This is a genomic window from Aeromonas sp. QDB62, assembly GCF_027705695.1.
Taxonomy (GTDB): Bacteria; Pseudomonadota; Gammaproteobacteria; order Enterobacterales; family Aeromonadaceae; genus Aeromonas; species Aeromonas allosaccharophila.
Genome location: NZ_JAPDCD010000012.1, coordinates 57,672 through 107,164 on the forward strand (window position 1 = coordinate 57,672; position 49,493 = coordinate 107,164).

Annotated in this window: 46 protein-coding genes and 1 pseudogene (1 of these 47 only partly in view); 21 read left to right on the top strand and 26 right to left on the bottom strand. The window is 58.3% G+C overall.

The genetic code is table 11. The features are described 5' to 3' along the window. Window positions 1-38, bottom strand: the start of a protein-coding gene (locus tag OKC27_RS08080; protein ID WP_033138423.1) for an ABC transporter ATP-binding protein. It extends 733 nt beyond the left edge of the window; only the first 38 of its 771 coding nucleotides appear in the window; its start codon is at window positions 36-38; the stop codon falls past the left edge of the window. A 533-nt stretch (window positions 39-571) separates the two neighbouring features. Here OKC27_RS08080 and OKC27_RS08085 point away from each other — a divergent pair. After that, window positions 572-1,474, top strand: a complete 903-nt coding sequence (locus OKC27_RS08085; RefSeq protein ID WP_182939424.1) for a lysine exporter LysO family protein — start codon at window positions 572-574, stop codon at window positions 1,472-1,474. Window positions 1,475-1,565: 91 nt separating this feature from the next. On the opposite strand, the gene iadA is transcribed toward OKC27_RS08085, so the two are convergent. Both iadA and OKC27_RS08095 read right to left on the bottom strand, forming a co-directional pair. Further along, complete coding sequence (gene iadA, locus OKC27_RS08090) at window positions 1,566-2,696, bottom strand: beta-aspartyl-peptidase (RefSeq protein ID WP_182939423.1); 1,131 nt, start codon at window positions 2,694-2,696, stop codon at window positions 1,566-1,568. Between the two features lie 66 nt (window positions 2,697-2,762). Then, window positions 2,763-3,545, bottom strand: coding sequence for an ABC transporter substrate-binding protein (locus tag OKC27_RS08095; RefSeq protein ID WP_019445361.1), 783 nt, complete (start codon window positions 3,543-3,545; stop codon window positions 2,763-2,765). On the opposite strand from OKC27_RS08095, the gene OKC27_RS08100 reads away from it, so the two are divergent. After that, window positions 3,544-3,849, top strand: coding sequence for a hypothetical protein (locus OKC27_RS08100; protein ID WP_182939422.1), 306 nt, complete (start codon window positions 3,544-3,546; stop codon window positions 3,847-3,849). The genes OKC27_RS08095 and OKC27_RS08100 overlap by 2 nt on opposite strands. Before the next feature lie 83 nt (window positions 3,850-3,932). Then, window positions 3,933-4,541, top strand: a complete 609-nt coding sequence (locus OKC27_RS08105) for an acyl carrier protein phosphodiesterase (protein WP_270692851.1) — start codon at window positions 3,933-3,935, stop codon at window positions 4,539-4,541. Window positions 4,542-4,598: 57 nt separating this feature from the next. Here the strand turns inward: OKC27_RS08105 and OKC27_RS08110 are convergent, their stop codons facing one another. After that, entirely contained in the window at window positions 4,599-4,982 is a 384-nt protein-coding gene (locus OKC27_RS08110; protein WP_107684428.1) for a DUF2069 domain-containing protein, read from the bottom strand. Continuing rightward, entirely contained in the window at window positions 4,979-5,329 is a 351-nt protein-coding gene (gene arsC / locus OKC27_RS08115) for an arsenate reductase (glutaredoxin) (RefSeq protein ID WP_182939421.1), read from the bottom strand. Before arsC ends, OKC27_RS08110 begins: the two co-directional genes overlap by 4 nt. Window positions 5,330-5,389: 60 nt before the next feature. Between arsC and OKC27_RS08120 the strand changes: the two genes are divergently transcribed. Further along, window positions 5,390-5,872, top strand: coding sequence for a TlpA family protein disulfide reductase (locus OKC27_RS08120; protein WP_182939420.1), 483 nt, complete (start codon window positions 5,390-5,392; stop codon window positions 5,870-5,872). A 100-nt stretch (window positions 5,873-5,972) separates the two neighbouring features. On the opposite strand, the gene OKC27_RS08125 is transcribed toward OKC27_RS08120, so the two are convergent. After that, the gene (locus OKC27_RS08125; RefSeq protein WP_420000833.1) at window positions 5,973-7,427 is read right to left on the bottom strand and encodes a beta-barrel assembly-enhancing protease; all 1,455 of its coding nucleotides are present in this window, start codon (window positions 7,425-7,427) and stop codon (window positions 5,973-5,975) included. Window positions 7,428-7,548: 121 nt separating this feature from the next. On the opposite strand from OKC27_RS08125, the gene OKC27_RS08130 reads away from it, so the two are divergent. Genes OKC27_RS08130 through OKC27_RS08140 form a run of 3 tightly spaced genes read left to right on the top strand, consistent with a single transcriptional unit; the run spans window position 7,549 to window position 9,733 of the window. Further along, a complete protein-coding gene (locus OKC27_RS08130; RefSeq protein WP_042059295.1) occupies window positions 7,549-7,782 on the top strand; it encodes a sulfurtransferase TusA family protein in 234 nt (77 codons plus the stop codon). Between the two features lie 25 nt (window positions 7,783-7,807). Further along, complete coding sequence (locus tag OKC27_RS08135; RefSeq protein ID WP_042059293.1) at window positions 7,808-8,878, top strand: AI-2E family transporter; 1,071 nt, start codon at window positions 7,808-7,810, stop codon at window positions 8,876-8,878. 48 nt (window positions 8,879-8,926) lie between these two features. Continuing rightward, window positions 8,927-9,733, top strand: coding sequence for a MipA/OmpV family protein (locus OKC27_RS08140; protein WP_182939419.1), 807 nt, complete (start codon window positions 8,927-8,929; stop codon window positions 9,731-9,733). An 87-nt stretch (window positions 9,734-9,820) separates the two neighbouring features. Here OKC27_RS08140 and OKC27_RS08145 read toward each other — a convergent pair whose 3' ends face one another. Next, entirely contained in the window at window positions 9,821-10,621 is an 801-nt protein-coding gene (locus OKC27_RS08145) for an alpha/beta fold hydrolase (RefSeq protein WP_182939418.1), read from the bottom strand. 128 nt (window positions 10,622-10,749) lie between these two features. On the opposite strand from OKC27_RS08145, the gene ppk2 reads away from it, so the two are divergent. Further along, a complete protein-coding gene (ppk2, locus tag OKC27_RS08150) occupies window positions 10,750-11,565 on the top strand; it encodes a polyphosphate kinase 2 (RefSeq protein WP_042059288.1) in 816 nt (271 codons plus the stop codon). A 112-nt stretch (window positions 11,566-11,677) separates the two neighbouring features. Here the strand turns inward: ppk2 and OKC27_RS08155 are convergent, their stop codons facing one another. The 5 genes from OKC27_RS08155 to yejK form a co-directional block, all read right to left on the bottom strand. After that, on the bottom strand, window positions 11,678-12,814 hold the full coding sequence (locus OKC27_RS08155) for an ABC transporter ATP-binding protein (RefSeq protein ID WP_182939417.1): 1,137 nt from the start codon (window positions 12,812-12,814) through the stop codon (window positions 11,678-11,680). A gap of 68 nt (window positions 12,815-12,882) precedes the next feature. Continuing rightward, window positions 12,883-13,773, bottom strand: coding sequence for a maltose ABC transporter permease MalG (gene malG, locus OKC27_RS08160; protein ID WP_005333868.1), 891 nt, complete (start codon window positions 13,771-13,773; stop codon window positions 12,883-12,885). A gap of 12 nt (window positions 13,774-13,785) precedes the next feature. Continuing rightward, on the bottom strand, window positions 13,786-15,438 hold the full coding sequence (malF, locus tag OKC27_RS08165) for a maltose ABC transporter permease MalF (RefSeq protein ID WP_182939416.1): 1,653 nt from the start codon (window positions 15,436-15,438) through the stop codon (window positions 13,786-13,788). Window positions 15,439-15,513: 75 nt separating this feature from the next. Then, window positions 15,514-16,695, bottom strand: a complete 1,182-nt coding sequence (gene malE / locus OKC27_RS08170) for a maltose/maltodextrin ABC transporter substrate-binding protein MalE (RefSeq protein WP_005333871.1) — start codon at window positions 16,693-16,695, stop codon at window positions 15,514-15,516. Window positions 16,696-17,102: 407 nt separating this feature from the next. Beyond that, complete coding sequence (gene yejK / locus OKC27_RS08175; RefSeq protein ID WP_182939415.1) at window positions 17,103-18,164, bottom strand: nucleoid-associated protein YejK; 1,062 nt, start codon at window positions 18,162-18,164, stop codon at window positions 17,103-17,105. Between the two features lie 73 nt (window positions 18,165-18,237). Here yejK and OKC27_RS08180 point away from each other — a divergent pair, with 73 nt between their 5' ends. Beyond that, window positions 18,238-18,465 (top strand): YejL family protein, encoded by a 228-nt coding sequence (locus OKC27_RS08180; RefSeq protein WP_005333874.1) that lies wholly within the window; start codon window positions 18,238-18,240, stop codon window positions 18,463-18,465. Between the two features lie 48 nt (window positions 18,466-18,513). Beyond that, a complete protein-coding gene (locus OKC27_RS08185) occupies window positions 18,514-20,364 on the top strand; it encodes a DUF3413 domain-containing protein (RefSeq protein WP_182939414.1) in 1,851 nt (616 codons plus the stop codon). An 85-nt stretch (window positions 20,365-20,449) separates the two neighbouring features. Here the strand turns inward: OKC27_RS08185 and OKC27_RS08190 are convergent, their stop codons facing one another. Beyond that, window positions 20,450-21,235 (bottom strand): MetQ/NlpA family ABC transporter substrate-binding protein, encoded by a 786-nt coding sequence (locus OKC27_RS08190; RefSeq protein WP_197970808.1) that lies wholly within the window; start codon window positions 21,233-21,235, stop codon window positions 20,450-20,452. Window positions 21,236-21,840: 605 nt separating this feature from the next. Here OKC27_RS08190 and asp point away from each other — a divergent pair. Next, window positions 21,841-23,715 (top strand): serine protease Asp, encoded by a 1,875-nt coding sequence (gene asp / locus OKC27_RS08195; RefSeq protein ID WP_182939412.1) that lies wholly within the window; start codon window positions 21,841-21,843, stop codon window positions 23,713-23,715. Between the two features lie 18 nt (window positions 23,716-23,733). Next, window positions 23,734-24,192: a serine protease chaperone gene (locus OKC27_RS08200; protein WP_182939411.1), complete on the top strand. Its 459-nt coding sequence runs from the start codon at window positions 23,734-23,736 to the stop codon at window positions 24,190-24,192. 69 nt (window positions 24,193-24,261) lie between these two features. Here OKC27_RS08200 and ppsA read toward each other — a convergent pair whose 3' ends face one another. Continuing rightward, window positions 24,262-26,634 carry a phosphoenolpyruvate synthase gene (gene ppsA / locus OKC27_RS08205; RefSeq protein ID WP_270806164.1) on the bottom strand — a complete coding sequence of 791 codons (2,373 nt, stop codon included), beginning with the start codon at window positions 26,632-26,634 and terminating at the stop codon, window positions 24,262-24,264. A 348-nt stretch (window positions 26,635-26,982) separates the two neighbouring features. Here ppsA and ppsR point away from each other — a divergent pair, with 348 nt between their 5' ends. After that, the gene (ppsR, locus tag OKC27_RS08210) at window positions 26,983-27,795 is read left to right on the top strand and encodes a posphoenolpyruvate synthetase regulatory kinase/phosphorylase PpsR (protein WP_182939409.1); all 813 of its coding nucleotides are present in this window, start codon (window positions 26,983-26,985) and stop codon (window positions 27,793-27,795) included. A gap of 248 nt (window positions 27,796-28,043) precedes the next feature. On the opposite strand, the gene OKC27_RS08215 is transcribed toward ppsR, so the two are convergent. Further along, window positions 28,044-28,340: a hypothetical protein gene (locus tag OKC27_RS08215; protein WP_270692852.1), complete on the bottom strand. Its 297-nt coding sequence runs from the start codon at window positions 28,338-28,340 to the stop codon at window positions 28,044-28,046. A gap of 398 nt (window positions 28,341-28,738) precedes the next feature. Between OKC27_RS08215 and OKC27_RS08220 the strand changes: the two genes are divergently transcribed. Then, entirely contained in the window at window positions 28,739-30,121 is a 1,383-nt protein-coding gene (locus OKC27_RS08220; protein WP_005333893.1) for an amino acid permease, read from the top strand. Window positions 30,122-30,545: 424 nt separating this feature from the next. Next, window positions 30,546-30,962: a hypothetical protein gene (locus tag OKC27_RS08225; protein ID WP_182939408.1), complete on the top strand. Its 417-nt coding sequence runs from the start codon at window positions 30,546-30,548 to the stop codon at window positions 30,960-30,962. Here the strand turns inward: OKC27_RS08225 and ubiT are convergent. Next, window positions 30,915-31,448 (bottom strand): ubiquinone anaerobic biosynthesis accessory factor UbiT, encoded by a 534-nt coding sequence (gene ubiT, locus OKC27_RS08230; protein ID WP_139406249.1) that lies wholly within the window; start codon window positions 31,446-31,448, stop codon window positions 30,915-30,917. The two genes, OKC27_RS08225 and ubiT, sit on opposite strands and share 48 nt — an antisense overlap. Before the next feature lie 189 nt (window positions 31,449-31,637). Here ubiT and ubiU point away from each other — a divergent pair, with 189 nt between their 5' ends. Beyond that, window positions 31,638-32,633, top strand: a complete 996-nt coding sequence (ubiU, locus tag OKC27_RS08235; RefSeq protein WP_075112705.1) for a ubiquinone anaerobic biosynthesis protein UbiU — start codon at window positions 31,638-31,640, stop codon at window positions 32,631-32,633. Window positions 32,634-32,644: 11 nt separating this feature from the next. Next, complete coding sequence (locus OKC27_RS08240) at window positions 32,645-33,517, top strand: U32 family peptidase (RefSeq protein ID WP_182939407.1); 873 nt, start codon at window positions 32,645-32,647, stop codon at window positions 33,515-33,517. 65 nt (window positions 33,518-33,582) lie between these two features. Here OKC27_RS08240 and nlpI read toward each other — a convergent pair whose 3' ends face one another. The 7 genes from nlpI to queA form a co-directional block, all read right to left on the bottom strand. Then, window positions 33,583-34,527, bottom strand: a complete 945-nt coding sequence (gene nlpI, locus OKC27_RS08245) for a lipoprotein NlpI (RefSeq protein ID WP_333563343.1) — start codon at window positions 34,525-34,527, stop codon at window positions 33,583-33,585. Window positions 34,528-34,617: 90 nt separating this feature from the next. Continuing rightward, window positions 34,618-34,986: a rhodanese-like domain-containing protein gene (locus tag OKC27_RS08250; RefSeq protein WP_182939406.1), complete on the bottom strand. Its 369-nt coding sequence runs from the start codon at window positions 34,984-34,986 to the stop codon at window positions 34,618-34,620. 84 nt (window positions 34,987-35,070) lie between these two features. After that, window positions 35,071-36,018, bottom strand: a complete 948-nt coding sequence (secF, locus tag OKC27_RS08255; protein ID WP_042656348.1) for a protein translocase subunit SecF — start codon at window positions 36,016-36,018, stop codon at window positions 35,071-35,073. A 10-nt stretch (window positions 36,019-36,028) separates the two neighbouring features. Further along, entirely contained in the window at window positions 36,029-37,882 is a 1,854-nt protein-coding gene (secD, locus tag OKC27_RS08260) for a protein translocase subunit SecD (protein ID WP_042063373.1), read from the bottom strand. An 18-nt stretch (window positions 37,883-37,900) separates the two neighbouring features. Next, window positions 37,901-38,236 carry a preprotein translocase subunit YajC gene (gene yajC, locus OKC27_RS08265; protein ID WP_042063375.1) on the bottom strand — a complete coding sequence of 112 codons (336 nt, stop codon included), beginning with the start codon at window positions 38,234-38,236 and terminating at the stop codon, window positions 37,901-37,903. A 52-nt stretch (window positions 38,237-38,288) separates the two neighbouring features. Beyond that, the gene (tgt, locus tag OKC27_RS08270) at window positions 38,289-39,425 is read right to left on the bottom strand and encodes a tRNA guanosine(34) transglycosylase Tgt (RefSeq protein ID WP_042063376.1); all 1,137 of its coding nucleotides are present in this window, start codon (window positions 39,423-39,425) and stop codon (window positions 38,289-38,291) included. 74 nt (window positions 39,426-39,499) lie between these two features. Next, window positions 39,500-40,552, bottom strand: coding sequence for a tRNA preQ1(34) S-adenosylmethionine ribosyltransferase-isomerase QueA (gene queA / locus OKC27_RS08275; RefSeq protein ID WP_182939405.1), 1,053 nt, complete (start codon window positions 40,550-40,552; stop codon window positions 39,500-39,502). A gap of 212 nt (window positions 40,553-40,764) precedes the next feature. Between queA and OKC27_RS08280 the strand changes: the two genes are divergently transcribed. The 4 genes and pseudogenes from OKC27_RS08280 to OKC27_RS08295 all read left to right on the top strand — a co-directional run bounded on the left by OKC27_RS08280 (window position 40,765) and on the right by OKC27_RS08295 (window position 45,717). Next, window positions 40,765-41,211 (top strand): CBS domain-containing protein, encoded by a 447-nt coding sequence (locus OKC27_RS08280; RefSeq protein WP_042656350.1) that lies wholly within the window; start codon window positions 40,765-40,767, stop codon window positions 41,209-41,211. A gap of 680 nt (window positions 41,212-41,891) precedes the next feature. Continuing rightward, complete coding sequence (gene ahpC / locus OKC27_RS08285) at window positions 41,892-42,458, top strand: alkyl hydroperoxide reductase subunit C (RefSeq protein WP_011705621.1); 567 nt, start codon at window positions 41,892-41,894, stop codon at window positions 42,456-42,458. Window positions 42,459-42,612: 154 nt separating this feature from the next. After that, window positions 42,613-44,193: an alkyl hydroperoxide reductase subunit F gene (gene ahpF / locus OKC27_RS08290; protein ID WP_182939404.1), complete on the top strand. Its 1,581-nt coding sequence runs from the start codon at window positions 42,613-42,615 to the stop codon at window positions 44,191-44,193. 186 nt (window positions 44,194-44,379) lie between these two features. Continuing rightward, window positions 44,380-45,717 (top strand): annotated as a pseudogene (locus tag OKC27_RS08295) (IS4 family transposase). A 55-nt stretch (window positions 45,718-45,772) separates the two neighbouring features. Here the strand turns inward: OKC27_RS08295 and OKC27_RS08300 are convergent. The 3 genes from OKC27_RS08300 to OKC27_RS08310 all read right to left on the bottom strand — a co-directional run. Next, window positions 45,773-46,489 carry an SIMPL domain-containing protein gene (locus OKC27_RS08300; RefSeq protein ID WP_182939400.1) on the bottom strand — a complete coding sequence of 239 codons (717 nt, stop codon included), beginning with the start codon at window positions 46,487-46,489 and terminating at the stop codon, window positions 45,773-45,775. Window positions 46,490-46,545: 56 nt separating this feature from the next. Next, window positions 46,546-47,106 carry a hypothetical protein gene (locus tag OKC27_RS08305; protein ID WP_182939399.1) on the bottom strand — a complete coding sequence of 187 codons (561 nt, stop codon included), beginning with the start codon at window positions 47,104-47,106 and terminating at the stop codon, window positions 46,546-46,548. An 86-nt stretch (window positions 47,107-47,192) separates the two neighbouring features. Then, the coding region (locus tag OKC27_RS08310) for a type I secretion C-terminal target domain-containing protein (protein ID WP_270692855.1) at window positions 47,193-49,493 on the bottom strand (2,301 nt) is incomplete at its 5' end.

Here is a 49,493-nt window from a genome sequence, read left to right on the forward strand (position 1 = left end):
TGCAGATCACGTACTTCCAGTGCGGCAACGTCGCTCATCCATTACAACCTTGTCTGTCCCTAGACGCCGCAGGGGGCGTGACTCAACCATCGTCCATTTAACAAAAAGTTAACCGATGGCAACCTTCAGCGAAAATATCACCCGGATAGTGAAAAAACAATACAGAACGAGGGTCTTCAGGGGATTCGCTCTATTTTTATTCGCTCTTTGCGTATTTTTCAGCACTTTGTTTGCATAAACAGCCGTTTCAATGGCTATTCAGATACCGCCTTTTTATACCCCAATCATATCAGTGGCAAGAGAAAAGCGTAATGCGTGCCAAACCGGCTCCGAAATCGCTTTATGCACCCCCTTGCAGAGCGAAAGATCAGCCCCCCGATCGGATCAACTTGATTTCATTGGTTCACTCGGGCTCGCACAGAACCTTAACAAACAGCCGAGTTGTGGCGAAAAAGTAACAACACCCTCAAAAAAGGGCTGTTTTCGGCCATGAAAGCGAGAGATATGTGACACAGAGCCAATAAGTAATGATAAGGTGGTATTTTTATCAGTTTTTGTGATCGAGGCCTCGATGTTGCTCAATGTGTTGCTGATCCTGTTGCCACTGGCAATCGGCTATCTGGTTCCCCTCTCCACTGCCCGACTGATCAAGCTGGTCAACCAGAGTTTGGGCAAGATGGTCTACCTCATCCTGTTTCTGATGGGGCTGGGGCTTGCCTATGTGGAGAACCTGGGCAGCAATCTGGCGGTGATCTTCAAGGTCGCCGGGGTGATGCTGGCGGCGATCACGGTCTGTAACCTGCTGGCCCTCTGGTGGCTCGACAAGCGCACGCCGCCGACCCACGAGGCAAACGATGCCAGGATGCCGAGCAAGCTGCACCTGTTGTGGGAGTCACTGCAGCTCTGCTTTGTGGTGCTCGGCGGCGTGCTGCTCGGGCTGCTGGTGGATCTGCGCGCCCTGCCCATCGACAAGTGGAGCGAGTGGGCCCTGATGCTGCTGCTGTTTCTCATCGGGGTGCAGATGCGCAACTCCGGCATGCGACTGCGGCAGATCCTGCTCAATCCCTGGGGGATGAAGATCGCCTTCACCGTCATCATCAGCAGCTGGCTTGGCAGCCTGCTGGCCGCCCAGCTATTGGGCATGCCCCTGAGCCACGGGTTGGCCCTCAGCTCCAGTTTCGGCTGGTATTCGCTCTCCGGCATTCTGGTGGCCGACAAACTGGGGCCCGTGCTGGGCTCAGCCGCCTTTATCAACGATCTTGGGCGCGAGCTTATCGCCATCCTGATCATTCCGGTGCTGATGCGTCGCCACCCCTCGGCCGCCATCGGTTATGGCGGCGCCACGGCGCTGGACTTCACCCTGCCGGTCATCCAGAAATCGGGGGGCATTCAGGTAGTGCCGGTGGCCATCGTCTCCGGCTTTATCCTGAGCCTGCTCGGCCCCATCCTGATCCTCGGGTTTCTGGCGATCTAACTGCATTTGCCCGCAGCCAGCACGAAAAAGCCCGACACGACTGTCGGGCTTGTGTTATCTGGGTATACCGCACGCTTGCTTTATCTATGACTTATTCGCGCCACTGGCCGCCACTCATCACTCGCTCGATAGCAAACGTCCGGTCGTGCACCAGCAGCAGATCCGCATCCTGCCCGACCCCGATACGCCCCTTGCTGCCGAGCCCCAGCGCCTGCGCCGGATTGCTCGTTACCACGGTCAGTGCCGTCTCCAGCGAGACACCGAGCCGGGTCGCGCGCACACACTGCTGCCACAGGCTGGCAATCTGGCCGCAGCGCATCTCGATTAGCCGCCCTTCGCCATCAAAGCGCGGCAGGCTGGCGTTGGCATCCGAGCTGAAGGTGATGCGCGCGGCAGGCACACCGGCGGCCAACAGCTCGAGGAGCGCATCGGCGGCAAGCCGCTCGCCATCCTCCAGCAGATCGGGAAAGCTCGAGGTGGTGAGATCTACCCAGCCTCCCGCCCTGCCCCACTCGATGGCCTCGGCGAAGAGCCAGGGGTTGCGGTTGCAGTGGGTAGGATAGAGCTGGCGCAGCGGAATGTCGGTCTCATCGCGCAGGGCCCGCAGGGGCGCCAATGCCCCCTTGCCATCCCCGACATGGAAGAAGCTGACCCCGCTCTTGCCCGCAAGCAGCCCGGCCACCCGCGCCTCGCTGGCAAGCCTGGCCAGCTCGTCGTGGGTCGGCGCACTGGATCTGTGGTCACAGATGGCCACCTCCCCTACCCCCAATACCTCGGGGATCAGGATGATGTCCGACTCCACCGTGCCGGTCAGGGTCTTGACCGGCAGATGGTAGGAGCCGGTATACATAAAGGCGCTCACCCCGGCGGCGCGAAACTCGCGCACCTTGCCGAGCACCTGCGCAGGAGTGCGGGTCAGGCTGTCGGTGCCAAGCGCCGCCACCAGGGTGGTGACACCGGCCATAAGCGCCTCGCTCGCCGCCAGCTCCGGGGTGCGAAAGGCAAAGCCCCCCTCACCGCCACCGCCAGTAATATGGGCCAGCGGATCCACCAGCCCGGGTACCAGATAGCGACCACGACCATCGACCCGATGCAGCGGCCAGTTTGTGGGCACCGTCAACCCCTTGCCCATCCAGGCGATACGGCCATCGGCCACCAGCAGATCCTGCTGGCCAAGGTGGGTAGGGCTGAAGATCTCGGCCCCCTCGATCAGGGTCAACATGGCGATCCTCCTTGCACGATTGTCGCTTGCCCAATGAAAAGAGAGGGAGCAAGCTCCCTCCCCCCGTCAACCACCATATATATCGTACTTGAAGTACTTCTGGTTGATCTGCTGATAGGTGCCGTTGGCACGCAGGGCCTTGATCGCCTCGTCCAGCTTGCCCTTGAGCTCCTTATCGCTCTTGCGCACGGCGATCCCCATCCCATCACCAAACCACTGGCGATCGGTCAGGGCGGGCCCCACATAGTCGAACTTGTCGCCCCCCTCTTTGCCAAGGAGCCCCTGCTCAATGGCAGAGGCATCGGCCAGCAGGGCCAGCACCCGACCCGCCTTCAGATCGAGATAGGCCTCATCGGCATTGCCGTAGCGGACGATGGTGACATTCGAGCCAAAATTGTCGGTCAGGTACTTGTCGTGGGTGGTGGCCCGCTGCACCCCGATGCGCTTGCCCGCCATGCCTTCCGGGGTCAGCGTCAGCTCGGTCCCCTTGGCCGCCACAAAGCGATTGGGTATATGGGCATATTTCTCGGTGAAATCGACCTTCTGGCGCCGCTCGTCGGTGATCGACATGGCGGCGATGATGGCATCGTATTTGCGCGACAGCAGGGCCGGGATCATGCCGTCCCAATCCTGCGCCACCAGCTCGCACTTGACCGCCATCTGCTGACACAGGGCGTTGGCGAGATCGATATCAAACCCCTTGATCTCGCCCGACGCATCGGTCCAGGAGAAGGGCGGGTAGGCCCCCTCCACCCCGAAGCGCACGGTTTTCCACTCCTTGGCCATGGCGGGGGTGGCCAGCAGGCTGGCAACAAACAGGGCTGAGAGGGTCAGTCTGATCTTCATCATGAGTACTCCATTACATAAAAAGCGCACAAGCGCGGACAAGGCACCGCAGGCGAATGCATGCGATGACCAAAAGCGGCAAAATCTGGATGAGCGAGATCACGCCCGAGCGGGCGTCAGTGAACTGCTCCAGGGGTTCGATCTATTCGTCGAACCACTCGGAGAGATAGAAAGGCTTGAAGTAGAAGGCCAGAAAAAAGCCTCTGGCTTTGCGCATCATGGTGGTTTGTCGCGTCCTGTGACAAAGATGGCAATCACCTTAGCACGCCCCAAATTTGCCCGGCAAGAGGCAGCCGCCGGGCATTAGCAAAATCCCGATCATGGTCAAGGCGGGCAGGATCCGTTAGGCTCGAAGCATCTTGCCATCCCATAACAGACCCACAGCGACCGATGAATTTTCTGGCCCATCTCCATCTGGCTGCCCACACCCGAAGCTCCCTCACCGGCAATCTGCTCGGCGATTTCGTCAAAGGCACACTGCCCACGGGGCTTGCCGCCCACTTCGATGAGGGGATCTGGCTACACCGCAAAATTGACGCTTTCACCGACAGCCACCCCGAGCACAAGGCGGCCGTCGCCTGTTTCGAGGCCCCCTGGCGTCGCTTTGGCGGCATTGTGGTGGACATGCTCTACGACCACTGGCTGAGCCAGCACTGGGGGCGGTTCAGTACCGAGCCCCTGCCCCGCTTCTTGCAACGCAGTTATGACCAGCTATTGGCGGATCACCCGCATCTGCCGGGCGGACTGCCACTCCCCCTCAAACGGATGGCCGAGCAGAACTGGATCGCCTCCTACCGCCACAGGGAGGGGCTGGGGCAAGCCCTTAACGGCATCGGCCGCCGACTGCGCCGCCCGGTACAACTGGGAGAGGCGCTGCTGACCCTCGATGAGGCGCAGTGGCAAAAATGTGAAGCGGGGTTTTTGCGTTTCTATCCCCAGCTGATGGATTTTAGCCAGCAGCAGCTGGCCCAATATCGGGCAGCGCAAGGGGCACAGTGATCCCCCTGGATAGGCCTGTTTCCCCACAAAAAAACGCCCCTTGCGGGGCGTTTGTCATCAGTTGGCTTCATCTTTCTTCTTGCGAATGCTTAAGCCAAGCTCCCGACCACGCAGACGGGCGTAGTAGATGGTACCGACAAAGGCGAGGGTGGTGAACAGCAACTCCACCACCGCCAGCCACCGCTCCCCCTCATCCGTGGTGATCAGGGTGAGGGCGTGCAGGAAATAGGGCATCAACACGAAGTTGCCCCAGGCGTGGGTGTAAGGGTTACCCTGCACTATCCCCTTGAGCGGGAAGAGCAGCGGCACCGTCCAGATCACCGGCAGCAGCCAGGGGTTGAGGTCCGGATGGGGTGACAGCCACAGATGCCAGAGAATGACCCAGCCCAGCAGGCCGAAGAAGCCGACCAGGGTCAGCCAACGTGCGAAGCGGGTGCTCACTTGAGGATCTCCAGTACCTGCTCCGGCGGGCGACCAATGCGAGCCTGAGCATTTTTGATGACGATAGGACGCTCGATCAGCTTGGGATGCTGATGCATGGCACGAATGAGTGCATCACCGCTGACATCGGCCAATCCCAGCTCTTTGTAGAGCTCCTCCTTGGTGCGCATCAGCTGGCGCGGATCGCTAAAACCGAGCAGAGAGAGCAGGTTGCGGATCTCATCTTCGCTCGGGGCCTGCTCCAGATAGAGCACCACATCAGGGGCGATCCCGTGCTGTTCCAGCAGGGCCAGGGTTTCGCGACTCTTGGAGCAGCGCGGATTGTGGTAGATTTGGGTCTCGCTCATGGTAACTCCCTGATTAATCGCAAGATGGGACTAGAAACGGCGCTATTGTAGGGGAAAGTGATGGTCAGGGTAAGCGGCAGTGGAAAGGAATTGAAACGAATTTGTTGGCTGATTGTGGCTGGCCTGCTGGGCGCCTGCACACCCGCCCCCGAATTTACCGATGCCAAAGGGCAGCCGGTCAGCTTGCGCCACTTTGTCGGCAAGCCGCTCCTGGTCAACTACTTCGCCCCCTGGTGCGCCCCCTGTCTGCGGGAGATGCCGCGCCTCAACGCGCTGGCGGCAGAAGGCCAGATCACCGTGGTGGCCATCAACTACGACCCGACCACGCCAGCAGAGCTGGACAAACTGGCAGCGCAGTACCACATCAAGGTGCCGCTGCTGATTGCCAATGCGGAGGCCAGCTTCCCCTTCCCGCGCCCGGGCGCCCTGCCCACCAGCTATCTGCTCGACAGTGAAGGCAAACTCAAGCAGACGCTGATCGGTGAACTGGACCCGTCGAACATCGAGATGCTCAAGGCGACCGCCAGCAGTATGAGTCACTAGCCCGTCGCTCTATCAACCTCACACACATCAACGCCACCGCCATAAACAACAAGGGCGCACCGTGGTGCGCCCTTGTTGTATTGGAAAATGCCTGCTGTCGTTAGCCCTTGAGGCTGTCGAGATCCTTCTTGGCCCGCTCCAGCTCGGTGATGCGCGCCTCCAGACGAGCCAGGGTCATCCGATCGCTGGTGGTACCGCGTGCCACGATCAGCTCGTCGATGGCCGCCTGATAATCCCCGCGCAGGGCGAGCATCTCGGCCCGCGCCATATGCAGCTCGGTCATTCTGCCCGCCTTGCGATAGGCATCGGCCAGCAGGTTCCAGGCCAGATTGTTCTCTTCATGCTCGCGGGCATAGGGGTCGAGAATGGCGATGGACTTCTTGTAGTTGCCGCTCTCGAGGTAGGCGTTGCCGAGGTTGACCACCACCACTTCGTTGTCCGGCATCCGGCTGCGGAACTTCTCGAGCCGGGCGATGGCCTGCGCACTGCGTCCCTTGGCCAGATCGATGTCGGTCTGGGCATCGACGATAAAGAGATCTTCCGGATGACGGGACGCCAGCTCCTGCATCAGGGTGTCAGCCTCGTCGGTGCGCTTGAGCTGGATCAGCGCCAGCGCCTTGCCATAGATGGCGGCATCCTTGAGCGGGTAATCCCCCTTCTGGATCCGGGTATCGAAGTAGCTCAGCAACCCCTGCGGGGTATCGGTGCCAAAACGCACCTGAATACGCACCTTGGCCAGCCAGAAGTCGAGGCTGGGCGGCAAGTCGCGGCGGCCATAGTTGCCCGCGCGGGCGCGGGCCTCGCTGATGCGGGTCTCCGGCAGCGGGTGAGTGAGCAGCATTTCCGGCGGCTTGCTGGCGTAACGGTATTCGGCAGCCAGTTTCTGGAAGAAGTTGGCCATCCCCATGGGGTCGAAACCGGCATCGTAGAGCGTCTTCATGCCGATGCGATCCGCTTCATATTCGTTGTCGCGGGTGTAGTTGATGGCGGACTGCATGGAGAGGCCCAGCGTAGTCTGCAGCGCAGCGATACCGGCGGTCGGGTTGATCACCGCCAGCGCGATGGAGCCCACCAGACCGGCCAGGGTCACCGCCGAGCTGCTCGCCTGCGCCTCCATATAACGGGCGATATGGCGCTGGGTCACGTGAGTGATTTCGTGAGCCAGTACCGAGGCCAACTCGCTCTCGCTGTCGGCGTAGAGGAACAGGCCGGTGTGCACCTTGACCCGCCCGCCGAGGAAGGCGGCCGCGTTGATGGTGGGATCATTGATCAGGAAGAAGGTAAACGGGAAACGCACCCCATCGGCGTTGGTCAGCAGTCGCTGACCCAGATCGTCGATGTACTGGCTCAGCACCGGATCATCGATGATCGGCAGGCCCGCGCGGGCAAAGCGCATAAAGGCGTTGCCGTAACGCACCTCCTGCTCGATAGGCAGGGCCGCCACCCCGGCCGTGCCGATGTCGGGAAGCTGATTATTGGCCTCGGCATGAAACGTGGCGCCCATCAGGGAAGCCAGCAGGGGAAGCGATGCCATCAGGGGGGAAAAGCGTGCCACGTTATCTCTATCTCCATCAGAAAGGGCCTCGGCAGAATACCCTTGCCCATCAAGGGCTACAAGCGTTGTTTCACGCTCTTATCACGGCCATAATAGCGGCCACCTGCCTGATGGAGTCCCCATGGAAGTTCTCGACCTGACCCCCTGGCGTTGCCCCGAGCCGCTGATCCGGCTCAAGCTCTGGTTGCGGGAGGCCAAAAGCGGTCAAACCGTCACCATCCGGCTGGCCGATGCGGGTTCCCGGCAGGATATTCCGGCCTATCTGCACCGTCAGGGCCACCATGTCGAGATGCAGCAACAACCGGACAATACCCTCTCTTTGCAGTTGGTTGTCGGGGCGAAACAGCCATCTTGAGCCCCAGTGATGTAAGGATGCAGTCATGTTAGAAGTATTGAAGCGCTGGTATCAGACCCGTTTTTCCGATCCCGATGCCGTTACCCTTTTCCTGTTGCTGGTGTTCTGCTTCACCATCATCTGGCTGTTTGGCGATCTGCTGGCCCCGCTGTTGGTGGCGCTGGTAATGGCCTATTTGCTGGAGTGGCCGGTCGCCCGGCTGCAAAAAGCGGGGCTGTCGCGCACCCTGGCCACCAGCGTCATTCTGATCCTCTTTATTGCAGTGGCGGTGGCCTCCTTGCTGGGTCTTATCCCGACGCTGGTGAGTCAGGGGATCAATCTGGCCAAAGAGGCGCCCGCCATGCTGACTCACGCTCAGGATTATGTGCGCACCCTGCCGGACAAATACCCCGAGCTGATTGATGTCAGTCTGGTGGAGACGGTCATCGACAATATTCGCCAGCGCATCCTCAGTGGCGGCGAGCATCTGGTGAGCGCCTCCCTCAGCTCGCTGGTGAACGTAGTTGCCATCATGATCTACCTCATTCTGGTGCCGTTGATGGTCTTCTTTATGCTCAAGGACAAACGGGTACTGATGGGCAGCCTGCGCCGTTTCCTGCCGCGCAACCGCACCCTGGTCAACCGGGTGTGGGTCGAGATGAACAACCAGATCATCAACTACATCCGCGGCAAGGTGATCGAGATCCTCATTGTCGGTATCGCCACCTATGTCCCCTTCGCCCTGATGGGGCTGCGTTACTCGGTGCTGCTGGCGGTGGCGGTCGGCTTCTCGGTGCTGATCCCCTATATCGGCGCCGCCGTGGTGACGGTTCCGGTGGCCATGGTGGCGCTGTTCCAGTGGGGGCTCACCCCGGAGTTTGCCTGGCTGATGGTGGCCTATCTGGTCATTCAGGCCCTCGATGGCAACCTGCTGGTGCCGGTGCTCTTCTCGGAAGCGGTCAACCTTCATCCGGTGGCTATCATCATCGCCGTGCTGGTGTTTGGCGGCTTGTGGGGATTCTGGGGGGTCTTCTTCGCCATTCCCCTCGCCACCCTGGTCAAGGCGGTGATCAACGCCTGGCCCAAACGGGAAGATAATGCCCATGCCGTCAAATAACCGGCCACTGCGGCCACGCCTTCAGCCACTGACCCCCAGAGAGCGCTTATGACCCTTTCACGTCGCACCACCCTTGGCGGGCTAATGGCCCTGCTGCTTGCCACCGTGACCCCGGCACAGGCCGAGATCGATCTCGGCTCGGTCGATATGCTGGCCAGTGACAGCCCCACCAGCCCGGTGCCACAAGGGCTGGTGGTGGGCGCTACCCTGATCGGGGGGCAGGCCCGCTACGAAGCGCAGGACAACGCCGTCTACGCCATCCCCGGCTTTATCTACTTCGGCGACGACTTGATGTTTTTGGGAGATCGGGCCCGCTACTACTTCCACAAGGATGAGAATGTCGCCCTCTACGGCTACGGCCGGGTGCGTTTTGGCAATCTGGATCCCGAGGACTCGCCCGCCTTCAGCGGCATAGAGCAGCGTGAGTGGCAGCTGGAAGGGGGGATTGGCGGCAACATCGTCACCCCTTACGCCCTGCTGACCATCCGCGCCAACAGTGATGTCACCGGCCGCAGCAAGGGACAGGAGCTGCTGCTGTGGGCCGATTTCCCTATCCTGCGCGACAACCTGCTGATCATGCCCGGCATGGGGCTGATGCTGCGCAGCGACAAGATGGCCAACTACTACTTCGGCGGCATCTCCGAGAGCGAGGCGACCGCCCAGCGGCCCGCCTGGGATACCGGTACCACCCTCTCCCCGATGGCGGCGCTCATCACCAGCTACCGCTTCAGCCCCAACTGGATTGGCATGTTTGCCATGAACTACGAATGGTATGATCGGGACATCAAAAACAGTCCCATCGTCCAGCACGATGGCGAGCTCTATGCAGGTTTTGCGCTGGGTTATATCTGGTAACGCAGGTCAGCTAGCGATAGGCTCCGGCCCAATCACCAAACGCAACAAGGGAGCCAATGGCTCCCTTGTTTATCATTTGCGTTCGGCTTACAGCGTGGCCAGAAACTCGGCCAGCGCCTGATTGACGAAGGCGGGGTTCTCCATGGAAGAGATGTGGCCGGCCGCCGGGATCTCCTTGAACGGGCAACCCAGCACCTCGGCCATCAGATAGCCCTCCAGCACCGGACGGGCCTTGTCCTCGCAGCCGGTCATCACCAGCGCAGGCACAGTCACCTCTTCCAGCCACTCGATGCGATCCTCGCGGGTCACAAAGCTGCGACCCACCGCCACCATGGCGGGGATCTTGTCGCTTGGCCAGCGGGCTAGTCGCTCCTTGAACTGGGCCAGCAAGGCGGCATCGGACTGGTTGGCAAAGAAGATAGGCGCCACCTGTTCGATGATGGGCGCCGGAATGGTGCCGAGCTGCTCGATCGCAGCGAGCATGCCAAGGTAGCGTTCGCAGGTGATCTGCGGCTCGAGGCCGACAAAGCTGTCCATCAACACCAGACCCTTGATACGGTTTGGCGCCATGTGCGCCAGCTCCACGCCCCACATGCCGCCGATGGAGAGACCCACCAGCACGCACTCCTCAATGCCGAGGGCATCGAGCAATGCCAGATGATCGCGCGCCAGAGTGGCCAGGGTGCAGCCACCGTCGGGGAGCAGGTCGGAATCACCGTGGCCCCACAGCTCGGGGACGATGCAGCGATAGCTGCCCTTGAGCGCGGCGATTTGCGGCGCCCACATGGCGCTGTCCCACAGATAGCTGTGGCCAAACAGCAGCACCGGGCCCTGCCCTTCGTCCAGATAGGCCATCCGGCGGCCCGCTATCTCCATAAAATGCTTCATGTTATCTCCTGTTGCCAGCGATGGGCGGGCAGTGTATCACGTCCCCCTTGGCAGGGGACGCCTCCCTGGTGCAAGCTGGAAGTGACTCAAAGAAGTCACCCATGAAAGGATGCCAAAAGGAGAAGTGCATGGCGAAGGAGAAGATCAAGAAGCGGCCGCGTCTGGACAAACAGTGCTACGAGCACCACCTTGCCCACTTGCAGGAGGAGTTGGTCAAGCTGCAGGAGTGGGTCAAGCAGGAGGGGCTGAAGGTGGTGGTGCTGTTCGAGGGACGGGACGCCGCCGGTAAAGGGGGCGTCATCAAGGCGATCACCGAACCGCTCAACCCGCGGGTCTGCCGGGTCACGGCGCTGCCTGCCCCCTCCGATAGGGAGCGCTCCCAGTGGTACTTTCAGCGGTATGTCGCCCACCTGCCCGCCGCCGGTGAGATGGTGCTGTTTGACCGCTCCTGGTACAACCGGGCCGGGGTCGAGCGGGTGATGGGATTTTGCAGTGACGCGGAATATCGCGAGTTTCTGCGCGCCTGCCCCGAGTTTGAGCGGATGCTGATCCGCTCCGGCATCACGGTGATCAAATACTGGTTCTCGGTCAGCGACGAGGAGCAGGAGAAACGCTTCAAGGAGCGGATCAACACCCCGATCAAGCGCTGGAAGTTCAGCCCGATGGACTTGCAGTCTCGCTCGCGCTGGGTCGAATACTCCCGCGCCAAGGATGACATGTTCACCTACACCGACACCGAGGATTGCCCCTGGTTCGTGGTGGAAGCAGATGACAAACGCCGTGCCCGCCTCAACTGCATCGCTCATCTGCTGGGCAAGGTGCCTTACGAGGCGATCCACTACGAGCCCATCAAGCTCCCCCCGATCAAGACCGAAGGGTATGAGCGCCCACCGCTGACCAGCCAGACCTTTGTACCCGATATTACCGCCGACCTCGAAGCCTGAGCCCTGTCACCTAGTCTGAATTCTCCCATGGCAGAATTACAGGCAATAAAAAGCCGGTCTGACGACCGGCAAAAAGGCATTGAATAATAAGGAAAACCAGCACAACAAAAAATCAGGTACGGATATATTTGGCGGTACGGGGGAACGCCTGCTCCTTGGCATCGAACAGGTAGCAGGCCTCGGCCGGAATACCCACGCTGTAGGTCTGACCGGTCGCCACATCCACATCCGAGGTGGCCTTGACGGTAAAGTCGTGACCATCCACATCCATATAGACGAAGGACTCGGCACCCAGGTGCTCGGCCACCTGCACGATCCCGCTCACCTTGCTGTGTGCATGGGGGTGATCCAGCGGCATCAGGTGCTCGGGACGAATACCCAGCTCCACCTTGTCACCCACCGCGCCACTGCGAGCATCGACCCGGGCACGCACGGTATCGCCGGAGCTCAGCTTGACCACGCACTCCTGCTCGCCAATCTCCAGCAACTCGCCCGCCAGGAAGTTCATCTTGGGAGAGCCGATGAAGCCCGCCACGAACTTGTTGTCCGGGTTGTGGTAGAGATCCAGCGGTGAACCAAACTGCTCCAGGTTGGTGGCCGCCTCGCCCTTGAGCGGGCTCAGCACCACGATCTTGTCGGCCAGAGTCATCGCTTCCACCTGATCGTGGGTCACGTAGATGATGGTGGAGTTGAGCTCTTTGTGCAGCTTGGCGATCTCGATCCGCATCTTGACCCGCAGCGCGGCATCCAGGTTGGAGAGCGGTTCGTCAAACAGGAACACCTGCGGCTGCTGCACGATAGAGCGACCGATGGCAACCCGCTGACGCTGACCACCGGAGAGCGCCTTGGGCTTTCTGTCCAGCAGCGGCTCGAGACCCAGGATCTCGGCGGCGCGCATCACCCGCTTGTGGATGTTCCCTTTATCCATCTTCTTGAGCTTCAAGCCAAAGGCCATGTTCTCGTAGATGTTCATGTGGGGATAGAGGGCGTAGGACTGGAACACCATGCCAACGTTGCGCTCGACTGGCGGCACGTCGTTCATGTAACGACCGCCGATGGTCAGCTCACCGCTGGTGATGTCTTCCAGACCCGCGATCATCCGCAGCAGGGTGGATTTACCGCAGCCGGACGGGCCGACGAAGACGATGAACTCCCCTTCCTTGATGGAGAGGTTGATGTTGCGCAGGGTGTCCTTGTGAACAGCCGGATCGTAATTTTTGCGAACGTTGTTGAGTACTACTTCAGCCATGACGAGCTCCGCTCTTGAATCTTTGCAAATCGTGATAGCGGGGGGAGTCAGCTCCCCCGGCCATAAACTTAACCTTTTACGCCACCGGCGGTGAGGCCGCCGACTAACCAGCGCTGTGCAAGCAAGAACACCACTGTGATGGGGAAACCGGAGAGCACTGCGGCCGCCGCGAAATCACCCCACAGATAGTTCTGCGGATAGAGGTACTGCTGGGCCCCGACCGCTAGGGTCAGATTGTTCACATCCTGCAACAGGATGGAGGCCATGGGCACCTCGGTAATGGAACCGATAAAGGCCAGAATGAACACTACCGCCAGGATGGGCACCGACAGGGGCAACAGGATCAGACGGAATGCCTGCCACGGGGTCGCACCGTCGATGGCCGCCGCCTCCTCCAGCGAGGAGTCGATGGTCTCGAAGTAGCCCTTGATGGTCCAGACGTGCAGGGCAATACCGCCCATGTACGCCAGGATCAGGCCACCGTGGGTGTTGAGACCCAGCCAGGGAATGTAGTCACCAATCTTGTTAAAGAGCGCGTAGATGGCTACCAGCGCCAGTACCGCCGGGAACATCTGGAAAATCAGCATGCCCTGCAGGATGGTGGACTTGCCACGAAAACGCAGGCGGGCAAAGGCATAGGCACAGGTGGTGGAGAGCGTCACGATCATCAGGGCTGTGATGCCGGCGATCTTGATGGAGTTCCACAACCAGGTCAGCACCGGGAACGGCGGCGGCGTGATGCTGCCGTCAGCATTGGTGATGGACATGCCCAGTGCCAGCTTCCAGTGATCCAGGGTCGGATTGGAGGGGATGATCTCCCCTACCGCGAAGTTACCGTTACGGAACGAGATGGCGATAACCATGATCAACGGGAAGATGATCAGCGCCAGGAAGCCCCACATGACCAGGTGGGTTGCCCACACCCGGTATTTGACTGATTTGGGTTGTACGATTGCCATGTTGAAGCCTCCTTACAGCTGCTTGTCGGCTTTGGACAATTTCAGGTTGAGCAGCGCCAGCGCACCTACGATGAGGAAGATAGCTGTGGCGATGGCACTGGCCAGACCGTAGTCCTGACCACCCGATCCCTGGAACGCAATCCGGTAGGTATAACTCACCAGCAAGTCGGTGGTACCGGCCGGGGTGCTGGCGCCGATGATGTCGGGCGCACCGTTGGTCAACAACTGGATAAGCACGAAGTTGTTGAAGTTGAAGGCGAACGAGGCAATCAACAGCGGTGTCAGCGGCTTCATCAACAGCGGCACGGTGATCTTGAAGAAGTTCTGCACCGGACCGGCACCGTCCATGGCGGACGCTTCATAGAGATCTTCCGGAATCGCTTTGAGCAGGCCCATGCAGAGGATCATCATGTAGGGATAGCCGAGCCAGGTGTTGACGATCAGGATCATCACCTTGGCCAGGAAGGGGTTGGTATACCAGTCCGGCTTGATACCAAACGCCGCTTCCAGGAACATGTTGATCTCACCGAAGTTCTGGTTGAACAACCCCTTGAACACCAGGATGGAGATAAACGCCGGGATCGCATAGGGCAGGATCAGCATGACCCGATAGAAACCGCGCCCCTTGAGCGACTCCCACTGCACCAGACAGGCCAGCACCATACCGATAGCCAGGGTGAAGGCAACGGAACAGCTGGAGAAGATCACGGTCCAGATGAAGATCTGCAGGAATGGTGACTGGATGCCCGGATCGGTGACGATGCGCGCGAAGTTCTTCCAGCCCACGCTGACCACGAAGCCGGGTGCCACGCCCTTGCCGACAAACTGACCCTGTTCGTCGATGTACTGATAGAAGCCGGTGTCACCGTTGGGCAGCATCAGCTGGCCATTCTGGGTATCACGCAGCAGGTTGCTGTCTTTGATCACCACGCCGGACTTGAGCACGGCGCCATCCATCAGACGGGTGTACTGCTGCTTCTGGGCGGCAAACTTGCGCAGGCTGCTCAGGGTCAGGTGGGTACCGCCATCCGGCAGCACCAGATCCAGGTCACTCAGGTGAGTACGATGCTCAACAATGGCGCGGATCGGCGCGGCCTTGCGGGCGGCTTCGCCAGTGAAGGGCTGCAGCTCGACCACTTGCTGGGTGCTCTGCACCCGGCCCTCGCGGGACGCCAGCTCACGGGCCTTGTTGTTCATCAGGGAAACAGGTTGGCTGATAAAGGATTGATCATCCTGTGTCAGCAGCAGCTGGAACTGGCCATTGTCGCCACCCAGCAGGGTAAAATCGAATTCACCGCCCGCCACCTTGTAGGTTTTCTTCAGGTGGTAGTCCCGCGCCTGCTCCACGGAGAGCAAGTTGGACCCCGAATAGTTGGTGAAGGCGATGCCAATCGTGTAGGCAAGAGGGAAGATGATAAACACAACCATGCCCGCAACACCCGGAAAGATGTAGCGATGGGCATAGGTCTTCTTGTTCATGAAGACATACAGACCGACGGAAACCACCACCAGATCCAGCAGCGCGAATACCCACTCGCCACTGGCGTACATCATCACGGCTGCGTAGCCGTTGAGGATGGCGACCAGGGCCGCTATGGTCCACTTAAGCCAGGTGTGCTTATCCTTCGGACCGGCATAGGACTCAACAGAAGGTACTACTTCCATGCCAATTAACCTTTATAACGCCAAGAGAGATTTGAGAGAGTGGGAGGCCATTGCGGCCTCCCGGGTAGTGCGTGCTTACTGAACGATACGCTTGGCAGCGGTATCCAGTGCTTCGTCAACACCCTGACGACCGGAGGTCACGTTCTTGAGGGCAGTTTCGAAGGAAGACCAGAAACGGCTCATCTCGGGAACGGATGGCATCGGCTCGCCAGCCTGGGCGTTCAGCATGGTTGCCTTGATGTGCGGATCGGATTCCAGCGTCTTCTGGAAGGATTTCAGCGCAACGGCACCCAGCGGCTTGTCGGCGTTAACCGGCGCCAGACCGGCATCGGTCAGCAGGTAGTTTTCCAGGAACTCGATGGCCAGATCCTTGTTCGGGCTGGCGGCGTTGATGGTGGCACCCAGTACGCCAACGAAGGCTTTGGCCGGCTTGCCGTTCAGGGTCGGCAGCGGCGCTACGCCATACTTGATGCCGCTCTTGTCCAGGTTGCTCCAGGCCCAGGGACCGTTGATCATCATGGCTACTTCGCCCTTGTTGAACTTGGCGTCCATCACACCGTAGTCGATGCCTTTTTCCAGGTGACCGGACTTGATCATCTCGGAGATGTAGCCCACGCCCATCTTGGCACCAGCGTTGTTCACGCCGGTATCTTTAACGTCATAACCGGTAGCGGTTTTCTTGAAGGCGTAACCACCGTTGGCAGCCACCAGCGGATAGCTGAAGTACGGGGTGTCATAAGCCCACATGATGGCGCGCTTGCCGTTTTTCTTCAGAGTCTCGTCAATCTTGGCGATCTCTTCGAAGGTTTTCGGCGGCTCGGGCAGCAGGTCTTTGTTATAGATCAGGCTGACCGCTTCCATGGCAACCGGGTAGCCATAGGTTTTGCCATCAACAGTCATGGCATCCCATGCCAGCTGTTCAAATTTGCCTTTGGTGGCAGCGTTCGGCGTTACCGGAACCAGCAAACCGGCTTTGACCCACTCACCGTAACGGTCGTGAGCCCAGAAGAAGATGTCCGGGCCGTTGCCAGTGGCGGCGGCTTGCTGGAATTTCACTTCAACCTGATCCGGGTGAGCCACAGTAACCTTGATGCCGGTTTCTGCTTCAAACTTCTTACCCACTTCAGCCAGACCGTTGTATCCCTTGTCACCGTTGATCCAGATGGTCAGCTGGCCTTCATCGATGGCAGCAGTAGCAGAGCAAGCGACGCCAAGAGTGGCCAGACCGATCAGGGATGACAGCAATTTCTTTTTCATGAGCCTTTCCTTGTATTAGTTCCGCGCTGTAAGAGCATTGTGTGCGAGATGAATATTATCCCAAGCGGCAAACGGCTCACATGACGCAACTCGCATTTTTGAAATGCAATTACGTATTTCCTTCCAGAAAGTTTTGAAAACATTTTCTTATTTCAGGGGGTTAAGGCCATTTATCGGCTTAATTACGGCCAATGACAGAATATTAATTACCAAAATGAAATAAAATTTCACGAATGAAAGGGTTTTCACCTCAATGAAAACCCTTTCAGGTGATTTATTTTGTTTGATTTGTTAACAAAGTACCGCAGCGGTTTCGAGGCATGCCGCGGCGCAATAAAAAAAGAGACCCCGCCGGGGCGGAGTCTCTTTTTGCCAGAAATGACGACTTGATCACACTGCTGATCCCACTACGACTGACGCAGCAGCTGATCCTTGAGATTGGGCGGCACGCCCTTGATGGTCAGGGTGTCGGTCTGGGGATCGTAAAAAATGCGACTGTTCAACAGCTTTTGCTCAAAGCTCAAAGTCAGGCCGCCGCCGGAGCCAACAAACTTGGTCAGGCCGCGCAGGGTAGAGCGATCCGCCGGGAAGCGATCTTCCAGCTCATACTCCTGACCGATAAAGCTGTAAAAATCGAGATCACCGTCGCCGCCATCTTTTGCGGAAAGTTCTGCAGACAGCTCCTTGATTTCGATCTCTTCACCGGCACTCGCCTGTTCGGTGCAATATTTGAAGACCTGCTTTTTGTAATCGTTGCGCTCGGTCGATTCGAGCTGGCGACTGTCGCAATAATCTTCGACCGCCTGCAGCAAGCCTTTATTTTGCACCTTGGCATCCATGCCCTCGCGGGCACCCAGCAGATCCATAAAGAAGTCGCCCAGTTTGCGACCGATGCGTCCCTTGCTGAAGGTGATATAGCGGCGCGAATCGGCCTGAGTTTTCCATTCGGTCAAATCAATGCGGGCCACCAGATTGAGTTTGCCGATATCCAGATACTGGATATGACGCAATTCCAGCGCTTCGCTGACGGTGACGCTCTCCTTGCCCTCCAGCAGGGCAATCAGCAGATAATCGACCCCGACGTAGTTGTATTTGGCAAACAGCAGCACCCCTTGCTCATCGAGGGCGTGCTCCACCAGCTGTTTGACCAGCATCTGGGTCACATTGACCGAGAAGGGAACGAATTCGGTCTGCTCACTGAGCAGTTGTTCGAGGGCGATACGAAACGCGGGTGAGGGCTGCTTGGGGGCCTCTTCCCCCTCCGCCAGCTCGGCGACGGCCGTTTCGGGGTCGGCAAAGAAGCCAAAACCCTTGCCACCCTTGCCGTTGTAGATCCGATGCAGTTCCGCCATCAGTCCCTGTACCGCCTCATCGGGAGGCAGGGTCTGGCTGCGGGTATCGGCGTGGGGTTGACCATCGCCGCCCTGGCGCAAGGAGTGAAGAATGATCTTGTCGATATCGAGACTCATGTCACAAAGCCATAGTGTTAGCCGAAAGGGTGAAGTATTATAAGGCGCTTTGAACCGAGATGAACTGAAGATTATGCCTATCGTATCAAAGTACAATAACGAGCAATTTGACGCCCTGATGAACGACCTGATCACCGCGCTGGAAAAGCATAAAGCGCCGGTAGATCTCAGCCTTATGGTGCTTGGCAATCTGACCACCAATATCATCAACGGTATGGCACCGGCCCAGCGCCAGGCCATCACTGAAAAGTTTGTCCAGGCCCTGACCGCATCGGTCGATAATCGCCACGACGCACACTGAGTCCTGCGACTCTGTTGATTTGACGTTTCTCAACGCAGATGGATCACTATGGTCGAAACCGGTAACCCCTATCGTGATAATGTCTCTCGCCTGATCACCTGGGGGCATTGGTTCTCCTTCTTCAACATTATCCTGGCCATGCTTATCGCCACCCGCTATCTGGGTGCCATCGGCTGGCCATCGACCACGCTTGGCGTGATCTATCTCGTTGTAAGCTGGATTGGCCACTTCTCGTTCCTGAGCTTCGTCACCTACCTGTTGACGGTCTTTCCGCTCAGCTTCGTGCTGCCCAAAGAGAAACCGCTGCGATTCATCTCGGCCATCATCGCCACCCTGGCGCTGGTGCTGTTGCTGATCGACACCCAGGTATTCCGGCTGTTCAAGTTTCACCTCAACAGTCAGGTATGGCAGTTGCTGCTGGATCAGGCACAGACCGAAGAGGGCTCAATCTGGAGCATTATCTTCGTTGCCGTGCCCACCATCTTCCTGCTGCAACTGCTGCTGTCGGCCTATGTCTGGCGCAAGATCAACAAGCGCAAGCGCCGCCAATACGGCAATCAGGTTGGGCTGGCCCTGCTGGTCTGCTTTATTCTGACCCACGTGGTCAACAGCTGGGCGGATGCGACCCTCTATCAGCCCATCACCATGCAGAGAGCCAACTTCCCCCTCTCCTACCCCATGACGGCCCGCTCCTTCCTGGCCAAACATGGCTGGCTGGATCTGGATCAGTACGAGAAGCAGGCGGCCTCCCAGGGTGATGACAGCGACAGCCGGATGCACTATCCGCTGCGCCCGCTCAACGTCAATGCGCCACTGACCCACAGCAATCTGCTGATTGTGGTGGTCGACTCCCTGCGCTTTGACATGCTCAACAACATCAACATGCCCAATCTGCAACGCTATGCGGATCAGCACCTGACGTTCCGCAACCACATGAGTGGTGGCAACGACGATCTGATGGGGATGTTCAGCCTCTTCTACGGCTTGCCCGGCCACTACTACAAGGACATCAGCAGCGACAAGCGTCCGCCGGTGCTGTTCGACGAGATGCTGCGTCAGGATTACCAGTTCGGGCTGTTCGGCGCGATGGAAGATGCCCAGAAGTATCGCAAGAGCATCCTCTCCGGCCTGCGCAAGCAGGTGTTTGTCTCCGAACAGATCGATGATGGCAAGCTGCTGACCGACTGGCAGCAGTGGCTCGGCAAGCGCACGCCGGAGCGTCCCTGGTTCTCGTTGGTCTATCTCTCGAGCCCAGGTGACTACCAGTTGCCCGCGACCATGAAGGGGCCATTCCAGCCGGAGCTGGCCAACTTCAATCCGGCGACCGCCTATCGGGCGGAGAACCTGCAAAAGCTGGAGAACCGCTACAAGAACTCGGTCTTCTATACCGACCAGCTGCTTGAGCAGATGCTGACCAGCTTGCAGTCGCAGGGGATGGACAGCAATACCGTTGTCGTCATCACCGCCAACCACGGTCAGGAGTTCAACGACACCCGCAGCAACAGCTGGGGTGCGGGCAGCAACTACTCCCCCTATCAGGTACAAGTGCCCATGGTGATTGCCTGGCCGGGTCGCGACAGCCTGGTACTGGAACAGCCGAGCAGCCATCTCGATCTGGCCCCGACCCTGATGCAGGGGATGCTGGGGGTACGCAATCCGGCACGCGATTACAGCATTGGTCGCAATCTGTTCGATACCACGCCCCGTAACTGGCTGCTGGCGGGGGATCAGAACGATTTTGCCATCTATCAGGGCAATACCATCACCCACTTCAACAAGCAGGGTGACTTCGAACTGCTGGAGCGCAACAGCTATCGCCCCATCAAGCACGGTACCCCAGATATGGGCGCCATGATCCAGGTGATGAACGAGCTGAACCGCTTCTATCGCAACCAATGAAGCCCCCGCTGATGGCTTGATACCATAAGAAACGCCCCGAATTCGGGGCGTTTTTCGTGGTATCGCGGGGCCACTTTCGCGACTGTTAGCCACCCCACCCTTGCGGGTACTTGTAGCCGACGAAACGCTTGGCCGCATAGGCCTTGAACGCCGCCGAGTTGTAAGCCGCCGCAACATCCCTGGCAAACGGCTGATCCGCATCCGCACTTTTCACCACCACCCAGTTGATGAAATCGTAGCTGCGCTCCAGAAACAGTCCTTCACTGAACGGGATACCGCTGGAGGCGGCAAAATTACCGTTGATCACCGAGAAGTCGACATCCTCCCGCGAGCGGGGCAGCTGCGCGGCTTCCAGCAGTACCAACTTGAGATTGTGCGGGTTGTTCACTACATCAAACTCGCTCGCCTTGAGCGGATTTATCCCCTCCTTGAGGGTGAGCCAACCGAGATCCTGCAGCATCAACAGCGCCCGCGCCTGATTGGTGGGATCGTTGGGGATGGCCACCGTGCTCCCCTCTTGCACCTTGTCGAGTGCAGCCAGCTTGCCGGAGTAGAGCCCCATCGGACCGGTTGGCACCTGGGTAATGGGCACCAGCGACAACCCCCGATCCTTGGCAAAGCTCTCAAGATAAGGTTTGTGCTGGAAACAGTTCACATCCAGTGAACCGTCAGCCAAGGCAATATTGGGGGTCACATAGTCGGTGAACTCCACCAGCTTGACCTTGTACCCCTTGGCCTCCAGTTGCGGTTTGATGGAGTCGGTCACCATGTCGGCAAAATCCCCCACCGTGGTACCAATCACGATCTCCTGTTTGGTCGGCAAAGACGCATCGGCGGCAACCGCGGAAAAAGCGAGGCACCCTACCACCATCGCGGAAATAAAGGTGCTGGCGCCAGCAGCGGCGCGCAAGGAAGCAGTGCAAGAAGAAGGTAAGAAGGAACGAAACGGCATAGGGACTCCCTGTCAGGTACGCATCAAGATATGGGCCTGCGGCGGGGCTGCCCTCAGAGGCAACAACCTTCACACCGCAGCAATCTAGCCATCTAAACGGCTATTTTGATTACCATAACAGAGCCATCCACCGCCGCCAAGCAATAAACCACTGGCCACCCCACCTCATCACCCTTGCTATCTCACCCGCACGCATAGCTGCACTCACGTTGGCACACACCACCATGCCATTTATTTCCAAGAGCGCACGACGCCCCCTTCGGGATTGCCCCGAATCGGGATGGCTGCGGCGAAGAAGAGTCACGAGAGAGTGAATTACAGATAAAAAGATCAGTAATGAGCGGTGAGAACCATTCTCAATAGAACACATAATCAGCGTCATTGGAATACCTACCACAAACTAGATCGGATTTCTTTGAACCTCGTTGCGCTTTTTAAAAATGGCTCTTTTTGAACCCCTATCACCCGTGTATAGATTTCCGTCGCACCCAGGATGGTGCGATCCAAGATGGAGTTTAAAAATAATGAAGCAAACATCGTTAGCACTGGCGATCACAGCACTGCTGTCGAGCCTGCCCAGTGCGCTCGTTCAGGCAAATGAAGGTTGTGCGCCGCTCACCGGCAAGGAGAGCGGCGTGGATATCGGACGCAGCAGCACCGAGCGCTGCCTGCCAGGTACCAATCCCCTGCAGGATCAGCAGTGGTATCTGCTCAACAGCGGGCAGGATGGGTTCAGCGCCCGTGGCGGCGTAGCGGGCAATGATCTCAACCTCTGGTGGGCTCATCGCACCGGCGTGCTGGGTCAGGGTGTCAATGTGGCCGTCGTGGATGATGGTCTGGCCATCGCCCACCCGGATCTGGCGGACAACGTGCGTCCGGGTTCGAAAAACGTGGTGACCGGCAGCGATGATCCGACCCCGACCGATCCGGATACGGCCCATGGCACCTCGGTCTCCGGCATTATTGCGGCGGTAGACAACGCCATTGGTACCAAGGGGATCGCCCCGCGAGCCCAGTTGCAGGGGTTCAACCTGCTGGATGACAACAGCCAGCAACTACAGAAGGATTGGCTCTACGCCCTTGGCGACAGCGATGCCAGCCGCGACAACCGGGTGTTCAACCAGAGCTACGGCATGAGTGTGGTGGATCCCCGCTCTGCCAACTCTCTGGATCAATCCCAGCTCGACCGCCTGTTTGAACAGCAGACCCTCAAGGCGCAGGGCGCGGCCTATATCAAGGCCGCCGGCAACGGCTTCAACAAGATAGCGGCGGGCGGCTATGTGCTTAACCGCACCGGCAATGGTCCCAAATTGCCGTTTGAAAACAGCAACCTCGATCCCTCCAACAGCAACTTCTGGAACCTGGTGGTGAGCGCGCTCAACGCCGATGGCGTCAGATCCTCCTACTCCAGCGTCGGCAGCAACGTCTTCCTGAGCGCGACCGGCGGCGAGTACGGTACCGACTCGCCGGCGATGGTCACCACGGATCTGCCCGGCTGCGACATGGGCTACAACCGCACCGACGATCCCAGCACCAACCGGCTGCACGGCAATCCGAAACTGGATGCCAGCTGCGACTACAACGGCGTGATGAACGGCACTTCCTCCGCCACCCCCAGCACCTCCGGTGCCATGGCGCTGCTGATGTCCGCCTACCCGGACTTGCCGGTACGGGACCTGCGGGATCTGCTGGCGCGCAGCGCGACCCGGGTCGATGCCACACATAAACCTGTGATGGTCAGCTACACCAGCAGCAGCGGCAAGGTGCGCGATGTGAAAGGGCTGGAAGGGTGGGAGCGCAATGCCGCCGGCATGTGGTTCAGCCCCACTTACGGCTTTGGCCTGATCGACGTCAACAAGGCCCTTGAGCTGGCAGCCAATCACCAGCCGCTGCCCCCGCTGGTGCAGCTGCCGTGGCAGAAGACCAGCGTCACCGGCAGTACCGCCGCCATTGCGGATGCAGGCAACAGCCCGACCAGCTCAACAACCCGCATCGCGACACCATTGACGGTGGAAGCGGTTCAGGTGATGGTGAGTCTGGATCACCAGCGCCTGCCCGACCTGCTGATCGAACTGGTCTCCCCCGCCGGCACCCGCAGCATCCTGCTGAACCCGTTCAACAGCCTGGTCGGTCAATCCCTTGATCAGCAAAAACTGGGATATGTGCGCACCAAAGGGCTGCGTGACATGCGCCTGCTCTCCCACAAGTTCTACGGTGAAGCGGCCGAGGGCGACTGGCGACTGGAGGTAACCGACGTTGCCAACGGTACCCGCCAGGTCTCTCTGCTCAATCGCGAAACCGGAGAGCGCACTACCCTGACCGAGCGCAACAATCGCCAACCGGGCAAGCTGATCTCATGGTCCCTGCGGGTCCTGGGTCACGATGCCAACCGCAGCTAACACGCTAGGAGTATTACCATGAACAAACCTGTTACCTTGCTTCTGGCAACCCTGCTGGCACCCCTCTCGGGACAGCTCTGCGCCGAGGAGTCGGTCACCATGGATGGCAAGCAGTACAGCACCATAGAGGTGAACGGCCAGACCTACCTCATTCCCGACAACGGCAGCAAGAAGCGGGTCGCCCGCAGTCTTGATGGCAAGGCCCCGCAGCAGACCCTGCGCCGCGGCGACGTGTTGATGCAAGGGGCCGCCAGCCCCGAGCTCACCGTCAGCGGCACCCTGCTGGTGGAAGCTGATGATGCCACCGCCAAGGCGCTGGCAACGCGCCACGGCTTGAACTTCAAGCAGAGCAGCGGTGGTATCGCCCTGCTGGAGGCCAAATCGGGCACCGATCTCAACGCCATCGCTACCAAGCTCAAGAGCGAAGGGGTGAATGTACAGATCGAGCTGTCGGGGGCCGAACAGCAGCCGAAATAGGTCGCGACAGACAAATAACAAAGGGGGCCATTATGGCCCCCTTTCTGTGCTGCTCATTTTGATAGTGACTTACTTGGCGCCATGCTGCTCCGCCAGATAGAGCCAGGTATCGACCACGGTATCGGGGTTGAGCGACACCGAATCGATCCCCTGCTCCACCAGCCAGGCGGCGAAGTCAGGGTGATCGGATGGCCCCTGACCGCAGATCCCTACGTACTTGCCCGCCTTGCGCGCAGCCTGAATCGCCATCGCCAGCAGTGCCTTGACCGCCTCGTTGCGCTCGTCGAACAGATGGGCAATCAGCCCCGAGTCCCGATCCAGCCCAAGGGTGAGCTGGGTCATGTCATTGGAGCCGATGGAGAAGCCGTCCACGTGCTCGAGGAACTTGTCTGCCAAGAGGGCATTGCTCGGGATCTCGCACATCATGATCACCTTGAGCCCCCGCTCGCCTCGGCGCAGACCGTTTTCGGCCAAGATCTCGATCACCTGCTCCGCCTCGCCCACGGTACGCACGAAGGGGATCATCACCTCGACGTTGGTCAACCCCATCACATCGCGCACCCGCTTGATCGCCTCGCACTCGAGGGCAAAGCAGGGGCGGAAGCTATCGGCGATGTAGCGGGATGCGCCACGAAAACCGATCATCGGGTTCTCCTCGTGGGGCTCGTAGCCACGACCGCCCACCAGATTGGCGTACTCGTTGGACTTGAAGTCCGACATCCGCACGATCACCCGCTCCGGCCAGAACGCAGCGCCCAGAGTGGCGATCCCCTCGGTCAGCTTGGCCACGTAGAACTCACGCAGGCTGTCGTAACCGGCGCTCATCTTGCCGATGGTGGCCTGCAGCTCTGGGGTTTGCTGGTCAAACTCCAGCAGCGCCTTGGGGTGCACGCCGATCATCCGGTTGATGATGAATTCAAGGCGCGCCAGCCCTACCCCGGCGTTGGGCAACTGGGCAAAGTCGAACGCCCTGTCCGGGTTGCCGACGTTCATCATGATCTTGATGGGCAGGCGTGGCATATTGCCCACCTCGGTCACTGCCACATCGAAGTCCAGCTCGCCGTCATAGATAAAACCGGTATCCCCTTCCGCGCAGGAGACGGTGATCCGCTGGCCCGGCTGAATATGGTCGGTGGCGTTGCCACAGCCCACCACCGCCGGAATGCCCAGCTCGCGAGCGATAATGGCAGCGTGACAGGTGCGGCCACCCCGGTTGGTGACGATGGCGGAGGCCCGCTTCATGATGGGCTCCCAGTCCGGGTCGGTCATGTCGGTGACCAGCACATCGCCGGGCTGCACTTCGTCCATCTGGTTGATGGAGGAGATAACTCGCGCCGGGCCCGCGCCAATCTTGTGGCCGATGGCCCGCCCCTCGATCAACACCTTACCCGCTTGCTTGAGGGCGAAGCGCTCGAGGGTGTTGGCCTCCTGCCGGCTGCGCACGGTTTCCGGGCGCGCCTGCACTATGTAGAGCTGACCATCCTGACCATCCTTGGCCCACTCGATATCCATCGGGCGGCCATAGTGCTGCTCGATGATGAGGGCCTGTTTCGCCAGCGCCATCACCTCCTCATCGCTGATGCAGAAGCGGCTGCGCTCGGCCTCATCGGTATCGACAATCTTCACCTGACGGCCGTGACCGGCATCGTCCGAATAGGTCATCTTGATTAACTTGGAGCCAAGCGTCTTGCGCACCACCGCCGGGCGGCCCCCTTTGAGGGTCGGCTTGTGCACATAGAACTCGTCCGGGTTGACGGCCCCCTGCACCACCATCTCCCCCAGCCCCTGACTGCCAGTGATAAAGACCACGTCGTTGAAACCGGACTCGGTATCCAGGGTAAACATCACGCCGGAGGCGGCGAGATCCGAGCGCACCATCCGCTGCACCCCGGCCGACAGGGCAACGCCCTTGTGGTCATAGCCCTGATGCACCCGATAGGAGATGGCGCGATCGTTGAACAGTGACGCAAACACATGCTTGACCGCCGTCATGACGGCATCGATGCCACGTACGTTAAGGAAGGTCTCCTGCTGACCGGCAAAGGAGGCGTCCGGCATATCCTCGGCGGTGGCGGAGGAGCGCACCGCAAACGAGGCCTCGACACCGGCACTCAACCTCTCATAAGCCACCCGGATCGCCAGCTCCAGCTCGGGCTGGAACGGGGCGTCGATCACCCAGTCGCGGATCTGCTGACCGGCCCGGTTGAGGGCGGCGATATCGTCCACGTCCAGATTGTCGAGCAGATGGTGGATCTTGCCGTTAAGGCCGCTTGACTCCAGAAACTCGTTAAACGCAAAGGCGGTAGTGGCAAAGCCCCCCGGCACGGATACACCGGCGCCAGAGAGGTTGCTGATCATCTCGCCAAGGGATGCGTTTTTGCCGCCAACGCGTTCTACGTCCTGCATTCCGAGTTGTTCGTACCAGAGCACGTACTGTTGCACTTGGATGTCTCCAGGTTGGTGGGCACCGATGCCATAGCACCTCGTGCGCCCGATTTAATCGATGAGGTTATGGGTAAGTCAGGTGCGTTATTGTCTGTTTCTTTTGTTGCCAACGACCATGAAAACGTTTTCTATTGGTTTTCAAAAAAATCCCCGAGCAAGAGTTGGGGATGGTCGAATGACCGGAACATTCTACAATGGCGACACAAAAAGATAACGATTCAGGTTTGCAAGCCACTTCACAACTTGGGCACAGCAGACCGGTTGACAAAACTGGTATGGTTTCGAGAGATACTTCTCACCCTTTACCCCATGCGACCCCACCCGCAGGTATCACAGGAGCCCCACGTGCACACCGTATTTTATGTTTCAGACGGCACCGCCATCACCGCCGAAGTGTTCGGCCACGCGGTACTGAGCCAGTTTCCGCTGGCCTTCGAGCAGATCACCATCCCCTTTGTGGAGACACTGGAGAAAGCCCGTCAGGTGCGGATGCGGATCGACGAACAGTTCCGCCAGACCGGGGTGCGCCCCATCCTGTTTCACACCATCGTCGACCCGCAGGTAAGGGAAGAGGTGCTCAAGTCGGAAGCGTGCGGCCATGACTTTCTCAACACCTTCGTCAGCCCGCTGGAGCAGGAGCTGGGGGTGAAAGCCGAGCCCCGCCTCCACCGCACTCACGGCATGGAGAACCGCAAGCTCTATGACGATCGCATCGAGGCGGTCAACTTCGCGCTGGCCAACGACGATGGCATCACCACCAAGGAGTACGATGAGGCGGATATCATCCTGATCGGGGTCTCCCGCTGCGGCAAGACCCCCACCAGCCTCTATCTGGCGCTGCAATTTGGCATTCGCGCTGCCAACTACCCCTTTATCGAGCAGGACATGGGCATGCTGAAGCTGCCCGCCCCCCTCAAGGCCAACCGTCACAAGCTGTTTGGCCTCACCATCGCGCCGCAGCGGCTGCACGAGATCCGCAACCAGCGCCGCGCCAACAGCCGCTACTCCTCCATCGAGCAGTGCGAGCAGGAGTTGGCCTGCGTAGAGCGACTGTTTCGCCAGGAGGCGATCCGCTTCCTCGATACCAGCTCCCACTCGGTGGAGGAGATCAGCGCCAAGGTCCTCGAGGCAACCGGTCTGCGCCGCCAGCTCTGTTAAGCCAGCTTGACAGCTGTCGATATCAGAAAAAGATAAAAATCACAGCGCATCGGTAAAAGTCAGCTGTTGTGAGCTGTGGTTTGCATAGATGACAGCGAAAAGCGTGGATAAAAAAGGGATAAGCACCACAAATGCTTATCCCTTCTCTTGCCAACCTTGTCATTGCGCGCTTGTCACCAGCGCCCGTTAGCCGCCGTTCTGTGCCACTCTGCTCTACTGTGCTCTGCTCTGCGAACAGCCAGACTTGATTAACGATTGAGCTCAGGGTTGTTCATCAGTCGGGCATAGAAGGCCAGCAACCCGTGGCGCAGGCGAACCCGCTCTGCCAACCAACCACCAGCAACAGCACCCGTTACCCCGCCAACCAGCAACAGCGGCTGCCAGTAGTGCAGCAACCCCTGATCACCGAGCGAGAGCCAGCCCAGCAACATGGTCGCGGCCACCAGCAACAACAGCGGACTGGCGGCAATCCCTAACCAGAGCGCCACCAACACTCCCCGGCCAACCCCTTGTTGCAGCACGCTTTTGCGTTCCCTGTGCTCCAACTCCCTGCACTCTTCCCTGCATTCTTCCCTGCACTCTCGCTTGTTTGGCATCATTTGCATCCACCTATGACCCAGCACCACAAAAGCTCACGGATAGCACCAAATGTCAACAAAACAGAATTCGATTGCGCAAACATCAACCAAAAACTACCAACAAGCCTCTTCAGATCATGAAAAAGCTGCCAGCGGTACAAAATACGGCCATTAGAGATGGAAAAAAGGTGCATTCATGGCGAATTATCACTATTCTGCTTCGGTTGCCAGCCAACACTAAAAATTGAAAATGGCATGGTGTAACGAAATAAATACAGCTTTCGTCAGGTTTTGGCTACGCACTGCGGCCTGCTCAGGATGAGCCCAACACCGACCAGAGACAACAGAGACGTAAGGACAGACCCATGGATTTGAAACAAGACGGTGAGGAGCTGAAGCGCGGCCTTAAAAACCGCCACATTCAGTTGATTGCTTTGGGCGGCGCCATCGGCACCGGCCTCTTTCTGGGCATTGCCCAAACCATCAAGATGGCGGGCCCCTCGGTCCTGCTGGGCTACGCCATCGGCGGCTTTATCGCCTTCCTGATCATGCGCCAGCTCGGTGAAATGGTGGTGGAAGAGCCGGTAGCCGGCTCCTTCAGCCACTTTGCCTACAAATACTGGGGCGAGTTTGCCGGTTTTGCGTCCGGCTGGAACTACTGGGTGCTCTACGTGCTGGTGAGCATGGCCGAGCTGACCGCCGTGGGCATCTATGTCCAGTACTGGTGGCCCGAGATCCCGACCTGGATGTCGGCAGCCTTCTTCTTCGTGCTGATCAACGCCATCAACCTCTCCAACGTCAAAGCGTTTGGCGAGATGGAGTTCTGGTTCGCCATCATCAAGGTGGTCGCCATTATCGGCATGATTGGCTTTGGCGGCTATCTGCTCATCTCTGGTGCCGGCGGCCCCGAGGCGAGCGTCACCAACCTGTGGGCACAAGGGGGCTTCTTCCCCAACGGCATCAGCGGTCTGGTGATGGCGATGGCGGTGATCATGTTCTCCTTTGGCGGTCTGGAGCTGGTGGGCATTACTGCCGCCGAAGCTGACAACCCCGAGAAGAGCATTCCCAAGGCCACCAATCAGGTGATCTACCGCATCCTCATCTTCTACATCGGCGCCCTGGCGATTCTGATGTCCCTCTACCCCTGGGGTAAAGTGGTGGAAGGCGGCAGCCCGTTCGTGATGATCTTCCACGCACTGGACAGCAATCTGGTCGCCACCGTACTCAACATCGTGGTGCTGACGGCAGCACTGTCGGTCTACAACAGCTGCGTCTACTGCAACAGCCGGATGCTGTTCGGTCTGGCCAAACAAGGCAACGGCCCGAAAGCCCTGCTCAAGACCAACAAGAGCGGCGTACCGCTGGTCGCCCTCTCGGTCTCGGCCATCGCCACCCTGCTCTGCGTGCTGATCAACTACCTGATGCCGGGTAAGGCCTTCGGCCTGCTGATGGCACTGGTGGTCTCCGCACTGGTGATCAACTGGGCAATGATCAGCCTGGCGCACCTCAAGTTCCGCAAGGCCAAGGTCGCAGAAGGTGTCCAGCCCAAGTTCAAGGCGTTCTGGTACCCCTTCGGTAACTACCTCTGCCTCGCCTTTATGGCTGGCATCCTGGTAATCATGTACATGACCCCCGATTTCCGCATCTCGGTCGAACTGATCCCCGCCTGGCTGGTGGTACTGGGCATCGGCTTTGTCATCAAGCGCAAAGGACAAGCCCAAAGCAAGGTTGCAGCCAATCTGGGTTAATTCCCGCAGCTAGCGACATCAATGCAAACGCCGATCGGATGATCGGCGTTTTTTATTGTTCATATCAGTCATCCTGCCTGCGATAAGTGCGATAAGTGCGATAAGTGCGATAAGTGCGATAAGTGCGATAAGTGCGATAAGGATGTGGGCCGAGATCCAGGTAGACCACTACAGACCTATGCCACTGAGTAACCACGCTCAGTGATCTGACGCACAGCTTCCTCTTTATATTCAGATGTAAATCGTGGTGTGCCCATATGCTCCTCCTATGCTCAAACTCTAGGGCTGGATCGTCTGCTCGGGCGGGGTCAGTCCAATTTCAGAACAAAACCGTCTGTTTGTATAACAAACCAGCATGAGGGAAGTGAGAGAGAGAAACTAAACTTGATGGATATCCGGTTAACGGCACAGGAGACACAACGCCATGCTTCCTCCCTTTATCTATGAGAGATTGCCCAGCCTCTACCTGCTGATGGCTATTGCCATCATTATGTTGGGTGAACAGCCCCTGCTCTGGTTTGCTGGCACCTTGTTGTTTATCGCCGGGGCGGTGACCTGGATGATGCGCTCCAGCTACCGGCGTACCGACCTGATTATCTTTCCGAGCAAACGCTGGCTGCAGCCGGAGTGGCTGTATGAAGCGCAGCCCTTCATCTGGCTGGCTGCGGGGCTGGCCATGTCACAGCTGCCCGCCCCTGCGGCACTCATCGCCTTGGTACCCTGTCTGTGGGCCTGTCGTTGCCTCTGGGCACGGCACCATTATCGCCGCCATGCCCACGGGGTGATTGTCCACTTAAGACGGGATCCCGCTCGGCGCCGCCTGCACCGGAGCCTGCGCTGACTCGGTGCGGGCGCGTTCGATAAACGTCGCCAGATCCATCAGGGGATACTTCATCAGGCTCGGCAAGCCATCGAGATCCAGACTGTCCATCAGGTTTTTCACCTCAAGACCCAGTTCGGTATCCCCTTCTATCTTCAGCTTGCGCTGGAAAAAGAGCGAATCCGGATCCTCTTTGCGACCGGCAATCAGAATAAGGTCGTTGGCAGTGCCGCTGAAGCAGACATCGGCCTTGTCACACTCGCGCGCCACCACCAACTGGCCGTTCTGCTCACTGATAAACCAGCAGAGCTCCAGATCAGAGACGTCGACTTTCAGCCACTTGTCTGCCAGAAACGCGAAATCGCCATCTGCGATGGCCTCTTTGAAGACCCTGGCCAGCAAACTCTCCATCAACTGCTTTTGCAGATTGAAGGGAACCAGCTTGAGGGGATGGCGCAAGAAGCGCGGAGCCTGTTCGACCAGGCGGCGTTGCAGTTGTTGAAACACGATAGACTCCCTTTTTTGCGCATTCAAACACAGGGCGAGGGGCAAGATCCTGTTGGAAATCAAACTTGTGCAGGGTTACCTCAAGAAGGGTAAAGCCACACAAAGCTGCCTCAGGTCAAAAAGCGGGAGTGCATGGCTGCATACAATCAGGGCTCGTTTGCCCTTCATATGCACTCTCGGAGCGTACCAATGGAATTACTCTGTCCGGCAGGCAGTTTGCCGGCACTGAAAACCGCCGTGGATAACGGGGCCGATGCCGTTTATATCGGTTTCAAGGATGACACCAATGCCCGCCACTTTGCCGGTCTCAACTTTACCGACAGCAAACTGGAGAAGGCGGTGGATTATGTGCATCAACATGGTCGCAAACTACATATTGCCATCAACACCTTTGCCCATCCCGGGGCCGATGCACGATGGAAACAGGCGGTTGATCGCGGGGTGGCCCTCGGTGCCGATGCCCTGATCATCGCCGATCTGGCGGTGCTGGACTATGCCAGCCGCCACTATCCCGAGATGGAACTCCATGTCTCGGTGCAAGCCAGCGCCACCAATGCCGCCGCCATTCGCTTCTATCAGCAGCAATTTAATGTCAAACGGGTGGTGCTGCCCCGGGTGCTCTCCATGCATCAGGTCAAACAACTGGCCCGCGAGACCGATGTTGGCCTCGAGGTGTTCGCTTTTGGCAGCCTCTGCATCATGGCCGAGGGTCGCTGCTATCTCTCCTCCTACATGACTGGCGAGAGCCCCAACACGGTCGGCGCCTGTTCACCGGCCAAGTTCGTCCGCTGGGAAGAGACCCCAAGCGGCCTCGAGTCACGGCTCAACGAGGTGCTGATCGACCGCTACGGCCCGGGTGAAAATGCTGGCTATCCGACCCTGTGCAAGGGGCGTTTCGACGTCGATGGCCAGACCTACCACGCGCTGGAAGAGCCAACCAGTCTCAATACCCTTGGCCTGTTGCCCGAGCTGTTCCAGACCGGGATCCAGTCGGTCAAAATTGAAGGGCGCCAGCGCAGCCCCGCCTATGTGGAGCAGGTGACCCGGGTCTGGCGTGCGGCCATCGATGCCTATCAGGCCAATCCCGAAGCCTATCAGGTCAAGCCTGAGTGGGATGCCCAGCTCGCCCGCGTCTCCGAAGGTAGCCAGACTACCCTCGGCGCCTATCATCGTCAGTGGCAATAAGGAGTCCACCCATGCAATTTTCTCTCGGGCCTCTGCTCTTCTACTGGCCCAAAGCCGATACCGAGGCCTTTTACCATGCCGCGGCCGACAGCCAGGCCGACATCATCTATCTGGGGGAGACCGTCTGCAGCAAGCGACGCGAACTCAAAGTCGATGACTGGATTGCGCTGGCCCGTCAGGTCGCCAGCTCCGGCAAGCAGGTAGTGCTCTCGACCCTTGCCCTCATCTCCGCCCCTTCCGAACTCAAGGAGGTGAAGCGGCTGGTCGACAATGGCGATCTTATGGTCGAAGCCAACGATCTCGGTACGGTACAACTCGCCTGGGAGGCAGGGATCCCGTTTGTCTGTGGCCCCGCCATCAACGCCTATAACGCCGATGTGCTGCGCATGCTGCTCAAACAGGGGATGAAACGCTGGGTCATGCCGGTGGAGCTCTCCCGTGACTGGCTGATCCAGCTCAATCAGGATCTGGGGTCCCTGCGCGACCAGTTCGAGGTGGAGGTGTTTGCCTACGGCCATCTGCCGCTCGCCTACTCGGCGCGCTGCTTCACCGCCCGCTCCCTCGACAAGCCCAAGGACAACTGCGAGCTCGCCTGCATCAACTACCCCACCGGACGACTGGCCAACAGCCGCGAGGGGCAGCGGGTGTTCAATCTCAACGGGATCCAGACCCAGTCCGGCTACTGCTACAACCTGGGCAACGAGCTGGCAGACATGGCAGGTCTGGTGGATGTGGTCAGGCTCTCGCCACAAGGGATGGAGACGCTGGAGATGCTGGCCCGCTTCAAGGCTAACCAGCAGGGCAATCATCCCCTCGCTCTGCAGCAGGATCGCGACTGCAACGGCTACTGGCGCCAGATCCCCGGCATGAGCCTGGTGGAATAAGCCCGCCATTCGCCCAACAAAAAGGCCTCATCGCGAGGCCTTTTTTACAACGATAACACAGTGGATCAGGAGGGTTGATCACTCTTGCTGCGGGCGCTCTGGGCGCCTGGCGGCAAGGGTTTGCGCGCCATCAGCTCCAGTTCCAGCAGCGCATAGCGGTGCTCGATAAAGTCGTAGACGTTGTTGGAGAGCGCCAGCTTGAAGTAACTGATGGCTTCCTTGCGGTTGCCTTTACCCAGCTCGAACTTGCCCAGATAGAAGTAGGTTTCGCACAGGCGCTCGGCGAGCTCCCGGTTATCCTTCACCCCCTTCACCACGTTGCCCATCAGCTGGGAAGCGTTGATCTCGCCGATATAAAGGCGCACCAGATCCCAGTTCCAGGCATCGTCATCGTACTTGTTGAGACGCTCGCGCATCCGGCTCATGGCTGCCGACGGGTCGAGTTTCTGCTCGGCCAGATAGAGCCAGATCACCCGATAGGGGTCTTCCGGCTGCTCCTCGTAGAAACGCTTCATGTCGGCCGCGGCCAGCTCGGGACGGTTGCCGTAATAGAGGGCGATGCCACGGTTGAGATAGGCATAGTCATAGTCCGGCGCCAGTTCGAGGGCGGAATCGAACGCATCATAGGCTTCGTCGTAATTCTGCTGCTGTACCAGATAGACGCCGATGAAGTTGTAGGCTTCGGCGAAATCCGGCTTCTCCCGCAGGGCACGGTTGAAATCGAGCCGCGCGAGGGAACGCAGGCCAACGCGATCAAACACCACGGCACGCTCATAGAACAACTCTGCCCGCTGTTCGGTGGTCAGTTCCATTTCACTGAGCATCTGCCCGAGTCGCGCCAACGCCAGCTCGCTTTGGTAGGAGACCTGCAGGGGGGTCGCCAAAACCAGTGAAGCAGGCTGCGGCTTGGGAACCTTGGGGGTGTTAACCTGACTGCTACTGCTGCAACCCCACATGGGAAGCAACAACAGGATACCAAGGAGGTATCCAATCCCTTTCCTGACGTTCAATGAACACTCCGACGCTTACGCTTGACCCCGCATATGGTAAAGGTCAACTGCCACTTTGTCATGTAGCTGTGCCCCTCTACCTCAAATAAATCAGGATTCGACAGGGTATCCGGCCTCCAGCCAACCGCGAAAACCGCCGTCTACGCTGATCACCTTGCGATAACCCATCTGTTGCAGGTTGTCCGCTGCCAGAATGGAGCGAAAACCACCGCCACAATAGAGGTAGAGCTCGGTCTCGGGATCCGGGAACAGGGTCTCGATATCCCGCTCGATCACCCCACGGCCAAGATAACGGGCGCCGGGCAGGTGGCCCTTGGCCCACTCGCTCTCTTCCCGCACGTCGATCAGCTGAAACGTGCGCCCTTCATCCTGCCAGTGCTTGATCTGGTGAACATCGGTTTCGGTGACACGGGAGCGGATCCCGTCAACCAGCGCCAAAAAACGGGGATTATGATGCATGACAAACTCCTGTTGCTTGAATCATGTGCGTCAGCAAACGACACGCAGAGATAAGAAAAGAGCGCCATCAGGCGCTCTTCACTGTTACGGCAGGATTTCCTGTTGGTCCGCACCCTCTTTCTCTACCTGGGTCGGCAGCATGTGCTCGCGCTTGACGCCGAGGAACATGGCAAACGAACTCGCCACATAGATGGAGGAGTAGGTACCGAACGCCACACCGATCACCATGGCCACGGCAAAGCCGTGGATCAGCGCACCGCCCTTGAGCAGCAGCGCCAGCACCACGATAAAGGTGAGGCCGGAGGTGATGATGGTACGACTCAGGGTCTCTGTCATGGAGAGATCGAGAATGTAGTCGGTATCCCCTTTACGCACCTTGCGGAAGTTCTCCCGCAGGCGGTCGAACACCACTATGGTATCGTTCAGGGAGTAACCCACCAGGGTCATCAACGCCGCCAGCACGGTCAGGTCGAACTCGTACTGGAAGTAGGCGAACACGCCCAGGGTGATCACCACGTCGTGCACCAGAGAGAGAATACCCCCCAGCGCCAGACGCCACTCGAAGCGCACCGCCACATAGGCCAGGATACAGAGGATGGAGGCCAGCATGGCCAGCGCACCGTCTGTCGCCAGTTCATCACCCACGGAAGGGCCGACAAACTCGACGCGTTTGAGCACAGCGCCCTCGTCAAGCAGCTTGGCCGCCGCCAGCACTTCGTTACCCTGTTGTTCTACCTTGACCCCCTCTTTCGGGGTCAGGCGGAACAGCACGTCACGGCTGGAGCCAAAGTGTTGCAGGGTTGCCCCTTCAATCTTCTGCTCTTCCAGTGCGTCGTGGATCTTGTCCAGGCTCACCGACTGCTGGAACCCCACCTCGATGGTGGTACCACCGGTAAAGTCCAGACCCCAGTTCAGACCCCGATCAAACAGGAAGAACAGGGCAATCACCATCAGCACGGAAGAGAAAACCACACCCGGCTTGGCATAGCGCATAAACGGGATCGGTTTTTCAAAATGTAGAATCTGAAACATCTCTCTATCCTCAGATGGGCAGCTTGTCGATGCGCCGTCCACCCCAAGCCAGGTTGATAATGGCACGGGAAACTGTGATGGCAGTAAACATGGAGGCGGTCAGACCAATGCCCAGCGTCAGGGCAAAGCCCTTGATGGCGCCAGTACCGATACCGAACAGGATCACGCACGTGATCAGCGAGGTAACGTTGGAGTCGGCGATGGTGGAGAATGCCCTATCAAAGCCCAGATGGATGGCTTGCTGAACACCGCGACCGTTGCGGATCTCTTCACGAATACGCTCGTAGATCAGCACGTTGGCATCCACCGCCATACCCAGCGTCAGCACGATACCGGCGATACCCGGCAGCGTCATGGTGGCGCCCGGGATCATCGACATGATGCCGACAATCAACACCAGGTTCATACAGAGCGCCAGGTTGGCGACCCAGCCGAACGCGCGGTAGTAGATCCCCATGAACAGCACGATCACCAACATGGCCCAGCCGATGGCTTCCATACCGCTGTCGATGTTCTGTTGACCCAGGCTCGGGCCAATGGTGCGCTCTTCCACGATCTGGATCGGGGCGATCAGGGCACCGGCACGCAGCAGCAGCGCCAGGTTGTGGGCTTCGTTGGCGTTGTCGATACCGGTGATACGGAACTGGCTGCCAAGGCGCGACTGGATGGTGGCGACGTTGATCACCTCCTCCTGCTTGCGGAACTTGCGCTTGCCATCCGGACCCGGCTGACCGACCGGCTTGTACTCGATGAACACGGTCGCCATCCCTTTACCGACGTTGTCCTTGGTAAAGTTGGCCATCTTGTTGCCACCCTGGCCATCAAGCTTGATGTTGACCTGGGGACGGCTGTACTCGTCGAAACCGGACTGGGCACCCACTATGTGGTCACCGGTCAGGATCACCCGCTTTTGCAGCACTACAGGACGACCGTTGCGATCGTTGTAGAGCTTGGAGCTGGGCGGGACACGACCATCGGCAGCGGCTTGAATATCAGCCGCCTCATCCACCATGTGGAATTCCAGGGTCGCGGTGGCACCCAGGATCTCCTTGGCGCGGGCGGTATCCTGAATACCGGGCAGTTCAACGACAATGCGCTCGGCGCCTTGCTGTTGTACCAGCGGCTCGGCCACACCCAGTTCGTTGACCCGGTTACGGATGATGGTGATGTTCTGCTCGAGGGCGTACTTCTTCACTTCCTTGATCTTGGCTTCGCTCAGACCGGCCAGCAGGATGAACTCATCCCCCTTCTGCTCGGTGGTGAAGGTCAAATCAGGGTTCTGACGACGCAGATGAGAAACAGCGCGTTCCTGATCCGCTTCATCACGGAAGATCACCTGCACCTGATCGCCGGTCCGGCGCACGCCGGAGTAACGGATCTTCTGGTTGCGCAGCTCGGTGCGGAAATCCTGCACCATCTGCTCTTGCTGCTTGGTCAGTGCCTCGGCCATGTCCACTTCCATCAGGAAGTGCACACCACCGCGCAGATCAAGACCCAGCTTCAGAGGCGCCGCACCGATGGCTTCGAGCCAGGCGGGAGTAGAAGGTGCCAGGTTGAGTGCGGTAATGAAGTTGTCGCCCAGCTTGCTGGCAACAATATCGCGCGCCTTGAGCTGGTCTTCGGTGTTCTTGAAACGGATCAGGATAAAACCGTGCTCGAATGCAGCATGTTTGACCGGGATCTTGGCCGTTTCAAGGGTCTCTTTCACCAGGTCAAGGGTATCTAGCTTGACTTCGGCACCACGGCTGGCAGAGACCTGCAAGGCCGGATCTTCGCCGTAAAGATTGGGGGCTGCATATAGAAAACCGATGGCGATCACGAAGACCACCATCAGGTATTTCCACAGCGGATAGCGATTCAACACGCTGTGCTCCTTGGGAGATTAAAGGGACTGGATAGAACCCTTGGGCAGAACGGCGGAGACGAAGTCTTTCTTGATGGTGACTTGAGTCTGGTCGTTCAGGGCGATCACCAGGTAATCGCTATCGGCAGCCACTTTGGCAATCTTGCCAACCAGGCCACCGGAAGTGAGCACTTCGTCACCCTTGGACAAGGAGGTCATCAGATTGCGGTGATCCTTGGCGCGTTTGGCCTGGGGACGATAGATCATGAAGTAGAAGATCAGGCCAAACACGGCCAGCATGATGATCATTTCCATACCACCACCCTGTGCACCCGGAACTGCGCCTTCTGCATACGCCTTGGAGATAATGCTCATTTAACAACCTCTTGTTTTGATGTAGATTTGATAAAAAACTTATATGTCGTTGTTATTTCACGTCTTTTTCAGCTAGCGGAGGCACAGGCTTCCCTTGCCGACGGTAAAACTCTGTTACAAAGTCGTCTAATTTACCCTGCTCGATCGCGTCCCGCAAACCTTGCATTACACGCTGGTAGTAACGCAGGTTATGAATCGTATTCAGACGGGCACCGAGGATCTCGTTGCACTTGTCCAGATGATACAGATAGCTGCGGGTGTAGTTCTTGCAGGTGTAGCAATCGCAATCCGCATCCAGGGTGCTGGTGTCGTTGCGATACTTGGCGTTGCGGATCTTCACTACGCCATCGGTGGTGAACAGGTGACCATTGCGGGCGTTGCGGGTCGGCATCACGCAGTCGAACATGTCGATACCGCGGCGCACCCCTTCCACCAGATCTTCCGGCTTGCCAACACCCATCAGGTAACGCGGCTTGTCGGCCGGAATTTTCGGGCAGACGTGCTCGAGGATGCGGTGCATATCCTCTTTGGGCTCACCCACCGCCAGACCGCCGACCGCATAACCGTCGAAGCCGATCTCCAGCAGGCCGTTGAGGGAGACATCCCGCAGATCTTCGTAGACCGAGCCCTGAATGATGCCGAACAGGGCGTTCTTGTTGCCGAGCGCATCAAACTTGTCGCGGGAGCGCTTGCCCCAGCGCAGGGACATCTCCATCGACTTGCGCGCTTCTTCGTAAGTCGCCGGATAAGGCGTGCACTCGTCGAAGATCATCACGATGTCGGAGCCCAGATCATACTGGATCTCCATGGACTTCTCGGGGTCGAGGAAGATCTTCTCACCATTGATGGGGTGACGGAAGTGGACGCCCGCTTCGGTGATCTTGCGAATGTCGCCCAGGCTGAATACCTGGAAACCACCGGAGTCGGTCAGGATCGGGCCCTGCCAGTTCATGAAGTCGTGCAGATCGCCGTGAGCGCGCATCACTTCCTGACCCGGGCGCAGCCAGAGGTGGAAGGTGTTACCCAGCAGGATCTGGGCACCGGACTCACGCACCTCTTCAGGGGTCATCCCCTTGACGGTGCCGTACGTCCCGACCGGCATAAAGGCCGGCGTCTGTACCACACCACGTTCGAACACCAGTTGACCGCGACGGGCACGGCCGTCGGTGGTTTTCAGTTCAAATTTCATTGCTACCTCGGCTGCGTCAGATAAACAGTCTGACAATAGGAGGGCCGCTCACGGCCCGGTAAATACGCTGAAGCTTATGCCTCAGCCTGGCGACGGGTGACGAACATGGCGTCCCCGTAGCTGAAGAAACGGTAATTTTCGGCCACGGCAGCCTGATAGGCCGCCATCACGTTGTCATAACCGGCAAAGGCGCTGACCAGCATGATCAGGGTCGACTCCGGCAGGTGGAAGTTGGTGACCATGGCATCGACAATCTGGAACTGGTAGCCAGGGAAGATGAAGATGTCGGTGTCACTGAAGAAGGGCGCCAGCGGTTTGCCCTGCGCCAGGGTGACTTTGGCCGCACTCTCCAGCGAACGCACCGAGGTGGTCCCCACCGCGATCACCCGGCCACCACGGGCACGGGTCGCCGCGATGGCATCCACCACCTCTTGCGGCACTTCCGCATACTCGGAGTGCATATGGTGATCTTCAATCTTCTCCACCCGCACCGGCTGGAAGGTCCCCGCCCCTACATGCAGGGTGACGAAGGCCGTTTCAACCCCTTTGGCCCGAATTTTCTCAAGCAGCGGCTCATCAAAGTGCAGACCGGCGGTCGGCGCGGCAACGGCGCCGGGCTTCTGATTGTAAACGGTCTGGTAGCGCTCCTTGTCGGCATCCTCGTCGGGACGGTCGATATAGGGGGGCAGCGGCATGTGACCGATGGCCTCCAAAATCTCCAGCACCGGACGCGGGTCGAGGAAGTGGATCTCGAACAGGGCATCATGGCGGGCGCGCATCTCGGCCTCCACGCCACCGTCCATGATCATCCGGGTACCGGGTTTGGGCGCCTTGGAGGCACGGACATGGGCCAGCACGCTGTGCGGGTCCAGAATACGCTCCACCAGTACCTCCAGCTTGCCGCCGCTAGCCTTCTGGCCAAACATGCGCGCCGGAATGACACGGGTGTTGTTGAATACCAGCAGGTCACCGGGGTTGAGCTGGTCCAGCACATCGACAAATTGACCGTGGCGCAGGGCGCCAGTTTGACCATCGAGCTGCAACAGGCGGCTGGCGGTACGCTCTGCCATCGGATAGCGGGCAATCAGCTCGTCTGGCAGATCAAAATGAAAATCGGATACTTGCATCTTTCACCTCGGGGGGAATCGGCGGCTAGTCTAGTTATCCCCATCTTCCAAGGCAACCCAAAAGACCAAAAACCCAAGAGAGACAAGGGATAGCGAGCAATATTGAGACACGCCTCCGGTTAATGATTCTTTAATGATCTGTATTGACCCTGATCATGTTTTGCCAGTGGTGGCTGGGCTAGGGTGAAAGCAGATACACAAGGAGGCCCACCATGATGACCCTATCCGAAATCATGACCGAACATCCCTTCACTCTGGGTCCGGAAAACAGTGTCAAACAGGCGATGGACCTGATGCAGCAGGAGCGGATCCGCCACATTCCCATCGTCGACGAGCAGCACCACTTGTTGGGGCTGGTGACCCTTACCGATATCCTGGCCACCCGCGAATCCAAGCTGTTGCTGATCAATCCGGAGCGGGAAGCCGAGTTTACCGACAGCGTGCAACTCGACGAGATCATGACCCGCCAGGTAGCGAGTGTGGATCCCCATGCCGGTATCAAGGAGGCGGCACTCTACCTGCAGCGGCACAAATATGGCTGCCTGCCGGTACTCAAAGGACGCAAGCTGATCGGCATTGTCACCGAGTCAGACTTTATTGCCGTGGCCATCAACTTGCTGGAATTGATGGAAGAGCAGGAGCCACCCACCGACTTTTGATTGCAAGAATTGTAATTAAATTACAATAAAAGCGTTTTCAGCCGTCAAAATAGGCTGAAATCATGAAACACTTTCATTTTGATTGAAAAATTACACCAAATGCTTGCCTTGTGATCTGCGTCACACTATTATCCCCCTCATGCAATAGTTGCCGAGGGGGAGACGAGGGATTGTGCACCCATTATCTTCCTCTCATATGTCTGCAAGTTTGCACACCCCGTAGTTAGTCTTTGCTGTAAAGCATTTGTTTATATAGCCATTCCTTGTTTGATGACCCGGCCCTGTCGTTACGATAGCGCCGGGATTTTTTTATCCGCGTTTTCTGCATCCCCCTTGTCAGCACATCCCCATCGCTGCGACCAGCTCACTCAACCTCCTGCGCCACCTGTTTGCTCCACCGTTTATCTCATCGCGGCTGCACACGGCTTGCCATGCCTTGAAAAGGCGATATACCGCACAGATATTGAACCACGACAAGGAGTTATCTCTGTACGCCAGAGATATTCATGTTAGGTACAGCCATAGTGAGCTATCTAATAAGTAGATTTAAGCGATTCAAAATTGCGGCTTTTATCGATTAACCAAAGCCCCTATGATGAATCCATCGAAAGTTAAGCGCCTCGTCTGGCAAGACTCTTCAACACCAGACCGGCATATGTACATCACCAAGGAGCAATTACATGTCTACCTACATCAACACTGAAATCAAGCCGTTCAATGCTACCGCCTACCACAATGGCAAATTCGTTCAGGTGTCTGACGCTGACCTGAAAGGCAAGTGGTCTGTGGTGTTCTTCTACCCGGCTGACTTCACCTTCGTCTGCCCGACCGAGCTGGGCGACCTGGCTGACAACTATGCTGAATTCCAGAAGCTGGGCGTCGAGATCTACTCTGTCTCTACCGACACCCACTTCACCCACAAAGCGTGGCACGACACTTCTGACACCATCCAGAAGATCCAGTACCCGATGATTGGTGACCCGACTGGTACCATCACCCGCAACTTCGGTGTGATGATCGAAGAAGCTGGTCTGGCTGACCGCGGGACCTTCGTGATTGACCCGCAGGGCATCATCCAGATCGTCGAGATCAACGCTGGCGGCATCGGTCGTGACGCTCTGGAACTGCTGCGCAAGGTCAAAGCCGCTCAGTACGTTGCCGCTCACCCGGGTGAAGTGTGCCCAGCTAAATGGAAAGAAGGCGACGCCACTCTGGCCCCGTCCCTGGATCTGGTAGGCAAGATCTAAGCCTCCCGCTTCCAAGACCGGCCCGCTTCAGGGCCGGTCTGCTTTCCGGCCCGGTTAAATGCGCCGGTCAGCGCTCCGGCCAGCGTTAAATGTGCCGGTCACCTTTCCGGCTCAAATTTCACGCCGACCCGCAATCACAAGAAGGAATTCGAAGATGTTGGATACCAACCTCAAACAACAGCTGAACACCTATCTGCAGTACATCGTCAATCCCATCGAGATCAGCGTGTCCGGCAACGACAGCGACAAATCTGCAGAGCTGCTGGCACTGGCCAGCGAGATCGCCGAGATGTCCCCCAAGATCACCCAGACCTCTGGCACTGCCGCTCGCAAGCCTTCCATGAGTGTCGCACCGCAGGGCCAAGCCCCGCGCGTTCACTTTGCCGGCATCCCCATGGGTCATGAATTTACCTCTCTGGTGCTCGCCCTGCTGCAAAGCGGCGGCCACCCGTCCAAGGCCGATGCGGCCGTACAGGAGCAGATCCGCAATCTCAAGGGCGAGTTCCACTTCGAGACCTATATCTCCCTCTCCTGCCACAACTGCCCGGACGTGGTGCAGGCGCTGAACCTGATGGCGACCCTGAACCCCGGCATCACTCACACCATGATCGACGGCGCCCTGTTCCAGGAAGAGGTCGCTGAACGTCAAATCATGGCAGTACCGAATGTTTACCTGAACGGTCAACCATTCAGCCAGGGCCGCATCTCGCTGGAAGAGATCGTCGCCAAGCTCGACACCGGAGCCGCCGAGCGCAAAGCCGCCGAGCTGAATGAGAAAGATCCCTACGACGTGCTGGTGGTGGGCGGTGGCCCGGCTGGCGCCGCAGCGGCCATCTATGCCGCTCGTAAAGGCATTCGCACCGCCATCGTCGCCGAGCGTTTCGGTGGTCAGGTGATGGATACCGTCGGCATCGAGAACTTTATCTCCGTGCCCTACACCGAAGGCCCCAAGCTGGCCGCCAGCCTGGAACAGCACGTCAAACAATATGGTGTGGAAGTGATCACCGAGCAGCGTGCCGCCGCCATCAGCAAAGATGGCTATGTGAACGTGGATCTCGCCTCCGGCGCTACCTTGAAGAGCCGTGCCGTGATCCTGGCAACCGGTGCCCGCTGGCGCGACCTGAACGTACCGGGCGAGCTCGAGTACCGCACCAAGGGCGTGGCCTACTGCCCGCACTGCGATGGCCCCTTCTTCAAGGGCAAACGGGTTGCGGTAATCGGTGGTGGTAACTCCGGCATCGAGGCAGCCATCGATCTGGCTGGCATCGTTGAGCATGTGACCGTGGTGGAGTTTGCCGATACCCTGCGTGCCGATGAGGTGCTGCAGAAGAAGGCTCGCTCCATGGGCAATATCGACATCATCATGAGCGCCCGCACCACCGAGGTGATCGGTGATGGCAGCAAGGTGGTCGGCATGGATTACGAAGATCGCACCACTGGTGAGATCAAACACCTGGCGGTGGCTGGCATCTTCGTCCAGATCGGTCTGGTACCGAATACCGAGTTCCTCAAAGGGAGCGAGATTGCCCTGACCCGCTTTGGCGAAATCGAGATCGATACCAAGGGCGCGACCTCCCTGTCCGGCGTCTACGCCGCAGGGGATGCCACCACGGTACCGTTCAAGCAGATCATCATCTCCATGGGGGCCGGCGCCACCGCCGCACTGGGTGCGTTTGATTACCTCATCCGCAACCCGGCGCCGGAAGCGATCAAGGCTGACGCCATTACCGCCTGATAAACCCCGCGCAACAAACAGCCGACGCCCGGTGAAGTAAACACGAGCGTCGGCTTTTTTACATCTGCATCGATGCGACATAAAAACCCCGCAGCAAATGGCGCAATGCTGATCAGTTAAGGATCCATTGACCGATCCTTCTGCTGTAGGACAATCCGGAACCAATCACTGGTTCCGGATTTTTTTATGTCTATTGCAAACGACCTGAACGACGTTATTGAGGCATCTGGCGACATGCTGGCTCGGCTGGCCATTTTTGCCGACCATATTCCCGACGAATGGATTACTGCCGCTGCCGCCTTGTCTGAAAAGGCCACTATCCGCCGACGCCGCTTACCTTCTGATATGGTCTTGTGGCTCGTCGTGGGAATGGCCTTTTTCCGCAATGAGCCCATCTCCGAGGTCGCTCGGCGCCTCAACATCTGTGCAGAAGGGTTGGCCAATGATGCCTTGCTCGCTGACAGTGCCCTGTCTCAAGCCCGTCAGCGACTCGGCAAACAGCCCCTCGAGTGGCTGTTCAAGCAGTGCGCCGATGTGTGGGGGCGGGAACGTTATCCTCAAGACCATTGGCACGGTTTACAGGTCTTCGCCATCGATGGGGCCCTGTTCCGAACCCAGGATATGCCTGAGCTCAGAGCGCATTTCGGCTCGGGTAACACCTCAACCAACCGGCAGACACCCTACCCGATGCTGCGGTTGGTCACGCTCATGAATGTCCGCTCGCATGTCATTGCCAACGCGGCCATCAGCCCGTACCGCAAAGGGGAGATCCCCCTGGCCAGCGAGTTCATTCACTCATTGCCGGACAAATCGGTGACTCTGCTGGATAAAGGCTTCTTCGGTGCCGACCTGTTGCTACGTATTCAGGCCGAAGACACCGACCGTCACTGGCTCATCCCGGAACGCAAGGGGCTGGTATACACGGAACTGGAGCACTATGGCGACGGTGACCGTCTGTTGCAAATGACGGTCTCGCCTCAGGCACGCAAGAAAAACCCCGAGTTGCCGACGCACTGGCAAGTTCGCGCAGTGACCTATGAGGTGGCAGGTAAGGAGAAAACGGTCTTTACCTCCCTGCCCGTAACCCGATTCAGCGCAGCTCAGGTGGCGACCCTGTACCACGAGCGCTGGGAAATCGAGCTGGGATACCGGGATATCAAAAGCGCGATGCAACACAACGCCATCACGCTGAGAAGCAAGAAAGTGGACTTGGTTTATCAGGAGCTGTGGGGTTTGCTGCTTGGATACAATCTGGTCAGGCGGGAGGCGAGCTAGGCCGCCGTAGCTCATCAGCGCGCGCCTAATGAGGTGAGCTTCAAGTTTACCTGTCAGTTCATCGCGAACCAGATGGCAGTGATGGCGGGCGCGTTATCACCAGCACATACGCCACGGAGGTTGGCGGAGTTGCGGGGCTGCATAGGTGTCATATTCATAGAAAAACGCCCCAGGCCATCGAGACCCAGGGCGGTGAAGATATCAAAGACCCGTTTTCCGGTAGATCGCAATGCGGCTCCGCTTAAGTGAACAGCATTGCGCAGCAAATGGCGGGGTTGTTCATGACCGGGCTTAAACGACGGGATCACTCCAGCAAGAAAACAGCCTCGATATTATCGCTTACCGTGATCTGTTGTTGTTGATAACTGTTATCCGCCATATCCGGCGCGGGGGCAGCCATCCCCATGGCCTGCACCGCCTTCAGGTTGCGGCTGTAGGCGGTGATAGGCGAAGCGTTGCGGTACTCCACACTGTACACCTTGCCAAGCTTCATCCCGAACGCCTTGGCCAGAGATTCAGCCTTGGTTTTGGCGTCCTCAACGGCATTCAGACGGGCCTGCTCCTTGATGACGTGAGGCGATTTCAACCCGTACTCAATCTGGGATACAGACTCCAGCCCGGCTTTGAGAGCGATATCCATCAAGGGGCTCAATTTATCCAGTTGATAGAGTTTGACCGCCAATTGCCGCTGGGCACGGTATCCCAGCAATACCGGCTTCTTGTTCTCGCCATACTGATATTCTGGAGAGACCATCAGGTTGCCAGCCTCAACATCGCTGCGCTTGATCCCCAACCCCTCCAGTTGGCTGAAAAAGGCTGCGACCTTGGTATCGACCTGTTGCTTGGCCTTGAGGCCCTGCTTATCCAGTGCACTCACCGCCACATTGAGGGTGAGCATATCGGGTTCGGTCTTTTGCTCGGCATAACCGCTCACCACCAGATGGGGCGCTTGCGGCACTTCAATCGCCAGCAGCGGAGCACTGACAACCAGAGCGGAAAGAGTAAGAAGGGGACGCCACATAGAAAAAAGCCTCAATCAACAAGATTGAGGCCATTATGCCCGCAGCAAAGTGAGATTCATATATCGTGCAGTGGCGGGATCTGATCCAGTATCTGATTGGTCAGATCGAGGCTGATGGTGACCATGCTGCCGGGATCCTGGCTCTGGCTTGCCATATCCAGCGCCGGAGGTGCACCACAGACCAATACCTCATCATCGAAATGAAACGAGTCCCACGACAGAACGTGTCCTTGCACTGCCTGTCCGATATTGGTGCCACCACTATCCTCCTCCATCGCAGACCAGGCGATAGTATCAGACGGCCCCAGCAAATCGTGCAACAACGGGGAGTGAAAACTCGCCAGCGGATACTCCTGCTGGCCCTGACCATGGCCCACCAGAATCATGTTATGGGCAGACTCGGTATCCATGACAGGCACATAGGTGATAGACGCCGCAGCAAAGTCAACATAGAGCGAGCCCGCTACATCACCGGCCTCATTCTCAATCTCCATCCCATCCAGCCGGTCACCCGCGATCGAGGCCTGATAGCCAAACTGGCCGGCGCAGGTAATGTTCCCCTGCCCATCCCAGCTATAACGGATGCCATCAATGTCGACCCAGTTGAATGACTGCATGATTACCCCTCTCCTTTACTGCCGCTATCTTATCCATCCCCTTGAGGAAAAAACAGGGGCCAGGCAAGCCCGGCCCCGAGACAAGGTTACGGATCAACCTTCAGATTGCCATCATCCAACAACTTCTGAATGATCTGCAGGTCACTGTTACCCAAGGTTGTCAGGTCAATACTATCAAATTTTATGACGTGGCTGGTTCCTCCACTCGTACCATCCAAATCAATAGTCAATGTTGATTTCCCTGCACCATCGCTACTGAAGTTGAGATAAGCATCCAGCGAGCCTGCGATGGGTTGCTCACCAGTGAGCAACTCGCTGAGATCCAGCACATCTCCACCGGCACCGGTTGTGAAGTCTTTGATAACGTCCACACCACCGGCATCACTCGCCCCCCACTTGAAGGTATCCTTGCCGCTCCCGCCTGTCAGCATATCGTTCCCGCTGCCACCGACTAGGAGATCGATACCTTCACCGCCGATCAGGACGTCATCACCACCCAGGCCAACTAGGGTGTCATTGCCGCCCGCGCCGAACAGCACATTGGCACTCCCGTTACCCGTAAGGGTATCGCCAAAGTTGGAACCAATCAGGTTCTCGATTCCGCTGATGGTATCCTGGCCCGCACCGCTCGTGTTTTGCTGAAGCTCGGTGTTCAGGCTGACGGTCACGAGGGCACCGATGTCGATGTAGGTCGCAGTATCGACACCAGTACCGCCAATCAAAGTGTCGTTACCCAGCCCGCCAGCCAATATGTCGTTACCAGAGCCTCCGTCCAGGGTATCGTTGCCGCCCAAGCCGATCAGTACATCATCGCCATCACCACCGTTGAGCTTATCTGCAGAGCCATCCTGCCCCAGCAGAATCTCATTGCGGAAGGTACCGTTCAGCGTATTGGAGCCGGCGCTGCGGGTGACATCCACGACTGCCGAGTCCAGCGCTGTGCTGCCGTTGATGGAAGTGTTGTAGGAGAACGAGCCCCCATTACTTGAGCTGTCACTGTTCTCGGTAAAGACCACAGCGCTACCCACAAGGTCGACCTCACCACTCGTACCATCCGTCACATTGAAGACTGATAGCAGTCCACTGTTCGGCCCTGTGTCATTGGCCAACAGTGCCCAGGTTGGGATGTTGATGACATCTTCGCCCAACTGAGTGTTCACATTGGTCAACACCAGATCATCGCGGATGACCATCGCGCCCTGGCCGGGGGTAATGTTGATATTGAGGTTGGCCGATGCTGCATCGCCATCATTGTCGATGAGCGTGAAGGCGATGGTCGCCACCACAATCGAGCTGATGGCACTCGGCGGTGTATAGGTATAAGACCCGGTGAGCATGTTCACAGCGATGCTCGAGCCGCCACCCATGGTCACCGTCAACACGTTTCCACTCAGGCTGCCATTGTTAGCACCGGGACCAGAAGCGACAAAGGTGTTGGTGAGCTTGTCGTAGGTGTAGGTCTTGCCGGCAATCGCGAGACTGCCAACGAAACCGCCATCAGCGCCGAAACCACCCCCGGATGTTAGATTGCCTGGAATCGGCGATGCCTGAGCGGTAGCCACCAGGGTTGCCGTGAGGTCATTCAGATCATCAACCTCGATGGCATTGGTATTGCCGCCGCTGGGAGTTCCATTATAAGCAATCGGATCGAGCGCCGTGGCATCCACCCCGGTCCCCATGCCCAATGCATATGCACGGATGTTATTAGCGGTGAGAAAGTTGACCCACGCCTGCTCCTCCGATACGCCACCGTTGGAGTACGGCGTTGGCCAGCCCGCAGCAGAACCCGCCACATTGGAGATACCTGCGTCACCAGTTGGCCTGTTGGGGAAACCGTCAGACAGGAAGTACGCGACATTCTGTACGTTGCCGGTGGCCAGCTTGCCAGCATCGTCATAGACGTTGATCGCGTCTATCAGCGCCTCGTCATAGTTGGTATTGCCGTCGGCACTGGTGGCGAGAATGGCCGCCTTCGCGGCAGCGACCGTTACCCAGGTGCTCTCGACATCTGCCCCCGAGGAAAAGGTGACAAAGCTGACCCGCACATCGCCCAGGGCATCGTACTGTTCCAACAATTCCAGTAGCGAGTTCTTCGCAACTTGCAGGCGATCCATGCTGCCGACACCCGAGTCATAACCCATGCTACCGGAGACATCCAACACGATCAGCAGGTTGCTGTTCAGGTTAACCGCCGCCTGGCCAGACTGGGTCTGATTGGCTGCGGTCGGCACGTCATCAACAACATTGACCGTGACGGCTGCTGTAGCCGAATCACCATCGACATCGGAAGCAACAACGGTGATGCCGGTAATGGTGATGGTGTTTTCACCGTTGGCTATGGCGTGCGGCAAGGCACCCTTCAACTCGGCGCTAACCCCAACCGTGCC

Bases quoted from the DNA above. Each gene is read 5' to 3' on its own strand.
- OKC27_RS08085 (WP_182939424.1), top strand. From the start codon at position 572: ATGTTGCTCAATGTGTTGCTGATCCTGTTGCCACTGGCAATCGGCTAT.
- iadA (WP_182939423.1), bottom strand. From the start codon at position 2,696: ATGTTGACCCTGATCGAGGGGGCCGAGATCTTCAGCCCTACCCACCTT.
- OKC27_RS08100 (WP_182939422.1), top strand. From the start codon at position 3,544: ATGAGTACTCCATTACATAAAAAGCGCACAAGCGCGGACAAGGCACCG.
- OKC27_RS08095 (WP_019445361.1), bottom strand. From the start codon at position 3,545: ATGATGAAGATCAGACTGACCCTCTCAGCCCTGTTTGTTGCCAGCCTG.
- OKC27_RS08105 (WP_270692851.1), top strand. From the start codon at position 3,933: ATGAATTTTCTGGCCCATCTCCATCTGGCTGCCCACACCCGAAGCTCC.
- arsC (WP_182939421.1), bottom strand. From the start codon at position 5,329: ATGAGCGAGACCCAAATCTACCACAATCCGCGCTGCTCCAAGAGTCGC.
- OKC27_RS08120 (WP_182939420.1), top strand. From the start codon at position 5,390: ATGGTCAGGGTAAGCGGCAGTGGAAAGGAATTGAAACGAATTTGTTGG.
- OKC27_RS08130 (WP_042059295.1), top strand. From the start codon at position 7,549: ATGGAAGTTCTCGACCTGACCCCCTGGCGTTGCCCCGAGCCGCTGATC.
- OKC27_RS08135 (WP_042059293.1), top strand. From the start codon at position 7,808: ATGTTAGAAGTATTGAAGCGCTGGTATCAGACCCGTTTTTCCGATCCC.
- OKC27_RS08140 (WP_182939419.1), top strand. From the start codon at position 8,927: ATGACCCTTTCACGTCGCACCACCCTTGGCGGGCTAATGGCCCTGCTG.
- OKC27_RS08145 (WP_182939418.1), bottom strand. From the start codon at position 10,621: ATGAAGCATTTTATGGAGATAGCGGGCCGCCGGATGGCCTATCTGGAC.
- ppk2 (WP_042059288.1), top strand. From the start codon at position 10,750: ATGGCGAAGGAGAAGATCAAGAAGCGGCCGCGTCTGGACAAACAGTGC.
- OKC27_RS08155 (WP_182939417.1), bottom strand. From the start codon at position 12,814: ATGGCTGAAGTAGTACTCAACAACGTTCGCAAAAATTACGATCCGGCT.
- malG (WP_005333868.1), bottom strand. From the start codon at position 13,773: ATGGCAATCGTACAACCCAAATCAGTCAAATACCGGGTGTGGGCAACC.
- malF (WP_182939416.1), bottom strand. From the start codon at position 15,438: ATGGAAGTAGTACCTTCTGTTGAGTCCTATGCCGGTCCGAAGGATAAG.
- malE (WP_005333871.1), bottom strand. From the start codon at position 16,695: ATGAAAAAGAAATTGCTGTCATCCCTGATCGGTCTGGCCACTCTTGGC.
- yejK (WP_182939415.1), bottom strand. From the start codon at position 18,164: ATGAGTCTCGATATCGACAAGATCATTCTTCACTCCTTGCGCCAGGGC.
- OKC27_RS08180 (WP_005333874.1), top strand. From the start codon at position 18,238: ATGCCTATCGTATCAAAGTACAATAACGAGCAATTTGACGCCCTGATG.
- OKC27_RS08185 (WP_182939414.1), top strand. From the start codon at position 18,514: ATGGTCGAAACCGGTAACCCCTATCGTGATAATGTCTCTCGCCTGATC.
- OKC27_RS08190 (WP_197970808.1), bottom strand. From the start codon at position 21,235: ATGGTGGTAGGGTGCCTCGCTTTTTCCGCGGTTGCCGCCGATGCGTCT.
- asp (WP_182939412.1), top strand. From the start codon at position 21,841: ATGAAGCAAACATCGTTAGCACTGGCGATCACAGCACTGCTGTCGAGC.
- OKC27_RS08200 (WP_182939411.1), top strand. From the start codon at position 23,734: ATGAACAAACCTGTTACCTTGCTTCTGGCAACCCTGCTGGCACCCCTC.
- OKC27_RS08220 (WP_005333893.1), top strand. From the start codon at position 28,739: ATGGATTTGAAACAAGACGGTGAGGAGCTGAAGCGCGGCCTTAAAAAC.
- OKC27_RS08225 (WP_182939408.1), top strand. From the start codon at position 30,546: ATGCTTCCTCCCTTTATCTATGAGAGATTGCCCAGCCTCTACCTGCTG.
- ubiU (WP_075112705.1), top strand. From the start codon at position 31,638: ATGGAATTACTCTGTCCGGCAGGCAGTTTGCCGGCACTGAAAACCGCC.
- OKC27_RS08240 (WP_182939407.1), top strand. From the start codon at position 32,645: ATGCAATTTTCTCTCGGGCCTCTGCTCTTCTACTGGCCCAAAGCCGAT.
- OKC27_RS08250 (WP_182939406.1), bottom strand. From the start codon at position 34,986: ATGCATCATAATCCCCGTTTTTTGGCGCTGGTTGACGGGATCCGCTCC.
- secF (WP_042656348.1), bottom strand. From the start codon at position 36,018: ATGTTTCAGATTCTACATTTTGAAAAACCGATCCCGTTTATGCGCTAT.
- yajC (WP_042063375.1), bottom strand. From the start codon at position 38,236: ATGAGCATTATCTCCAAGGCGTATGCAGAAGGCGCAGTTCCGGGTGCA.
- tgt (WP_042063376.1), bottom strand. From the start codon at position 39,425: ATGAAATTTGAACTGAAAACCACCGACGGCCGTGCCCGTCGCGGTCAA.
- queA (WP_182939405.1), bottom strand. From the start codon at position 40,552: ATGCAAGTATCCGATTTTCATTTTGATCTGCCAGACGAGCTGATTGCC.
- OKC27_RS08280 (WP_042656350.1), top strand. From the start codon at position 40,765: ATGATGACCCTATCCGAAATCATGACCGAACATCCCTTCACTCTGGGT.
- ahpC (WP_011705621.1), top strand. From the start codon at position 41,892: ATGTCTACCTACATCAACACTGAAATCAAGCCGTTCAATGCTACCGCC.
- ahpF (WP_182939404.1), top strand. From the start codon at position 42,613: ATGTTGGATACCAACCTCAAACAACAGCTGAACACCTATCTGCAGTAC.
- OKC27_RS08300 (WP_182939400.1), bottom strand. From the start codon at position 46,489: ATGTGGCGTCCCCTTCTTACTCTTTCCGCTCTGGTTGTCAGTGCTCCG.
- OKC27_RS08305 (WP_182939399.1), bottom strand. From the start codon at position 47,106: ATGCAGTCATTCAACTGGGTCGACATTGATGGCATCCGTTATAGCTGG.